The sequence below is a fragment of the Myxococcus sp. AB025B genome (assembly GCF_006518215.1).
Classification (GTDB): domain Bacteria; phylum Myxococcota; class Myxococcia; order Myxococcales; family Myxococcaceae; genus Myxococcus; species Myxococcus fulvus.
The window spans coordinates 1-50,156 of sequence record NZ_SRLW01000029.1 but is presented as its reverse complement, the minus strand read 5'-3'; the positions used below and the strand labels follow the sequence as shown (position 1 = coordinate 50,156).

The following is a 50,156-nucleotide window of genomic DNA, read 5'->3' as shown; positions in this document are numbered from 1 at the left end:
GCCCGGACAAACACTGTCATCCGCTCCGTGTCTGAAAGTCAACGAATGACAAGTCATCGGCCTCGCTGGTCAGCCGCGACCCGGCCTGTCACATCGCGAGCTTTTCCGGGTGTGACACGCGCGGCGGAGACGGAGCGGGTGGTGGAGCACGCGCGCGAGAAGCTGGAGCGCAAGGGGCTGGACGCCATCGTCGCCAACGACGTGACGGCGCCCGGCGCGGGCTTCGGCACGGACACGAACCGGGTGACGGTGTTGACCCGGACCGGCGCGCCACGGGAGCTCCAGGGCACCAAGGACGCCGTGGCCCGGAGCCTCCTCGAGCTCCTGCTGGTGCAGCGCGCGGCGTCCGGCGTGTGAGCCTCAGGGCGTCCGGGGCTCGACGACGGCGAGCGTGACGGTGGCCTTGGAGACGCGCTGCTCCTGGCCTCCGGCGACGGTGTGGACCTCGGACTCGACGACGATGAGCCGGCGGCCCGCGCGCAGCACCCTGGCCTTGCAGCGCAGCGCCTCGCCTCGTGCCGCCTGGAGCAGGTGGATCGTGAAGTCCACGGTGAGGATTCGCAGAGGGCGGGGCACGAGGGTGAAGGCGGCGCCGCCCGCGGTGTGGTCGGCCAGGGTCGCCTGGACGCCCGCGTGGATGACGTCGTCCTGTTGCAGGTGGCGGGGCTGAACCACCAGTCGTGCCTCCACCTCGCCCGGGAGGATGGAGACGGGCTCGATGCCGAGGTCGGTGACGAAGGGGGCCGCGCGGAAGAGGGCCTCCGTGTCCTGACGGTAGTCCGGGTTCTGTGGATTCATGGGGAGGAGGGTAGCCCGCCTTCTGCCGGACCCACCCGGGGGTCGGCGCGCGGGTCGACCCGGTGTGCGGTGAATCGAACCCGCGGCCCTTGGCTCCGGAGGCCCGCGACGGAGGCGCGACAGGCCGGCCGTGACGCGGTGTGGTGGGGAACTTGACGCTGTGAGGGAGGTCCGGGCCGCCCCGTGGAGGAGCGTCCGCCCAGGATGGATGTCCGCTTCCTTGCGCCCGGGCCTGCCCTCCGATACCGATCGGTCATCGTGAACGACGATTCGCCCGAAGCCACGCAGGAACTGAGCGCCGTGCTGGAGGATGTGCGCCGTCACCTGCTCTGGCAGGAGGACGGCGGCGGGCGTCAGCTGATGATCGACGCCAAGGCGGCGGCCGAGCTCCAGCGCCTGACGCCCTCCTTGCGCTCCCGGTTCGCCCGTCCCGGGCCAGCGACCGAGCCCGCACCGGCCGAGCGCAAGCCCGCTCCGTCCACGGCGACCACGCCGATGTCGCGTCCGGGCGACGCGCCGCCGGGCCCGGGCACCTCGCGCTTCGAGCGGCCCGTGAGCGCCGCCAGTGCTCCGCGCCAGGCGACTCCCTCGCTGTCGGGCCGTCCATTGGCCCCCACGGAGCCCGCGCCCCGCGCGCCGGGCCCCGCGCCCCTCGCGGCGCGGGGGACCACCGCGCCTTCCGCCTCGAACGGGATGCTCCTCGACGTGCCGAGGTCGTCCCCCACGGGCAGCGGACCGCTGCCGGGCCTGGTGGACGGCGAGCGGCCGACGCTGGACCAGGTGCGCCGGGAGCTGGGCGACTGCCAGCGCTGCAAGCTGTGCACGGGACGCAAGAACATCGTCTTCGGCTCGGGCAACCCCCGCGCGGAGCTGGTCTTCGTGGGCGAGGGCCCGGGCGAGAACGAGGACCTGCAGGGCGTCCCGTTCGTGGGCGCCGCGGGAGATCTGCTCACGAAGATGATCGAGGCGATGGGCTTCCGTCGCGACGACGTCTACATCTGCAACGTGGTGAAGTGCCGGCCCCCGGGCAACCGGAACCCGGAGCCGGACGAAATCGCCGCGTGTGAGCCCTTCTTGCGCGCGCAGCTCGCGGCCCTCCAGCCGAAGGTGGTGGTGGCGCTGGGCAAGTTCGCGGCGCAGACGCTGCTTCGAGATTCGACGCCCATCACCCGCATGCGCGGGGCCTGGCGTGTCTACGAGGGCATTCAGCTCATGCCCACCTTCCACCCCGCGTACCTGCTCCGCAATCCCGCGGAGAAGCGCAAGGCGTGGGAGGACCTGCAAGCCGTGATGAAGATATTCGGCAAGAACCCGGGCGCGCGCGCGTAGCGCGGCCGCGAAGGGGGAGACTCGGATGAAGGGATTGCTGGAGACGCGCGAGGTGCAGTCGCCCGCGCTGGAGTCCAACCCGCTGGGCGACCCGGCCCGGCGCAAGCTCACCGTGTACCTGCCGCCGGGGTACGCCGAGTCGGACCGTCGCTACCCGGCCGTGTACTTCCTGCACGCGTTCGGCAACAGCGGCGGCACGTGGACCAACGCCTCGGGCTTCGCGCCGTCCGTGCCCGAGCGGCTGGACGCGCTCATCGAGTCCGGCGCGGTGCCTCCCGTGGTGGGCGTGTTCCCCGACGCGTGGACGTCGCTGGGCGGCAGCCAGTGGATCAACAGCGACGCCATCGGCCGGTACCGTGACTACCTGGCCAAGGACATCGTGGGCTTCGTGGACCGCACCTTCCGCACGCTGCCCAGGGCCGCGTCGCGCGCGGTGCTGGGGCACAGCTCGGGCGGCTACGGCGCGCTGGTGATGGGGCGCTACCACCCGGAGGTGTTCTCGCTCCTGGGCGCGCACTCGGCGGACGCCTACTTCGAGTACTGCTACCTGCCGGACCTCCCGAAGGCGGCCAGCTCGCTCCTGAAGTCGGGCGGCATCGAGTCCTGGCAGGGCGAGTTCCGTCAGCGCGTGCGCGAGACGAAGATGCGCGGGGACGACTTCCCGGTGGTGAACACGCTGGCGATGGCGGCGGCGTACTCGCCGAAGAAGGGCGAGCCGCTCAACCTGGAGCTGCCCTTCGACGCGCAGACGGGCCGGCTGAAGCTGGACGTGTGGAACCGGTGGCTGGTGCATGATCCGGTGCGCTTCGTCCCCAAGTTCCTGGATGCCTTCCGCAAGCTGAAGGGCGTCTTCCTGGACTGCGGCACGCGCGACGAGTTCAACCTGCGCTGGGGCACGCGCATGCTGGCGGACGACCTCAGGAACGCGGGCGTGGACCTGGTGCACGAGGAGTTCGAGGACGGCCACTCCGGCGTGTCCTATCGCTTCGAGCGCTCGCTCTCGGTGCTGCTGCCCAAGCTCTCCCAGGAGTAGCCCTTCACCCAGGCTCGCGCGGTGCTGTGTCGGGAAGGGCCCTCTTGCTGACAGGAGGGCCCTCGGCAGAGGGGGCCGCGCGACGTGACGCTGGCCATCCCCCCGGCGGAGCGGATAGACGCAGGACTCCCGCGCGACAGGCCGCTCGGCTGCGGGCGCGGATGGACCTTCAGGGAGATGGAACATGAGCAACGACCTCTACGGGCTGTCCCGCGTCGTCGGCGAGAAGGGCGTGCTGCCACAGCGCGCGCGCAAGCTGGACCCCTCGCTGCCGTGCCGTGATTCGGAGGTGCTCATCGACGTGGAGAGCCTCAACATCGACGCGGCCTCCTTCAAGCAGATCAAGGGCGAGGTGGGCGGAGACCCGGCGCGCATCGGCGCGCGCATCCAGGAGATCGTCCTGGAGCGCGGCAAGATGCAGAACCCCGTGACGGGCTCGGGCGGCATGTTGATTGGCCGCGTGAAGAAGCTCGGCGCGAAGCACCCGGCGCGGGGGCAGCTCCAGGTGGGCGACCGCATCGCCACGCTGGTGAGCCTGACGCTGACGCCGCTGGTCATCGAGGAGGTGAAGGCGGTCCACGTGGACATCGACCGCCTGGACATCCGCGGCCACGCGCTGCTCTTCGCCACGGGCATCTACGCGAAGCTGCCGGCGGACCTCCCGGACACGCTGGCGCTGGCGGCGCTCGACGTGTGTGGCGCGCCCGCGCTCGTGGCGCGCTACGTGCGGCCGGGCATGACGGTGGCCGTGCTGGGCGCGGGCAAGAGCGGCGCGCTGTGTCTGGCGCAGGCCCGGCGCAACCTGGAGAGCCGGGGACAGCTCATCGCGATGGACGTGTCGCAGCCGGCGCTGGACGCGCTGACGGCCATCGGCCTGTGTGACGTCGCGCTGAAGGTGGATGCGACGCAGGGCGTGGAGGTGATGGAGGCGGTGAGCCAGGCCACCGGCGGTCAGCTCTGTGACCTGGTGGTGAACTGCGCCAGCGTGGGCAACACGGAGATGGCCACCATCCTCTCGGTGAAGGACGGCGGCACGGCCATCTTCTTCTCCATGGCCACCAGCTTCACCACGGCAGCGCTCGGCGCGGAGGGCGTGGGCAAGGACGTCACCATGCTGGTGGGCAACGGCTACGTGCCCGGCCACGCCGCGCTCACCCTGGCCCTGCTGCGCACCGAGCCCGCGCTGCTCCAGCTCTTCGCCACGCGCTACGTCTGAGCGGCGGCCTCCCGTCGCGAGGTTATCTCGCGGCGGCGGTGTCCTCCGGTGACACGGGGGCGGGCGCCACGGGGGCCTGGGGCGCGCTCTGCGTCCGGGCCCAGTCGGCCGCGCTGCGACCGCTGGCGTCCTTGAGCTCCTCGGACGCGCCCTTCTGTCGGAGCGCGTCCACCACCTCCTGCCGACCGAAGAGCGAGGCGAACATCAGCGCCGTCTGGCCCAGGCTGTTGGCCTGGTCCACGGCGCACGGCTGCGCGTTGAGCAGCGCGACGATGTCCGCATGGCCCTTGAACGCCGCGCCCATCAACGCGGTGTTGCCGCGCTTGTCCCCGGCGCACGCGTCCACCCCGGCCGAGAGCAGCACGCGCACGGTGTCCAGGTGCCCGTGGTAGGCGGCGAGGATGAGCGGCGTGAAGCCGCGCTCGTCCCGGGCCTCCGCGGAAGCGCCCGCCTTCACCAGACCGGAGACGATCTCCGTGTCACCGACACGCGCGGCGGCGAGCAGGTATCGCTCCGCCTCGTTCGCGGCGAGCAGACGTCCCTGGGGTACGGGCTCGGCCTTCATTGAGTACCACGCGGCCGTCACCACCCCGCACACCAGCACCAGCAGACCGAGGGCTCCGAGGAGCAGCTTGCGGAACATGTCCATCCTCCAGGCGGACGAGAGGGAAGGGGCCCGCGCCGGTGCTCAGGCACGGGCCCCGGTGCTTCACTCAGGAGCGCTTCAGCGGGTGGCGAGCGGCGCCACGGCGGCGCGAGCGTCATCCACCTTCACGTTCACCGCCTTGGCCAGCCTGGTGCCGAACTCCTCGTTGGCGACGAAGAAGTGGCCCACCATGCGCGCCTTCACGCGGGCGTCACGCACCTGGCCCAGGTCCCCGGCCAGGTTCTTCACCAGGCGCTCACGGGCCGCCGGGTCCAACGCCACGTAGAACGCGCCCGCCTGCGAGAAGTTGTCCGTCTTCTCGATGGGCTGCTGCTGGGAGGTGCCGGACAGGGGCAGCCGCGAGAACAGGTGCTGGGGGGCCTCCTGAGACTCGCGGGCGATGCTCGGCTCGTAGTTCACGTCCGACTTCGTGTTCGCCACGTTCATGGCGCCGGCCTGGTTGTTGTTGTTCACCGAGGCGCGCGCGCGGTTGACGGGCAGCGACTGGTAGTTGGCGCCCACGCGGTAGCGCTGCGTGTCCGCGTAGGAGAAGAGCCGGCCCTGCAGCAGGCGGTCCTCGGACGGCTCGATGCCGGAGGGCTGCACACCGGGGGAGAACGCCGACTGCTCGGTCTCCTCGAAGAAGTTGTCCGGCAGCTTGTTGAGCGTGAACCTGCCCAGCTTGACGGAGGGGGCCTTGTCCTCGGGCCAGACCTTCGTCGGGTCCAGCGGGTTGAACGCGAAGCTGTCCAGGTCCTTCGGGTCCAGCACCTGCGCCGACAGCTCCCACGACGGGAACTTCCCCGCGCCGATGGACGCGTACAGGTCCGTGGTGGCGTTCTGGTGGTCCTCGCCGGCGATGCGCGAGGCCTCCTCGTTGGTGAGGCTCTTGACGCCCTGCTGCGAGGCCCAGTTGAACTTCACGTACTTGTACTCGCCCTTGGCGTTGACGAACTTGAACGCGTGCACGCCGTGCCCGTTCATCTGCCGGTAGTTCGCCGGGATGCCGATGTCCGAGTAGAGCTGCGTCAGCATGTGCGTCGACTCGGGGATGTGGGAGAAGAAGTCGAAGAAGCGGTTCGGGTCCTGCTTGTTGGTGACGGGCGACGGCTTGAGCGAGTGCACCATGTCCGGGAACTTGATGGCGTCGCGGATGAAGAAGACCGGCAGGTTGTTGCCCACCAGGTCCCAGTTGCCGTCGTCCGTGTAGAACTTGAGCGCGAAGCCGCGAGGGTCTCTCAGCGTCTCCGGCGAGCCGGACGGATGGATGACGGTGGAGAAGCGCACGAACATCGGCGTCTTCTTCCCCTTGTTGGCGAACAGGGACGCGCGCGTCAGGTGGGAGAAGTTGCCGTAGCTCTCGAAGACGCCGTACGCACCCGCGCCGCGCGCATGCACCACGCGCTCGGGGATTCGCTCGCGGTCGAACCGCGCCAGCTTCTCGATGAGGTGGAAGTCCTCCAGCAGGATTCCGCCGCGCGGACCCGCCGTCTTGGAGCTCTGGTTGGTGCCCACGGCGGCACCCGTATCCGTGGTGAGCGGCGGCGGATTGGCCGCGAGCGCGGGACCACTCAGCAGTACGGCGGACAGCAGCAGCGAACGCGTCTTCATGCGAAAACTCCTCTCGGGGGATGAGGCGGAGCCGCTCCAGAGCACGCACCGTGCCGTCTCTTGGAATCCAATAATTCCGAGCGCTTGAAGGTGGTTGGAAGGCCAGGCTCACCGGTATTTCGGTGGCGGCACCGCTCCCTCGGTGGGGTGGGCGCTGTTATTTCGGTGTCGGGGTGGGCCAACCGATAATGCGGTGCGGCAGCGCCATTCCGGTATGCTTCAGCGCTTCCTGTAGGCGTTCGGGCGGGTAAGGTGCGCCCATGCCAGGCCCGTTCATCGACGACGCGCAGATTGCGCATGCGCGCACTCTGGCGGAGGAGATCGTCAATCCGATCTTCGACCTCATCCGCCGTAACACCACTGTATCGATTGAGCGCACCGTGTTGCGCTTCTTCGGAATCTCCGGAGCAGGCGCGCGAGGGGTGCCGCTCGCCAACCTGATGGTCGACAAGCTCAAGGCCGCGGGCGTGCTCAACCGGGGCGCCGCCTATTGGTATGGCCGCGCGCTGCACCTGGGCGCCAAGAGCCCGCTGGAGGCCGTGGAGCGGCTGACGGCGCTGCCCACCGACAAGCTGGGCCCCCTGTCCCCCGACGTCGAGCAGAACCTGCGCGACGAGGTCCGCTCGGAGGCGCGCTCCGCCTTCGAGGACATGAAGGCGCGCATCACCGCGCGCGAGGAGCTGCGCAAGCAGTTCCCCATGTCGCCGGCGCCGCACAAGTACGTCATCGTCGCCACGGGCAACATCTACGACGACGTGGACCAGGCCCGGGCCGCGGCCCAGGCGGGCGCGGACGTCATCGCCGTCATCCGCTCCACCGCGCAGTCGCTGCTCGACTACGTGCCCCACGGCGCGACGACGGAGGGCTACGGCGGCACCTACGCCACCCAGGAGAACTTCCGCATCATGCGCGAGGCCCTGGACGACGAGAGCCGCAAGCTCAAGCGCTACATCCAGCTCACCAACTACTCGTCCGGCCTGTGCATGTCGGAGATCGCCTTCTGCGCGGCCTACGAGAAGCTGGACATGCTGCTCAACGACGCGATGTACGGAATCCTCTTCCGTGACATCAACATGCGGCGCACGTTCATCGACCAGTACTTCAGCCGCCGCATCTGCGCCCTGGCCGGCATCATCATCAACACCGGCGAGGACAACTACATCACCACGGCGGACGCGTACGACGCGGCCCACACCGTCATCGCCAGCCAGTTCATCAACGAGTGCTTCGCCAAGCGCGCGGGCCTCAAGGACTGGCAGCTGGGCATCGGGCACTCGTACGAGATCGACCCGTACCGCGACGACACGCTCCTGTTGGAGCTGTCCCAGGCGATGCTGGTGCGCCGCTGCTTCCCGGACGCGCCGCTCAAGTACATGCCGCCCACCAAGCACAAGGAGACGGACATCTTCTTCAGCCACGCGTACGACGTGATGGCGGACCTGGTGGCCATCTGGACGCGGCAGGGCATCCAGCTGCTGGGCATGATGACCGAGGCCATGCACACGCCGCTGCTCGCGGACCGCTACGTGGCGCTCAAGTCCGCCAACTACATCCACCGCGCGGCGCGGGGCATCGACGAGGAGTTCACCGTCCGCGAGGACGGGAAGATCGCCAACCGGGCGCGCGAGGTGTTCGCCCAGGCGATGAAGCTGCTCCAGGAGTGCCGGGACGAGGGCATGGTGGCCGCCATCGGCAAGGGGCACTTCGGCGACGTCAAGCGCGAGGAGACCGGCGGCAAGGGTCTGGACGGCGTGCTGGAGAAGGCCCCCGATTACTTCAATCCGTTCCTGGAAATCCTGGAGGCACAATGATTGTCGGTACCATCCTGACGGTGGTGATGGCGGCGGGTGGCTCGGCGGACGCGCTGACGCAGTTCCAGGTCAAGAACGTGGCCGTGCAGGTGCCGGCCGCGTGGACGCGCTCCAACGAGGACGGGACGGCGAAGTTCACGGCGCCCAGCGGGGACGCGTACTTCCTGGTCGACGTGGGCGCGGTGCAGACGGCGGGCATGAAGGCGCAGGTCTGCGTGGACAAGATCGTCACCGGCAGCGGCGGCACGGGCTGGGAGAAGCTCAAGGTCGGCGGGCAGCCGGCGGCGCGGCGGCTGGACACGGACGCGTCGACGAACGGGGCGCTGGTGGACACCTGGACGTACGTGGGCTGTGACGGCCGCACGACGTGGTCGGTGGTCTTCCACCTGGAGCAGGGCAAGAAGGAGCGCTTCGCGCCCCTGGCGGAGAAGGTGGCCGGGAGCGTGAAGTTCCAGCGGGCGCGGGGGAAATGACGCGATGGTGAAGCCGAGCAAGCAGATCATCCGTCCCTACGGAGACCGGCGGGACGACGGCGTGGTGCAGCTGTCGTTCACGCTGCCGGTGCCCCTGTCGGAGAAGGCCAAGGAGGCCGCCGCCGTCTTCACGCGCAAGATGGGGTTCACCGACGTGAAGGTGGCCGCCGCCGAGCGCGCCGCGGACAGCTACACGTTCTTCATCGTGTACGCCCGCTCGGGCGTCACGCTGGACTACGCCGAAATCGACGTGCCCGAAGTCGTCGTGAAGAAGATGTCCTTCGACGACCTCAACGCCTTCATCAAGGAGAAGGTCGCCCGGCGCATCGTCGTGTTCGGCGCGTGCACCGGCACCGACACGCACACGGTGGGCATCGACGCCATCCTGAACATGAAGGGCTACGCGGGCGACTACGGCCTGGAGCGCTACCCCGGGTTCGAGGCGTTCAACCTGGGCAGCCAGGTGCCCAACGAGGACCTCATCAAGCGGGCCATGGCGAAGAACGCCGACGCCATCCTGGTGAGCCAGGTCGTCACCCAGCGCGACGTGCACAAGGACAACTCGCGCCAGTTCATCGAGGCGGCCAAGGCGGCGGGCATCCACGGCAAGGTGCAGCTGCTCTTGGGCGGCCCGCGCGTGGACCACAAGCTGGCGCTGGAGCTGGGCTTCGACGCGGGCTTCGGTCCGGGCACCAAGCCCTCCGACGTGGCCAACTACATCGTCCACGCGCTCCTGAAGAAGCTGGGCAAGGAGCCCCAGGACATGCACTACCAGGGAGAGCCCTCATGAGCACGGGAACCAAGGCCATCATCCGCCTGCGCATGAGCAGCCACGACGCGCACTACGGCGGCAACCTGGTGGACGGCGCGCGGATGCTCGGGCTGTTCGGCGACGTGGCCACGGAGCTGTGCATCCGGGCCGACGGCGACGAGGGCCTGTTCCGGGCGTACGACTCGGTGGAGTTCCTGGCGCCGGTGTATGCGGGGGACTTCATCGAGGCGGAGGGAGAGATCGTCAGCGCGGGCAACACGTCGCGCAAGATGCGCTTCGAGGCGCGCAAGGTCATCCGCCCGCGTCCGGATGTGAATGACTCGGCGGCGGACCTGTTGCCGGAGCCCATCGTCGTGTGCCGTGCTTCGGGCACCTGCGTGGTTCCCAAGGACAAGCAGCGAGGTCAGCGATGAGCACTCCCATGGTCATCACCGCGGCGATGGTGGGCGCGGAGACGACGCGCGAGCAGACGCCGCACCTGCCCATCACCGCGGAGGAGATTGCGGAAGACGCGGCGCGCTGCCGCGAGGCCGGCGCCGCCATGGTGCACCTGCACGTGCGCACCCCCGACGGCAAGCCGTCCCAGGACGCGGAGCTGTTCCGGGCCGCCATCCGCGCCATCCGCAAGCGCACCGACGTGCTCATCCAGACCTCCACCGGCGGCGCGGTGGGTATGACGGTGGACCAGCGCTGCGGGCCGCTCACGCTGACGGGGGAGGACCGGCCGGACATGGCCACGCTCACCACGGGCACCGTCAACTTCGGCGAGGAGGTCTTCTGGAATCCCCGCCCGCTGGTGCGTGACATCGCCAAGCGCATCCGCGCGCTCGGGCTGCGGCCGGAGCTGGAGTGCTTCGACGTGGGGATGATCGACGAGGCGCGCTACCTGGCGAAGGAGGGCCTGGTGGACCTGCCCGCGCACTTCGACTTCGTGCTCGGGGTGCCGGGCACGCTGCAGGCGCGGCCGGAGGTGCTGGACTTCATGATCGCCTCGCTGCCGGAGGGCAGCACCTGGACGGTGGCGGGCGTGGGGCGCTTCCAGCTCGCGTTCGTGGACGAGGCCGCGAAGCGCGGCGGCAACGCGCGCGTGGGCCTGGAGGACAACATCTACGTGTCCAAGGGCGTGCTCGCGAAGGGCAACTGGGAGCTGGTGGCCGAGGCCGCCAGAAGGGCCCGGGCCCACGGCCGGGAGCCCGCGACTCCCGAGCAGGCTCGCAAGCTGCTGCGACTGAGCTGAACCCCGCCGCCGACACACTCAAGTGTGTCGGCGGTTTTCTTTCCAGAACATGTCAGCAACCTGGGTCCCTTCGCGTCGGCGTTCGCCGGACGCCGCTCGTTCGCCCGGACTCCGGCGCGTGAGGGTCCCACTCACTTCCGAGGAGTCGTGCGCATGGACACGGAGCTGAAGGGGCAGGGCGTCCTGGTGACGGGCGGCGCGGGTGGCATCGGCACGGCCATCGTCCAGGCCTTCGCCGCCGAGGGCGCGAAGGTGGCGGTGCACTACCACTCCCGTGAGGCCAAGGCGCGCGAGCTTGCGGGGAAGGTGGGCGGCGCGGCGGTGGGCGCGGACCTGACGGTGGAGGCCCAGGTGGACGCGCTGGTGCCCGCGTCGGTGGCGGCGCTGGGCCGACTGGACGTGCTGGTGTGCAACGCGGGCGTGTACCCGGCCCCGGACGTGCCGGTGTGGGAGATGTCGCTGGAGCGCTGGCGCCGCACGCTGGCGGAGAACCTGGACAGTGTCTTCCTGTGCTGCCGCGCCTTCCTGCGCCACGTGAAGACGACGGGCGTGGGCAACATCGTCATCGTCAGCTCGACGGCGGGCCTGTTCGGCGAGGCGGGACACGCCGACTACGGGGCGGCCAAGGGCGCGCTGGCGAGCGGATTCCTGCGCAGCCTCAAGAACGAGCTGGGCCGCATCGCGCCGGGGGCCCGCGTCAACGCGGTGTGCCCCGGCTGGACGGAAGTGGACCGCAACCGCGACAAGCTGAAGGCGGAGGGGTTCGTGAAGCGGGTGACGCGCACCATGCCGTTGCGCAAGGTGGGCCAGCCCGAGGACGTGGCGCGCGCGGTGGTGATGCTCGCGTCGGATTTCGTCTCCGGCCACGTGACGGGTGAGGTCGTCACCGTCGCCGGAGGCATGGAAGGACGGGTGCTACATGACGACTGATGCCATCGATGTACGGAAGCACAACCGCGACGCCTGGAACCGCCAGGTGTCCCTGGGCAACCGGTGGACGGTGCCGGTGGGGCCGGAGGTCATCGCGGCGGCGCGCAAGGGCGAGTGGGGCATCCTGCTCACGCCGACGAAGATTGTCCCTCGCGAGTGGTTCGGCGAGGTCGCTGGCAAGCGCGTGTTGTGTCTGGCGGGCTCCGGTGGACAGCAGGCGCCCATCCTCGCGGCGGCGGGCGCGAAGGTGTCGGTGCTCGACAACTCGCCGGCGCAGCTGGGGCAGGACCGGCTGGTGGCCGAGCGCGAGGGACTGACGCTGCGACTGGAGGAGGGGGACATGCGCGACCTGTCCGTCTTCGAGGACGGCGGCTTCGACCTCATCTTCCACCCGTGCTCCAACGGCTTCGTGGACGACATCCAGCCGGTCTGGCGCGAGGCGTTCCGCGTGCTGCGCCCCGGTGGCGCGCTGCTGACGGGCTTCTGCAACCCGCTCATCTTCCTGCTCGATCCGGACCTGCAAGAGCAGGGCGTGATGCAGCTCAAGTACAAGATGCCGTACTCGGACTTCACCAGCCTCACGGACGCCGAGCGGCGCCGGTACACGGACAAGCACGAGCCGCTCAGCGTGGGTCACTCCCTGGAGGACCAGATTGGCGGCCAGCTCCGCGCGGGCTTCGTCCTCACCGGCTTCTTCGAGGACGGCTACGGTCCGGGCGACAAGCTCTCCGAGTACATCGATGGCTTCATCGCCACCCGCGCCGTGAAGCCCCCCCTCCCGTAACCGTTCGTCCCAGGAACGGGGAAGTTCATTGCGCCGTGGAGTCCGAGGGGACTCCCATGCGGGCTGTCCTGGATGCCCCAGGACGTCCCGCAAGGAGCGCATATGCGTACCCCCAGGAATCTCTCCTCGTTCTGTGTCGTGAGCCTCGCGCTGCTGGGCGTGGGGTGTGAGCCGTCGGCCTCGCCGGTGACGTCGCGGGAGGGCGTGGCGCTGGAAGAGAAGAAGGACCGCGCGGTGGGTGACGTGCGGCTGTACTGCGAGACGACGCAGGACGGGAGCTACTTCGAGTTGAAGGAGACGGCGACGGGGTTCGAGGGCGTGGTGGCGACGCTCGAGTACGACCCCTGGGACTGCCGCTGCATCCGGTTGAAGCGCGAGGTGGTGGGGCAGTACACGTCCTGCAACTTCGCGGCGTCGGACCCGCGCATCGCCAACTGCTGGCGTCGTGACGCCAACGGCTCGACGACGAAGGCGTTCATGTCGTCGGCGAAGATCACCCGGCAGTCGCTGGTGTTCGCCAATCCCATCGAGACGTCGGACCAGTTGTTGGAAGTCACCGTCGTGAACCAGGACCCGGGGCAGACGCCTCGGCATGACCTGTCCTTCCCCCTCAACGACTGCGTGGCGGAGCAGTAGCAGACCAGGCGGGCAGGCCCGCTCCGGTGTGGCGCCGGGGCGGGATTTAACCTTCGCTTTCGCGTGGGGTTCTCCAAGGCAACAGGGCGCGAGCAGGGCTGGACTCGTGCTCCTCGAACCCACGGAGCGTCTCACCATGCGTCAGAATTTCTTCATGCGGTCCCTCGTCACGGCGTCGCTGTTGCTGGCCACCCCGGTGTTCGCGCAGAGCGCGGCGCCCTCGACGGAGGACAAGGCGGCGGAGTGCGGCGAGCGGCACGGCCGTCATGGCAAGCGGGGCATGAAGGGCGAGCGGAAGCTGGCCCGGATGGAGCACCGGTTGGACCGCGCGGTGGTGGATGGGCGGCTCACCCAGGCGCAGGCGGACCAGTTCAAGGCCGAGGCGAAGCAGCTCCAGGAGGAGCGCAAGGCGCTGCGCGAGGCCTCCGGAGGCCAGCTCACCGAGGAGCAGCGGCAGCAGGGCCGCGAGCGCTTCCGCGCCTTCCACGAGAAGGTGAAGGCCGCGCTGAAGGCCACCGCGCCCGCGAAGACTTGAGCGGTGCGTCTGGAGTGGCGCGGCGCCGTGCGCCTCAGTCGCGCAGGCGCTCCGCCCAGGTGAAGTACGCGGCGCGCGCGTCCACGAACGGGTCGCGGAAGAGGGCGCGGACCTCGGCCTTGTCCACCTGACCCGCGTCGAAGGCGCGGTAGAGCTTGTCGCCGAGCAGGTACCCCAGGCCGTGGCTGACGCCATGGAACAGCCGGTCCTTGCGCAGGGGCAGCAGCTTCACCGCCTCCTCGGGCGCCTCCAGCTCGGCGGCCGCGTGGGCGAGCACGAACGCGGAGACCTGTCGGTCCACGCCTCGCGTCTCGCCGAAGCGCCGCACCCAGTCCGCCAGGTTCAGGCACGTGCGCCGGGGATTGACGAGCCGCGAGCCGAAGAAGCCCAGCGCCTCCTCCATGCACCGCGCGTAGAACGCCTCCGACGCCGTGCGGGGCTCCTCCATCGCGCTGCCCACCGCGCAGTGCCGCACGAAGTGCGCGGCCTCCTCCGCCGCGTGGTTCAGTGACAATGACGCCAGGTACGCCGTGCGCGCACGCGGGATGTAGCTGCTCTCCCGCGACAGGATGTGCCGACGCAGCTGCGACAGCTCCGTCTGCGTGAAGCGCCCTCGTCGCTGGATGCGCGCCAGCACGTCGCCGTCCGCCACCGTGGTGACTTCCACCGACTCCAGCGCGCGACCCACCGGCACACCGGCCAGTCGACCGATGAGCGCCGCCATCTCCCGGAAGCGCTCCGCCGCGCCCCGGTCCATCAACGGCGCGTCTCCCGCCTCGGCTTCCAGGTAATCCAGGAAGCTCTGCTGACAGACGACAGGGGAGGCGTTGAGCAGGCACAGGGTGTCGTCGGCCAGCTCCACCGCCTCGGCCGAGCCCATCTGTCCGTCGCGGGCCAGCTTCCACCAGACGCCTTCCGCGTTCTGGTAGACGACCAGGCCCCGACGCTGGGTCTCCCCCAGGGCCCGCTCCACCTGCGCGGGCAGGTGGCACGGCGCGATGTGGTACTGGCCCACCAGGACCAGGATCAGCGGACGGTCCTCGGCGCGGGCGGCGCGGGCGATGCGCTCGGCGGCGTAGGCATCGCGCAGCGCGAGCGAGCGCTCCCCCTGGGCCCGTCGGTCGATTCCGATGACCTCCAGGCGGTGCTTGCGGGCGAAGGCGAGCAGGCCCCGCGGCGCGCTTCCCGGGCCGAAGCCCGCACCCTCCGTACCAGCCCCCAGGCGTGCGAAGAGGGAGCGCTCCGACAGGCGTCCGGAGCCCCACGCATCGAGCGAGGCCTGGTGACGACCCTCGATGCACTCGAGGGCGAGCACGACGCGGCGGCCCGAGGACAGGGCGCGCTCCGCGAGCTCCAGGTACGTCTGCTGGGCCAGGGGCAGCGTGTGGTAGTCGCCCACGTACACCACGTCCGAGGCGCGCACGCGCTGGTGGACGTCGCTCAGCGGCAGGACGCGCCGATAGCTGGCGGTGCGCCGCCGGTAGCGGGCCTCGTAGGAGCGGAAGGCATCTGTCTGCCCGTCCACCACGCGGGCGATTTGTGCCCGCTGTCGACGGAAGAGGGCAAGGTGCAGGGCGAGCGAGTCGCGCATGGAGTGCGGCGATCCCTCGCACGGCCTCGGAGACCCGGCAAAAAATCAGCGGCGCTCTGGCTCCCGGCCCCCCCTTCCTTGACTCGGGGAGGGCCCCAATGGACCATCTGCGTCAGCTTGAAGAACACACTCGCTCGCGCGACCCTCCTCAGCCTCGTGCTCTTCCTGGCGGTGCCTGTCCGTGCCGAGGAGCCTTCTCTTCTCCACTCCGCTCCGGCACGCGCGGAGGCCAACGTGCCGCTGCGGCTCGACGGCACCCTCGTGGAGGGCGCCCGCATCCTGGAGATGCAGGTGCGCTACCGGGGCCCGGGAGAGCCGTTCGCCCGCGTGCCGATGGAGCGCCAGTACGGCGACCTGTATCGCGCCGTCATCCCGCCCGAGCACATGGTGCCTCCTGGCATCGAGTACTACGTCGAGGGCCTCACCGCCGACGGCGAGCGCATCGCCATCTTCCAGTCCGCCTCGCGGCCCGCCCGCGTGCTCGTGGCCGGAGAAGCGCCCGCGTCCGCGCGCAAGCCCGGCGCGTCCGAGCCTCCTCCGCTGGCCGCCGTCGACGAGCGTCCCAGCACGCGGACTCAGGCCACCCAGGAGCGCCCGCGTCCGTCGTCCTCCGATGACGATGACTCGATGGCCGCGCTCACCGCGGACCTGAACGAGGGGGTTCCACCGCCGACGCCCAAGAACTCCCGGGACTCGCGCGGGTCGTCCACGCCTCCGCCGAAGGGGACGTCGCGCGATTCCTCGCGTGCGTCTCGCGACACCTCATCGACCTCGAGAGACGCACCCACGCGTGAATCGCAGTCGTCGCGCGAGTCACCCTCACGCGACGCGGGGACCTCGCGCGAGTCGCCCTCCCGCGATGCCGTGACCGCGCGCGAGCCGGGCGTCACGCGGGATGCGACCTCGAGCGACACGGTGTCCACGCGCGACACGTCCCGCGACACGGGCTCCTCGCGTGGCGAGCCCCTCTCCCCGCAGCGCACGGAGCTGGAGGACGACCTGGCCCTCTACAGCGCCGAGGACACGCTGGCGCTGGCCACGCGTCACGAGGAGAAGGTCCGCAAGGTGCCGGCCATCGGCGCGTCCTTCAACCGCGAGCAGATCAGCGTGCTCGGCGCGCGCACGGTGGCGGACGTGCTGGACGTGGTGCCCGGCCTCACGGTGAGCCGCGACGTGCAGGGCTTCCACCGCACGGCGGTGCGCGGCTTGCGCAACGACGCGGAGGTGCTGTTCCTGCTCAACGGCCACCGGCTCAACAACTTCTTCGACGGCAAGGCGCTGATGAACCTGCCGGTGGAGAACCTGGAGCGCATCGAGGTCATCCGTGGCCCGGGCTCCGCGCTGTACGGCGCGGGCGCGTTCCTGGGCGTGGTCAACATCGTCACGGACACCTCGGATGGCGTCCGCACGGCCGTGTCCGCGGGAGGCTTCCCGGAGAAGGACGACCGGCTGGCCGTCACCGTCAACGGGCACGCCTCCGCGGGGCACACGTTCGGGGACCTGCGCCTGTTCGCGGACGTGGACGTGTGGAACCAGTCCGGCGACGCGAACATCATCGAGCACGACGGCCTGGATGACGAGTCCACCTCCCAGGGCCTGCGCTCGGTGGAGGACCCGGCTGGCAGGACGCGCGATGACCGCCTCCTGCTCAACGTCGGCGGCGGCGCGACGTACTCCATGGGCGACGCCGGTCGGCTGGCCGCCTCCGTGCGCTACCTCTCCGAGAACCGCACCGCGCTGCTGGGTCTGTTCGACGTCGTGGCCGAGGACTCCGAGCTGAAGTGGAACGTGCTCATGGCGGACGTCCACTGGGAGAAGAACATCGGCTCGTCGATCCTCCTGCGCGCGCGCGCCGGCTTCGACCAGCAGACCACCGACCGCCTCTTTCAAATCACGCCTCGCAACTTCCGCACCGGTCCGGACTCGAACCAGCTGTTCGACAACGGCCTGCGGGAGCAGACGCAGATTTCCGTGCGCTCGCTCACCGGCGGCGTGGACGCGGACATCGTCCTGTCGCCCAACAACCGCCTGTCCGTGGGCGCGGTGGTGGAGCAGCAGTCGCTGGGCGACTACACCTACGAGACGAACTACACGCTGGACGCGCGCGTGCGCCCGGGCGGCTTCACCACGCCCGAGGGCCTGGCGGACCTCCTGGAGCTGGCGGGCGGCGCGGCGTCCCGCCGGCTGACGGTGGGCGCCTTCGCGCAGGACCAGTGGACCGTCATCGCGCCGCTGACGCTCACCTTCGGCGTGCGCGTGGATGCCACGCAGCTGCCCACCGTGGGGACGAGCGGCGACATCACCGGCACCCGCTTCGTGGCGCGCGTCAACCCACGCGTGGGCCTGGTGTTCTCCGCCACGGACGCGCTGGTGCTCAAGGCCCTGTACGGCCGCGCCTTCCGCGCGCCCACGCTGCAGGAGCTGGTCGAGCGCATCCCCGACACCGACTACAACCAGGGCCGCTTCGAGGGCAACCCGAGCCTGCAGCCCGCCATCGTGGACACCTTCGAGCTGGGCGCGGACCTCATCCAGTCCGCGGGCGAGGCGCGCGTGCGGCTGCGCGCCAACGCGTACCTGGAGCTCTTCTCGTCCCCCATCGTCCCGGTGGACACGTCCGGCAACATCGTCCCGCTGCGCAACCGCGAGCTGGGCGTGCGCGTGTACGGCATCGAGGGCGAGGCCCGCCTGGAGGCCTCCAAGCGCGCCAACGCCTGGTTCAACGCGAGCATCTCCCGCGCGCAGGACATGGAGCTGCCGTCGCAGTCGCGGCTGCTCACCGACACGCCGCAGGCGCGCTTCAACGCGGGCGTGTCCATGCCCATCGGCGCGTGGGTGAACTTCGACGTGGTGGTGCGCACCGGCGCCGAGCGCCGCAACAACAGCCGCTCCGTGCTGGAGCTGGTGCGCCGCTACAAGATTCCCGCCTACAGCCTGGTCACCGCGCAGATTCGCACCGAGCCCATCCTGGACATCTGGGAGGTCTCGCTGGTGGCGCACAACGTCTTCGACCACGACCTTCGCGACGACGTGCCGCGGCCCGACCGCGTCACCGGGAACCTCCCGCGCGAGGGCATGTCCGGCTACCTCACCGTGAGGGCTCACTTCTGATGCCACTGCCCAAGTCCCTCGTCGCCGCGCTCGCGTGCGCCCTGGCCTCGCCCCTGGCCGGGTGCATCTCCTACAACGACTCCTGCCAGCCGCTCGTCGCGGACCCCGACGCCGTCGTCGGCTACCTGGGCCAGGATGTCCTGCTCGACAAGCCCTTCGTCTGGCATGACAACAACGCGCTGGCGCAGGCCGCCGCGGATGCGTTCCGCCACGCGGAGGACGGCTCGGCCCGGCCCGCGGTGCTGGGCGTCATCAACGGCGGCTCGCTGCGCGCGGAGGGCCTGTGCTTCACGCGCCAGGCGCTGCGCAAGGGCCCGCTCACCGACGGCGTTCTCCACGAGGTCATCCTCTTCGAGAACCTGGTGGTGTCCGTGGACCTCACCGAGACGGAGCTGGTGAAGATGATGGAGAACAGCGTGGGCAGCCTCTACCGGGAAGGGGAGCTCATCGCGTCACCGTCCGGCGCCTTCCTGCACCTGTCGGAAGGCACCACGATGCACGTCAACTGCGCGAACCCCCGGGGCCAGCGCGTGGAGGCGCTGACGGTGAACGGGCAGAGCGTGCCCCTGCCGCCGCGTGACGACGCGAGCATCCGCTACCGCGTGGCCATGCCCAGCTTCCTGCTCGGAGGCGGCGACGGCTACGGGGAGGCGTTCGGCAACGCGGGACAGAATCCAGACCGCTTCCCGGTGCAGGCGCGGAAGCTGGGCGGAACGGACGCGAACATCACCTCGGCGTACCTGCGGGAGATGCACCCCTCACCCGAGCTGTCGCTCACCGAGAAGCCGCGAATCACGTTCTCGAACTGCGCAAGACCCGCGCGGCCCGCCGGAGGTTGAGTGCCGGGGGCCGTTCGCGGGGACCTTCAGGACTTCGGCTCGTCCGGGTTCGGAGCGGCCGCCACCAACGTGGCGGTGGCCGCGGGCGTCGCCGCCGGGCTCGCCGCGACGGCGGCGGGACGGGCAGGCGCGCTCAGCACGTCGTTGACCGACGGCATCCTCCGAATCTCGGCACGCGCCACCTTCCACGCCTGCTGGACGATCCACGACAGCGAGCGGTCCTGCCGCGTGGCCTCACGCTGGATCTCCTCCAGCATGTCCTCCGGGAAGTAGAGGCTTTGCTTGCGATGGTCGGTGGTGGCCATGCCTGCGCTACTCCTCGCGCGGGTCCTGGCGCTCGTCGCCAGTCACGTCGTTGACGGCGGGGAACGACTTGATGCGCTCGCGGGCGATCTTCCACGCCTGCTGGACAACCCAGGAAAGAGAGCGGTCCTGTCGGTTCGCTTCTTCCTGAATCTCCTTCAGCATCTCCTCGGGGAAGTACAGCGACTGCTTGCGCTTGTCGGTGCCTGCCATACTTGAGTCTCCGGGGCGGATTCGAGGTGACGACCTGAACACACCGGTGCCGTTATCCGACAGACGCCCAAGAGGGTCAACGGTTTAGGACGACTCATTCCGCGCCCGTCGGCTCCCTGCTCGGACATGTTCAGTGCCGCCTGACGTATCCAGCCGGGCGCGAAAAGGAAACGCCCCGGGCCTCGCGATGGGAGGACCGGGGCGTTTCGGAAAGAGAGACCGCCGGGAGTGGATCTCCCAGCGGTCCCGTGGACCCAGAGGGGGAGGGGGGGGACCCCTAGGTCCAACACCTTGAAAAGTCGACCGTCCCCTCAACAACGCCCGGTGTCGCGCATATTTCCGCTTCCGCGACCGCGCCCATCCGGTGTGACGATCATAAGAACCGACCCCCTGGCCTTCAACCGCGCGCGCCTCTGTAACCCTGTTACCCGACATTCCATTCCGCCCCCGCAGATGTCACCCACTGGACCCGCGACGCAGTTGCTGAAGAGGACACTGATGGACACGTATGCGCGCCTCGGACTGGAGGGCCGGTCCGTGTTGTGCGCCGTGTCCGGAGGCGCGGATTCGGTGGCCCTGCTCGTCGGCACGGCGAGCGTGCGCGAGCGGCTGCGGCTGCGAGTGGAGGTCTGCACGGTGGACCATGGCGTGCGTCCCGAATCCCGAGCGGAGGCCCGGGCCGTGGGCTCGCTCTGCGAGCAGCTGGGCGTGCCCTGTCACGTGCGGACGCTGGCCCTGGCTCAGGGCCCCGGCCTCGAGGCCCGCGCGCGGCAGGCGCGCTACGAGGCCCTGGAGGCGGTGCGGCGCGAGCGGGGCCTGTCCCTGGTGGCGACGGCCCACTCGGCGAGCGACCAGGCGGAGACGCTGCTGATGCGGCTGGCGCGGGGCGCGTCGACGCGGGGCGCGGTGGGCATCCGCGAGGCGCGGGGCACGCTGGTGCGGCCGGTGCTGTCGCTGACGCGGGCGGAGCTGGTGGCCTCCTTGAAGGAGCAGGGCGTCGGCTATGCGACAGATGAGATGAACGACGACCCCGCCTTCCTGCGCGTCCGGGTGCGACACGACGCGCTGCCGGCCCTGTCGCGCGCGGCGGGCTTCCCGGTGGACGCGCGGCTGGCGTCGTACGCGCGGCTGGCGGCCGAGGACGACGCGCTGCTGAGCGACCTGGCGGACGCGGCCTGGGAGCGCGTGCGGCTCGCCGACGGCGCGCTGGACGCGGTGGCGGTGCGCGCGCTGGAGGTGCCCTTGCGGCGCAGGGTGCTCGCCAGGCTGCTGGCCGCGCACGACGTGGTGGCGGACGCGGCGATGGTGGAGCGCGCGCTGCGGGCGGTGGAGCAGGGCGGCTCGGCGACGGTGGGGCGCGCGCTGCGGCTCCGGGCCACGGGCGGGCGGGTGCGCTGCGTGGCGTCGTCGGAGGTGAAGACGCCTTCGGTGCGGGCCATGGTGCTGACGGGGCAGGGGGCCTCCGGCGTCCTGGAGGGCACGGGGTGGTGCTTCCGCGTGGAGTCGCGCGAGCCACCTCCGGGCATGCATGGGCTGGCGCTGGCGCGCGATGTCCTCTGGCCGCTGACCGTGCGGACGCGCAGGCCGGGAGACCGGGTGCGCGCGGGGGAGAAACAACGCCGGCTGCAGGATGTGTTGGTGGATCTTCGGGTGCCCGCGGAGTCGAGGGATTCGCGGCCGGTGGTGCTGGACGCCGAGGGCACCGTGGTGTGGCTCCCAGGGCTGTGGACACCTCCGTCACGGGCGGAGGTTTCCGGACACTACCTGTGGGCCGCACCCGTGGGTCCGAGCAATCACCAGGACCCTTCGTTATAGAGTGGAATGAGTGTTGTCGGGGGTTGGCCGTGCCCCCTAAATAGTTGAGGGCTTTTTGCTGTTGCTGATACGGTCCGACGACTGGGAGCTCGCCTGGTGTCGGGCAAATGATTGAAAAGGCTGGGTTTCTCCCGGCACGGCCCTCACCCGCCGAGTACCGAAAGGGCAGCTGACACGTGCGTTCGACCTACAAGACCATCGGGCTCTGGGTCATCCTGATCGTCCTCTTCGTCGCCTTCTACAACTTCTTCTCCCAGGGCAACGACCAGGTCCAGGAGCCCTCCTTCACCCAGCTTCTGTCGAAGGTGGAGGAGAAGAAGGTCAAGGAAGTGGCGGTCAAGGGCAACACCTACTCCGGCAAGTTCGTGGACACGAGCGAGCGGTTCCGCACGACGGGGCCCGCGCCGGATGCGGCGATGCTCAACCAGCTCCGCAACAACGGAGTGGACGTCAAGTATGAGCGGGAGGAGCAGAACAGCCTCTGGCTGACCATCCTCGGGCAGTGGATGCCCGTCGTCTTCCTGTTCCTCTTCTTCATCTTCTTCATGCGTCAGCTGCAGGGCGGCAGTGGCAAGGCGATGACCTTCGGGAAGTCGAAGGCCAAGCTGCTCAGCGAGAGCCACAACAAGGTCACGTTCGCGGACGTGGCCGGCGTGGACGAGTGCAAGGAAGAGCTCGAGGAGATCGTCGCCTTCCTGAAGGACCCCAAGAAGTTCACCAAGCTCGGCGGCCGCATCCCCAAGGGCGTGCTGATGATGGGGCCTCCGGGCACGGGCAAGACGCTGCTCGCCCGCGCGGTCGCCGGCGAGGCGGGCGTGCCGTTCTTCTCCATCTCCGGCTCGGACTTCGTGGAGATGTTCGTGGGCGTCGGTGCCAGCCGCGTCCGTGACCTGTTCGAGCAGGGCAAGAAGAACGCCCCCTGCATCATCTTCATCGACGAGATCGACGCCGTGGGTCGTCACCGTGGCGCCGGTCTGGGCGGCGGTCACGACGAGCGTGAGCAGACGCTCAACCAGCTGCTCGTGGAGATGGACGGCTTCGAGTCCAACGACGGCGTCATCCTCATCGCCGCGACGAACCGTCCGGACGTGCTGGACCCCGCGCTGCAGCGTCCGGGGCGCTTCGACCGCCGCATCGTGGTGCCGCGGCCGGACCTGAAGGGCCGCCTGGGCGTGCTGAAGGTGCACACCCGCCGCGTGCCGCTGGCGCCGGAGGTCGACCTGGAGGTCATCGCTCGCGGTACGCCGGGCATGACGGGCGCGGACCTGGAGAACCTGGTGAACGAGTCGGCGCTGATGGCCGCGCGGCAGAACAAGGAGCGCGTGGACCTGAGCGACTTCGAGGCCGCCAAGGACAAGGTCTTCATGGGCCCCGAGCGGCGCTCGATGATCATGACCGAGAAGGAGAAGCGCAACACGGCGGTGCACGAGGCGGGGCACGCGCTGCTCGCCAAGCTGCTGCCGGGGTGCGACCCCCTGCACAAGGTCACCATCATCCCGCGTGGACAGGCGCTCGGCGTGACGTGGAGCCTGCCGACCGAGGACAAGGTCAACGGCTACAAGAAGCAGATGCTGGACCAGATCTCCATGGCCATGGGTGGCCGTATCGCCGAGGAGCTGCTCTTCAACGAGATGAGCAGCGGCGCGGCGAACGACATCGAGCGGGCGACGGAGACGGCGCGCGCCATGGTGTGCCGCTGGGGCATGAGCGAGAAGCTGGGGCCCCTGGCGTTTGGCAAGAGCGACGGTGAGGTGTTCCTGGGTCGCGACTTCAACTCGTCCAAGGACTACTCCGAGGACACGGCGCGGCAGATCGACGCCGAGGTGCGCGGCATCGTCGTCGGCTGCTACGAGAAGGGTCGCAACCTCCTCACGGAGAACCTGGAGGCGCTCAAGCGCGTCTCCGACGCCCTGGTGGAGTACGAGACGCTCGACGCCGAGGACGTGAACATCCTCCTGCAGGGTGGCCAGCTCACCCGTGAGCGTCCGCCCCCGCGGGTGAATGCTCCGCCGAAGGCGACGGAGAAGAAGGACAAGCGGAAGATCCTCGACGCGCTCGAGGGCCTGCCGAAGATGGAGCCGAACAAGGCGTAGTTTCCGGCCGCCGCCACGCGGCGCTGAACGAAGGCCCTTCCCACCCCGGGGAGGGCCTTTTCGTTTGTGGGGAGGCGGGCGGCGCCAAGGGGTAGGGTGGACGCCACGTCCCTCGAAGGAGTCCTCGCCCATGCTTCGTGCCCGCCCCATCAGCGTCGACCGTCCGGAGGACCTGACGCTGGCCTTGCGTCGCATGGGGCTGCCCACGCCCGCGCGCGAGTACCTGCTGGAGAAGGTGCCGCATGGGCAGTGGCTGCTCACCGGCGTCTCGAAGGACGTCAGCCAGTTCCTCCGCGGGCTGGGGGAGCGCTCGAGCGCGCCGGGCCGCGAGGAGTTCCCCTCCTGGGTCTCGGGTGACGTGCGCACCCGCCCCGGCGCGGGCCTGTTGTCCGGGCGCCGGGAGCAGCTCGAGCGGCTCCTCGCGCTCGCGCGCGCCGAGGGCGGCGAACTCGTCGCGCTGGCGGGCGCGCTGGAGCGGGCCCTGGGCGCTCACGTGGCGCCGACGCCGCTGGTGCTCGGCGAGCGCACCTTCGAGTGGGGCTCGCGCACGTACCTCATGGGCGTGGTCAACGTGACGCCGGACAGCTTCTCCGATGGGGGGCGCTACCAGCACGTCGACGCGGCCGTGGCGCACGGGCTCGCGCTGGCGGAGGCGGGCGCGGACCTCCTGGACATCGGCGGTGAGTCCACGCGTCCCGGCTCACGGGCCGTCCTGGCCGAGGAGGAGGTGGCCCGGGTGCTGCCGGTCATCGAGGGCCTGCGGGCCCGCACCGCCGTGCCCCTGTCGGTGGACACCACCAAGTCGGCCGTGGCGCGCGAGGTGCTCCAGGCGGGCGCGCACCTCATCAACGACATCACCGGCTTCCGCACGGACCTGGAGCTGCCCCGCGTGGTGGCGGAGTTCGGCGCCGCCTGTTGTCTGATGCACATCCAGGGGACCCCCAGCACCATGCAGCAGGCGCCGTCGTACGAGGACCTGGTGGACGAGGTGCTGACGTACCTGGAGGACTCCTCCGCCGTGGCGGCGGCCGCGGGGGTGCCGCGCGAGCGCATCCTGCTGGACCCGGGCATCGGCTTCGGCAAGACGTTCGACCACAACCTCTACCTGCTGCGACGGCTGGGGGAACTGCGCGTGCTCGGGCTGCCCCTGCTGGTGGGCACCAGCCGCAAGGGTTTCCTCGGCGCCCTGACGGGTGGCAAGCCGGCGGGCGAGCGTCTGGCGGCGACGCTGGGCTCCGTGGCGGCGATGGCGGTGCTGGGCGGCGCGGACGTCGTCCGGGTGCACGACGTGGCGGAGGCTCGCGACGCGCTCCTGGTGGCGGATGCGATTCGCGTGGCGCGCGACGGAGGCGCCCTGCTCGGACGCTGAGCCGGCGTGGACCGCGCGCCACACGGTGGCGGTGGAGCCGCGTGTAGGCGCGGGGAGGGGGCTGGTATCGTTTTCGCACTGACCTTCAACGGTGATACAGCCTGCAAGCCCGGGCCGTTGCCGGGGGAGCATCGGGGCCCTACCTTCGAGCCCCGGCGGTGGGCGGGGTATAAGCCCCGACGTCGAGCGACCGGCGAAGGCCCGGCGTGGGAAAGGTGGAGCGGAAAGCCATGGCGTACAGGATGAACATGCCTCCCAAGGAGGAGCGCGCGTCGCAGAAGCTGTTCGGCACGGACGGGGTTCGCGGAAAGGCGAACGTCTACCCGATGACAGCGGAAGTCGCGATGCAGCTCGGGCGGGCGCTCGCGTACCTCATCCGCAATGGACCGCACCGCCACCGCGTCATCGTGGGCAAGGACACGCGACTGTCGGGCTACATGCTCGAGCAGGCGCTGGCCGCGGGCCTGACGTCCATGGGCGTCGACGTGGAGCTGGTCGGCCCGCTGCCGACGCCGGGCATCTCCAACATCACCACGTCCATGCGCGCGGACGCGGGCGCGGTCATCTCCGCGTCCCACAACCCGTACGAGGACAACGGCATCAAGTTCTTCTGGCGCGACGGCTTCAAGCTGCCGGACGAGACGGAAGGCAAGATTGAAGAGCTGCTGTCCACGGGCGCCATCGACTCCATCCGTCCCACGGCGACGAAGATTGGCCGCGCGTTCCGCATGGAGGATGCGCGGGGCCGCTACATCGTGTTCCTCAAGGCGACCTTCCCGCGCGAGCTGACGCTCGAGGGGATGACCATCGTCGTCGACTGCGCCAACGGCGCGGCCTACAAGACGGCGCCCGCGGTGCTGGAGGAGCTGGGCGCGAAGGTCATCACGCTGGGCGTCTCGCCGGACGGCAAGAACATCAACCACAAGTGCGGCGCGCTGTACCCGGAGAACCTGGCGCGCACGGTGCTCAAGCACGGCGCCCACCTGGGCATCGCGCTGGACGGTGACGCCGACCGGCTCATCGTCGTGGACGAGAAGGGCAAGGTCGTGGATGGCGACGCCATCATGGCCATCTGCACCGGCGAGCTGGTGGCGCGCAAGCAGCTCAAGAAGAAGGTGCTGGTCTCCACGGTGATGAGCAACGTCGGCCTGGAGCGCGCGGTGGCGCGCTGGGGCGTGAAGGTGGCTCGCACGCGCGTGGGGGACAGGTACGTCGTCGAGGAGATGCGCAAGAACGGCTACAACCTGGGCGGCGAGCAGAGCGGCCACCTCATCTTCCTGGACCACACCACGACGGGGGACGGCACGCTGGCGGCGCTCCAGCTGCTCGCGGTGATGTGCCGCGCGGGCAAGCCCCTGAGCGAGCTGGCCTCCATCTTCGAGCCGGTGCCCCAGACGCTGGTCAACGTGGTGGTGAAGCAGAAGAAGGAGCTGGGCGAGCTGCCGGACGTGATGAAGGTCATCAAGTCCGTGGAGCAGAAGCTCGGCAACTCCGGCCGCGTGCTGGTGCGCTTCTCCGGCACCGAGCCCAAGGCGCGCGTGCTGGTGGAGGGCGAGGACGCCGCTCGCAACGAGGCCTACGCGAAGGACATCGCCGACGCCCTGGCGAAGGCGCTCAACCGCTAGTCGTCGTTCACGACGGTTGACTTCCGGACGCTGGCCGCGATTAGAGGGGCCAGCGCGTGCCGGGGCCCCCGACAATCCCGGCACCGCGCGTCAAGCGAGGTGCGGTCGATGGGACAGCGACTGGGTGTCAACGTGGACCATGTGGCGACGCTGCGGCAGGCGCGGCGCACCACGTATCCGGATCCGGTGACGGCGGCCGCGCTGGCGGAGCTGGCCGGCGCGCAGCAGATCACCATCCACCTGCGCGAGGACCGCCGCCACATCCAGGACCGGGATTTGCGCATCCTGCGTGAGACGACGCAGACGCTGCTCAATCTGGAGATGGCGGCCACCCCGGAGATGGTGAAGATCGCCTACGAGCACAAGCCGGACGTGGTGACGCTGGTGCCCGAGCGCCGCGAGGAGCTCACCACCGAGGGTGGGCTCGAGGTCGCCGGCCAGCGCGAGCACGTCGCGAAGATCATCAAGAACCTCAAGGACGGCGAAATCACCGTCTCGCTGTTCATCGACCCGGACCTGGACCAGGTGCGCGCGTCGCACAAGGTGAACGCGGACCGGATTGAGTTGCATACGGGCCGCTACTGCGAGGCGCGCAATGAGAAGGAGCGCGCGCGGGAGCTGGCGCGCATCGTCGACGCGGCGAAGGCGGGCACCAAGCTGGGCCTGGGCGTGGCCGCGGGCCACGGGCTCAACTACGACAACGTGCAGCCCATCGCCCGCATCGCGGAGATCGACGAGCTGAACATCGGCCACGCCATCGTCGCGCGCGCGGTGCTGGTGGGCTTCGACCGGGCGGTCCGGGAGATGCTCGACCTGATGCGCAACCCGGGATAGCGCGCCATGGGAATCCGGGGCCTGGGTCTGGACATCTGCTCCATCTCCCGCATCCAGCGCATCCTGGACGGGCCTCGCGCGGAGCCGTTCCTGAACCGCGTCTACACCGAACACGAGCGCGCCCTGTGTGGCCAGCGTCACGACGCGGCCAGCGCCTACGCCGCGCGCTTCGCGGCCAAGGAGGCGCTGGTGAAGGCCCTGGGCGCGCCGCCGGGCATCCGCTGGAAGGACATGGAGGTGCGTCGCGAGGGCGGCGCGCCGTACTTCGGCCTGTCCGGCGTGGCGCTCGAGGTGATGGAGGCCCGGGGGCTGGAGGCCTTCCTCGCGTTGACCCACGACGCCGACGTGGCCGCCGCCACGGTGGTGCTGCAGTCGAAAGGGGAGTGAAGCCATGCTGCGCGTCCTCACCGCCGCCCAGATGCGTCAGGCCGAAGAGGCCGCCGAGCAGCGCCACGGGATGCCCTCCGCGCTGCTGATGGAGAACGCGGGGCGGGGGCTGGCGGAGGTGGCGCGCAAGCTCGCGGGGCCTGATGGCCGCTTCGTGGTGGTGTGTGGACCGGGCAACAACGGCGGCGACGGGCTGGTCGCGGCGCGCTTCCTCCTCGAGGGCGGCGCGCGCGTGTCGGTGACGCTCGTGGGCGACACCGCGAAGCTGACGCCCGAGGCGAAGCGCAACCTGGAGGCGCTGCGGGGCTTCGGTGGTTCGGCGCTCGCGCTGGAGTCGGTGGAGCCTCCCGCCACGGGCGACGTGGTGGTGGACGCGTTGTTCGGCACGGGGCTGAGCCGGGCGCCGGCGGGCGCGTTCGCGGAGGCCATCTCCGCCCTCCACCGGTGGCGACGCGCGGGCGCGAAGGTGGTGGCCGCGGACGTGCCCTCCGGGCTGCGGAGCGACACGGGCGAGCCCTTTTCTCCGTGCGTGGAGGCGGACGCGACGGTGGCCTTCGGCTTCCTCAAGCCGGGCCAGGTGCTGGAGCCCGGGGCCTCGCTGTGTGGCCGCGTGCACCGCGTGGACATCGGCATGGGGGGCGCGGCGTCGCGCGACATCACCGGCGCAGAGCTGTTCGTGGTGGAGGAGTCCGACGCGCGCCGCACGCTGCCCGCGCGCAAGGCGGACACGCACAAGGGCACCTACGGGCACGTGCTGGTGGTCGCCGGCAGCCGGGGGAAGACGGGCGCCGCGGCGCTGGTCGCGAAGGCGGCGCTGCGCTCCGGCGCGGGGCTGGTCACGGTGGCCACGCGAAGCGACGCGCTGGAGGCCGTGCAGTCGCACTCCGCCGAAATCATGGGCATCCCCCTGGAGGGCTCGGGCCCGCTGGGGCTGGGGGAGCTGGACGCGCTGCTCGCGGCGGCCGAGGGCAAGGACGCGCTCGTGATGGGGCCGGGCATCCCCCGGGGCCCCGAGACGGGCCGGCTCATCGGCGAGCTGCTCTCGCGCGTGGAGCTGCCCGCGGTGCTGGACGCGGACGCGCTCAACGCGGTGGCGGAGGACCTCTCCGTGCTCCGCCGCGCGAAGGGGCCCGTCGTGCTCACGCCCCACCCGGGCGAGATGGCGCGCCTGACGGGCAAGTCGACCAAGGAGGTCCAGTCCCAGCGACTGGACATGGTGGGTCGACTGGCGGCCGGGCTCAACGCGACGGTGGTGCTCAAGGGGGACCGCACGCTCACCGCGCACGCGGATGGCCGGGTGTTCATCAACACCACGGGCAACCCGGGCATGGCCACGGGTGGCTCGGGGGACGTGTTGTCCGGCGTGTGCGGCGCGCTCCTCGCGCAGGCCTTCCCGCTGCCCGACGCCATCTGGACGGCGGTCTACACGCATGGCCTCGCCGGAGACCTGGCGGCGGCGCGACGCGGGCAACTGGGCCTGGTGGCGGGGGACCTCATCGAGCAGGGGCTCTGCGAGGTGTGGCTGCGGTGGGAGCGATGAGCGACACGGTGCTGTCGAGCGAGGTGCGGCGATGAGCGAGTCCAACACGGTGGAGCGGCGCGTGACGCTGGCCTCGCCCGAGGAGACCCATCGGCTCGGAGTCCGGCTGGGCGAGCTGCTCGAGCCGGGGGACTTCGTGGGCCTGATTGGCGATTTGGGCGCGGGCAAGACGCACCTGGTGCGCGGCGTGGCCGAGGGCGCGCGCGTGCCTCGCTCCGAGGTGGCCAGCCCCACCTTCGCGATTGTGTACCCGTACTCCGGCCGCATCCCGCTGTACCACGCGGACCTGTACCGCCTGACGGGCTACGACGACCTCTACGCCACCGGCTTCATGGACCTGGTGGGCGGCGAGGGCGCGGTGCTGGTGGAGTGGTTGGACCGGGTGCCGGAGGCCGCGCCTCGCGAGCACCTGCGCATCACGCTGGCCCACGCGGGCGAGGACTCACGCACCCTGGAGGCCCAGGCCTTCGGGGCCCGGGCCTCGACGCTTCTGAATTCCTGGCTGCCCTGACGTCAGGCGGCGTGCTGGTTGGGGCCGGGCGTGGGCGGCGGGACGACGTCCCCCGCGAGCTCCGGCACCCGCCAGCGGTGGAAGACGAGCCCGGCGTCCACGCCGATGACGTCCTCCTCCTGGACCGGCGCCCAGTGCGGCCCGCCGCACAGCGCCTCGCTGGAGACGATGAGCTGCTCCAGCCGCGTGCCCGCGACGGGCAGGCCGCCCAGCTCGCACCGCGCGCCGCCCACGGACACGAAGAGCGTCCGGTTGCGCCGCGAGGCCACCATCACCTCGCCGTTGGTGACGAGGAAGTTCATCGCGGAGCGCTGCTGCGCCTGCGAGTCATCCGTGATGGCCGCCACCAGCCCCATCGTCTCCGCGAGCGCCCGCGCGACGTCCTCGACAGGGGCCGAGCCGACGATGGGATGCCTGGCCGCCAGGCGGGTGAGGAAGAGGTAGAAGCACCGCTCGCTGTCCGTGGTGCCCCGGATGCCCACGCGCAGCGTCGGACAGATGAGCTCCTCCACCGCGGCGCGGTGCCGGGCGAAGTCCCTCAACGTCCCATTGTGGACGAACGTCCAGCGGCCGTGGTGGAAGGGGTGGGAGTTGCGCAGCTCCACCGCGCCCACCGACGCCAGACGGATGTGCGCCACCACCGTGTGTGAGGACACACGGCTGCTGACACGCTCGAAGTCGGGGTCACTGTGCGCCGGCCCCACACCGTGGGCCACGACAGGCGCCGCTTCGGCACCGTAGGCGGCGATTCCCCATCCATCCTTGTGCTCGCGTGACTGGATGAGGAGCGAGTTCTTCTGCGTCACCAGCGAGGGGTGGACCGCGGAAGGGACTGACGATCTGAATCCAAAAAGTCGGCACATGGCTGCAGTTGGTACTTATAACGGCCGGCCCCGACGGGAAGTTCTCCTGCACTCCCGTGCGACGCACGTGTCACCAGTCGACGTCGCTTCACCCGCAGGAATTCAGCTCCTGCTGGACGACGACACGCCCGGCTTTCACCACCGTGCGCGCGTGCCCTATTCCTAGATGGTAGGGCAGATGGCGGAAAGACGCACAACTGAACAACACCAGGTCGCCTGCATCACCCACGGCCAACCGCCCTTGTCGTTGCAGTCCCAATGACAACGCGGCGCCACGGGTCGCGGCCCAGTACGCCTCCGCGGCACTGAGGCCGTTCTCCAGACACGCGAGCCCCAGCGCCAACGCCGTGTTTTCGCTCATGGCGGAGCCCGGGTTGACGTTGGTGCCCAAAGCGACATTGAGGCCCGCGTCGCGGATGCGACGTCCCGGCGCGTAGGGACGCATGCGCAGGAAGAGGGTGGAGGTGGGTACGAGCACCGCGGTGACGTTGGCGGCGGCGAGCGCGCGCAGGCCGGCGTCGGTGACTTGCTCCAGGTGGTCGGCGGTGGCGGCGCCCAGCTCGGCGGCGAGCTCGGAGGCGCCGAAGGCGGTGAGCTGGTCGGCGTGGAGGCGCGGCTGCATCCCCAGCTCGCGGCCGGCGGTGAGGATGCGGCGGGCCTCGTCGACGGTGAAGGCGCTGTCCTCGACGAAGACGTCGCAGAAGCGCGCCAGGCTCTCTTGGGCGACGGCGGGGAGGATTTCGTCGATGCAGAGGCGGACGTAGTCCTCGCGGCGTTCGCGGTACTCCGCGGGGATGGCGTGCGCGCACAGCAGCGTGGGCACCAGCTCCACGGGCGTCATCGTGTTGAGCCTGCGCACCACGCGCAGCATCTTCAGCTCGGTCTCCACGTCGAGCCCGTAGCCGCTCTTCACCTCCGCCACCGTCACGCCCTGCGCGAGCAGCCGCTGCACGCGGGGCAGCGCCAGCCGCACCAGCTCCTCCTCGCTGGCCGCGCGCGTGGCGCGCACGGTGCTGACGATGCCGCCGCCGGCCTTGGCGATTTCGAGGTACGTGGCGCCCTGGTTGCGCAGGTCGAACTCCGCGGAGCGCTCGCCGGCGAAGACCAGGTGTGTGTGCGGGTCCACGAAGGCGGGGCCCACGAAGCCGCCCTTCGCGTCGAGCACCTCCGTGCCCGTTCCCACGCTGCCCGGCGGCAGCGTGGCCTCCGCGCCCACGTACGCGATGTGACCGGCGCGGATGCCCACGCAGGCGTGGGGACGCGAGGTGAGGGCGGCCTCGGCGGGCTCGCGGTGCGTGCCCTCCAGGGTGAGGACCTCGGACGTGTTTCGGACCAGCAAGTCCAGCGCTTCCATGACGTCAACGACCTCCACGCACACCCACGATGGGAACATTCCAGCTGGTGCTGTCTCCAACCCGCGCGCGACCGAAGCCCCCCGACAGCTCCAGGGTGTCCAGCCATCCCCACGTGAAGCGCGCGGCGACGACACCGCCGTAGTACAGCGAGCCGTTGCTCACGCCATGCGACGACAGCGTGTGCACGGCGACGAAGGGGACCAGGCCCACCGACACCCCGGGCTCCGGTGAGAAGCTCAGGGCACACGTCGCCTCCGCGCCCGCCATGCTGCCCGGCCCGCCCTTGCTCGAGGAGATGCCGAAGTCGGACGCCCCGCGCACCGCGAGCGAGGGCGCGAGTCCCAGCTGCTCGGAGCCGATGTAATAGGACAGGCCCGCGTAGACGCCGTAGCCGGGCACGGGCAGCGGCAGGAACATCTCGCCCTGCAGGCCCGTGTGCAGGTGCAGCCGCTCGGTGAGCGGCCACGTCATCGCGGCGTCGAAGGCGAGGCCCCACTGCTGGGTGGAGAAGCTCGCGTCGTCGCCGCGGAAGCGGTCATCGGTGCCGACGGAGGGCACCGTGCCCGCGATGGGCGCGCTGAGCCGGGGGCCGGTGCGGATGCCCGCCTGGAGCATCCGCTGCTGGGCCGAGCCGGGCCCCAGGCGCATCACCATGGGGCCGACGGCGGAGGGCGCACACCCCGCGAGCGCTCCGAGAGCAAGGGCGAGCAACAGCGTCAGGCTCGGGCGCGCGGGGGGGGCCATGGCGAGGCACAAGGCTACACGGTGATGCCCGGAATCTTCACGCCCCGCTCCTTGGCCACCTCGATGGCCTCGGGGTAGCCCGCGTCCGCGTGGCGCAGCACGCCCATGCCGGGGTCGCTGGTGAGCACGCGCTCGATGCGGCGCGCGGCCTCGGCGGTCCCGTCCGCGACGATGACCTGACCGGCGTGCAGCGAGTAGCCCATGCCCACGCCGCCGCCGTGGTGGAAGGACACCCACGACGCGCCGTTCACCGCGTTCACCAGCGCGTTGAGGATGGGCCAGTCCGCCACCGCGTCCGTGCCGTCCTTCATCGCCTCCGTCTCGCGGTTGGGCGACGCCACCGAGCCGCAGTCCAGGTGATCTCGTCCGATGACGATGGGCGCCTTCACCTTGCCCGTGCGCACCAGCTCGTTGAACGCGAGGCCCGCCTTGGCGCGCTCGCCGTAGCCCAGCCAGCAGATGCGCGCGGGCAGGCCCTGGAACGCCACGCGCTCCTCCGCCATGTTCAGCCAGCGCTGCAGCGAGGCCTTCTGCGGGAACAGCTCGCGCACCACGCGGTCCGTGACGCGGATGTCCTCGGGGTCTCCGGACAGCGCCACCCACCGGAACGGGCCCATGCCCTCGCAGAACAGCGGGCGGATGTACGCGGGCACGAAGCCGGGGAACTCGAACGCGTTCTCCATGCCGCCCAGCTGCGCCTGGCCGCGCAGGTTGTTGCCGTAGTCGAACACGTGGCAGCCGGCGGCCTGGAAGTCGTTCATCGCCTCCACGTGTTCAATCATCGACTCGCGCGCGCGGCGCACGTAGCCCTCCGGGTCCCGCTTGCGCAGCTCGGCCGCGGCCTCCAGCGACAGGTCCGTGGGGATGTAGCCGTTGAGCGGGTCATGCGCGCTGGTCTGGTCCGTGACGAGGTCCGGCTTGATGCCGCGGCGGTACAGCTCGCGGAACACCGAGGCCGCGTTGCCGATGACGCCGATGGAGCGGCCCACGCGCTTCGCCTGCGCCTCCTTCACCAGCGCGAGCGCCTCGTCGAGGTCCTTGGCGACGACGTCCAGGTAGCGCGTCTCCACGCGGCGCTGGGCGCGCCACGGGTCGATCTCCACGCCCAGGAACACGGCGTTGTTCATGGTGGCCGCGAGCGGCTGCGCGCCGCCCATGCCGCCCAGGCCGCCGGAGAGGATGAGGCGGCCGGAGAGGTCGTCGGTGCCGAAGTGGAAGCGGCCGGCGGCGGCGAACGTCTCGTAGGTGCCCTGGAGGATGCCCTGGGTGCCGATGTAGATCCACGAGCCGGCCGTCATCTGGCCGTACATCATCAGGCCCTTCTTCTCCAGCTCGTGGAAGTGCTCCCAGTTGGCCCAGCGGCCCACGAGGTTGGAGTTGGCGATGAGCACGCGCGGCGCGTCGGGGTGCGTGCGGAAGACGCCCACGGGCTTGCCGGACTGGACGAGCAGCGTCTCGTCGTCGGCGAGGCCCTGGAGGCTGGAGACGATGCGGTCGAAGGAGGGCCAGTCGCGAGCGGCCTTGCCGGTGCCGCCGTAGACGACGAGGTCCGCGGGATTCTCGGCGACCTCCGGGTCGAGGTTGTTCATCAACATCCGGAGCGCGGCCTCCTGGACCCAACCCTTGCACGAGAGGGTGGAACCACGGGGGGCGCGGATGACGCGGGACATGAACGGGCTCCTGAGGAATGGCTGACGGAAAGGCCCGGCACACTACCCGAACCCGTGGAGCGCGGGGGGAGCACCGTGAGGGCCTTCGTGCGCAGTGTCCGCTGGAGGCGTCGGGCGCCCCGTCCCCGAGGTGGGGACGGGCACGCTCCGTCCATGACGCGAGGGGCCGAAGCCCGCTTCAGGAGTGCAGCGAGCCGTCGTCGTCCGGCACCCGGAGCGGCGCCTGGGAAGAGGGTGGGCGCGCCACGCCGTCGCTCCGGTGGAGGCGCAGGTGGTTGAGGACCTCCTTCACGCCGAGCACTGACTCGGTGACGTCCTCGATGGCGCGCTTCTCGTCGCGGCTGTGCACGCTCCCGGCGAGCGTCACCACGCCGTCCGCCACCTGCACCTCCACGTCCGAGGCGTCCATCCACTCCTGCATCAGCCGGTCGCAGATGTCCGCGCGGATGCGGTCATCGCCTCGCTGGTAGCCGCGGGGCCCGCGTCCCTGGGGCGCGCGGGGGCGGACGGGGCCTCCGGCGTAGCCTCCATGGCCCAGGTCGTGGTCGTCCGCGCGCGTCGTGCTGGTGGAGAACCCCACCCGGGGCGGCGCCATGTTCTCCACGCCCGGTCCGTGGCCCGAGGGCTGCGTGCCGCCCAGTCGCACATCCGCCTCCGCGGGCCGCTCGCGAGGGCGCAGCTCCCGCAGTTCGTCCATCCACGCCTCGGGTTCATCCCAGGTGTCCGCGCCGCGTCGACCATGGCGTGAGTGGCCCGGGCCCACGTCCCCGCCGCGGAGCGAGTCCGACGGCGCGTCCCTCCCGCGGCCCCGATGCGCGCCGCCCCTGTCGTCGGGCGGGCCGTGGCGCGAGTGGCTCGAGCTCACGTCCCCGCGACGGAGCGAGTCCGAGGGCGCGTCTCTCCAGGAGGCCCGGTGCGCGCCGCCCCTGTCGTCGGGCGGGCCGTGGCGTCGTGGCGCATCCTCGTCGAGCGCGCGGAAGGTGCCGCTCGGGCTGTAGCCCGGTCGTCGGGCAATCCGCTCCGGGTCGAAGTGCCGGGCGCGGCGGTCCATCTCGCGGTCGCGGTCGAAGTCCCGGCCATACTCGTGGGCCCGGTCCAGCGCCCTGGCCGCGTCACCGAAGTCCCGGTCGATTTCGTAGTCGAGAGGGTCCCGGTCGCCTCGCAGCGTGCGGTATTCGCGGTCGCGGTCGAGGTCCCGGGAGGGGTGCTCGAAGTCGCGCCGGGCGTCCCAGTCCGAGCGGTGGGAGTCCCGCCCGGGGCGTGCGTGGTGCTCAGGGTGCTCGTGACGGGGAGGGCCCCGATGGTGGCCCGGGTCCCCGGCGCGCCAGGCAGGCGGGCCCTCGTGCTCCCTTCGCGGGTGGCGTCTGCCTTCGTTCTCCCCGCGGCCGTGTCGCTCCTTGTTCCGTCGGTCGGGGTCATCATGGCGTCTTCCACTCATGTCATCCGCCTCCTGGGGTTCCGGCTCGCGCGTGGGGTCCTGTCCTCCAGAGGGTTTTGACCGCGAGCGTTCCCGGCAACGCCGCCTCGCCTCGTCGGTCGTCCGGGCGTGGGCCGGGCGGGGAGCGGGGGCCCGACGGGCTTCGAGCAGGCGTTACCGCGAGGCCCGGGAGCGGTAGAGTCGCGCGCGCCACGAGCGGACGGTCGTCCGGAGGGCACCAGGAGAGGGCGGGCATGACCGAGACACAGCGGGACGACGAGGACACCCGGAGCGAGCAGGGCGCGGCGCTGGCCCGGCCCCTGCCACCCGTCCAACCGCCCGACGAGCCGAGGCCTCCCCTGGTCAGTCTCCCTCCCACCGTGGCGGGTGGCGTGCCCGCCATCGTCTCCTCGATGAAGCACGCGTGGGGCGAGATGGGCCCGGTGCGCGGCTCGTTCCTCCTGCACAAGGTGAATCAGAAGGACGGCTTCGACTGTCCGGGCTGCGCGTGGCCGGACCCGGGGCATCGCTCGGTGGCGGAGTTCTGCGAGAACGGCGCGAAGGCGGTGGCGGAGGAGGGCACGAAGGAGCGCGTGACGCCCGACTTCTTCCGGCAGTGGAGCGTCGCGGCGCTGTGCGCGCAGTCCGACCACTGGCTGGGCAAGCAGGGGCGCCTGACGCACCCGATGGTGCTGCGCGAGGGCGCCACGCACTACACGCCCATCTCCTGGGACGAGGCCTTCGCGCTCGTGGCCGAGGAGCTCAACGCGCTGGAGTCGCCCGACGCGGCGTGCTTCTACACCTCCGGACGCACGAGCAACGAAGCCGCGTTCCTGTACCAGTTGTTCGTGCGGCAGTTCGGGACGAACAACCTGCCGGACTGCTCGAACATGTGTCACGAGTCCAGCGGCACGGGGCTCGGCGAGACGATTGGCATCGGCAAGGGCACCGTCACGCTGGAGGACTTCGAGCAGGCGCAGGCCGTCTTCGTCATCGGCCAGAACCCGGGCACCAACCACCCGCGCATGCTCTCCACGCTCCAGGCCGCGGCGCGCCGGGGCTGCGAAATCGTCAGCATCAACCCGCTGCCCGAGGCGGGGCTCAATCGCTTCCGGCATCCGCAGGAGGTGTTCCAGTTGTTGGGCCCGGGAACGGCGCTCAACAGCCAGTTCCTCCAGGTGCGCATCAACGGGGACGTGGCGCTGCTGCAGGGGTTGGGCAAGGCGCTGCTGGAGATGGAGGCCGAGCGGCCCGGCACGGTGGTGGCGCGCGGGTTCATCGAGGACAAGACGCTCGGGTTCGACGCGTACGCGCGCAACGTGAGCGCGGTGAGCTGGGACGACGTGGTGGCGCGCAGCGGGGTGCCGCGACCGCAGCTTCAAGCGGCCGCGGAGCTGCTGGCCCGCTCCGAGCGCATCATCTTCTGCTGGGCCATGGGGCTGACACAGCACCGCAACGCGGTGGCCAACATCCAGGAGATCGTCAACCTGGCGCTCCTGCGCGGCAGCATCGGCAAGCCGGGCGCGGGCCTGTGTCCGGTGCGCGGGCACAGCAACGTGCAGGGCGACCGCACCATGGGCATCTGGGAGCGGCCGAAGCCCGAGTTCCTGGACGCGCTCGCGCGGGAGCTCGACTTCGAGCCTCCCCGGCACCATGGCAAGGACGTGGTGGACACGCTGCACGGCATGCACGAGGGACAGGTGCGGGTGTTCTTCGCGCTCGGGGGCAACTTCCTGTCGGCCACGCCGGACACGGAGTTCACCGCGCGGGCCCTGCGGCGCACACGGCTCACGGTGCATGTGTCCACCAAGCTCAACCGCGCGCACCTGGTCCACGGACGGCGCGCCCTCATCCTCCCGTGCCTGGGAAGGACGGAGCGGGATGTGCAGGCGGGGGGGCCTCAGTTCGTGACGGTGGAGAACTCGATGGGCGTGGTGCACGCCACGCGCGGCGCGGTGGCCCCGGCGTCCGAGCACCTGCTCAGCGAGCCGGTGATCGTCGCGCGGCTGGCCACGGCGGTGTTGGGCGCGCGCTCGAAGGTGCCGTGGATGTCATGGGTGGAGGACTACGCTCGGGTGCGAGACGTGATTGCCCGGGTCATCCCGGGGTTCGCCGACTTCAATCGGCGCGTCCAGGAGCCGGGCGGGTTCTATCTGCCGAACGGGCCTCGGGAAGGGCGCTTCACCACGGCGAGTGGGAAGGCGCACTTCACGGTGCACACCATGCCGGGCGAGGAGTTGGAGCCCGGGCAGTTGATGATGATGACGCTGCGCACGCATGACCAGTTCAACACCACGGTGTATGGCTTGGATGACCGCTACCGTGGCATCAAGGGTGGGCGGCGCGTGGTGTTGATGCATCCCAAGGACATCCAGGAGCGCGGGCTCACCGAGGGCCAGGTGGTGGACCTGACGAGCCACTTCCGAGGCGAGACGCGGGTGGCGAGGCGATTCGTGGTGGTGCCGTACAACATCCCCCGGCGGTGCGCGGCGACGTACTTCCCGGAGACGAACGTGCTGGTGCCGGTGGACAGCTTCGCGGAGAAGAGCCGCACGCCGGCCTCGAAGTCCGTGGTCATCACCGTGGCGCCGTCGGTCGAGGCGCCTTCCCTCGTCGAGGGTTCGACTTCATGGGGTCCGTGAGCGCGCATGCACCCGCCCGGTGAAGCCGCATGGCCGGAGTCGCTCCGGCCGCTCTACGAGGAAGTCGCGAGCACTCCCGCCACGGAGGCGGTGGAGGCGTCCGCGCGCTGGAGCACGTCCTTCGCCGATTGGGTGCGCGGGGCGTCGCTGGAGGAGCGGACGCTGGCGCAGCTCGCCGCCTGGGAGCGGCTGGCCCGGGGAGAGCGCGGGCTCGGCGAGCTGTTGTTCCTGGTGGGCTCGTGCAGTGAGCTTCTGTGGCCCTATGCGGCGCCGCCGGCGGGCTTGCTGGAGCGGTTGTTGTCGCGGCAGGGCGCGATGCTGGAGCTCCTGCGGGGCACGGGTGAGCCGGAGGTCGCGGCGCGGGTGCTTCGTGAGAGCGAGGCCGCGCTGTCGACGGTGCTGACGCGGTACCTGAAGCGTCATCCGGACTCGTTGCTGTCGCTCGTGGGGAACGTGCCGTGTACGTATGACGGGCGGGCCCTGCGCTTCCTCGACTCGGTGGAGGTGGACCTCAAGCGGGTGATGGCTTCGGGGAACAAGGCCATCGGAATGCTGGAGCAGCTGCGCCTGCTGCTGCCGGCGACGGCGGAGGCCGGGCGCGACAAGCTGGCGGACTACATCCGCGCGCGGGCCTCGCGGATTCCGTGGCAGGAGGCCTCGGAGGTGCTGGCCGAGCGGCTGTTCGCGCTGGCGACGTCTCCGGATGGACGCGGGGCGATGCGCGGGTTCCTGGCGTGCTACCCGAACGGGCGCAAGGAGCCGGAGTGGTGTGCCCGCGCGGGGGTGTTGCTGGCGCGCACGTTGGAGGTGGGTGGGTCGCCCGCGGTGGTGGAGAACCTGTGCGAGCTGCTGGCGCGCTTCGATGCGCCGCCGGTGGATGGGCTGCGCGGGGCGTTGGGCGCGTTGGTGGGCAGTGACTTCGACACGCTGACGGACCTGGGGCCCGTGCGCTTCGTGCTGGACCACTGTCAGGCGAACCTGCGCAAGGGTGAGCCGGGGCTGGTGCTGACGCAGGTGTGGCTGGAGGAGCGGCTGTTCCGCGCGTCGGTGCGCAAGGGCTTGTCGGACGCGTTCGAGCGGCGCAAGCGGATGCGGGCGAAGCTGGAGCCGATGGCGACGGGCTTCGCGCACCTTTGCTGGCTCGCGGAGGAGTGCGCGGATTTGTGGCCGAAGCTGGGGTCGGAGAATCGACCCGGGTTGGATGAGCTGGCGGCGTGGCGGGACGAGGTGGCGGAGCGGATTGCTCGCAAGCCCATGCCTCGGAAGGCGGCCATCGAGTTCTTTCTGTGGTGTGCGCCGGACGCGGCGTCGTCCGAGGCGGAGCTCGTGGTGCTGTCGCTGGCGCGGACGGAGACGGACCGACGACAGGTCCGGCGGCTCAAGGACCATCCGTCGTCTCGGGTGCGGCTGCGCGTCCGGACGCTGCAGCGCTGGTTCCAGGGGGCCACGGGGAAGGATGGCGCGAAGGCTCCGCCGCCCACGGGCGCGGTGGCTCCGGCGTCCCTCACGGATGCGTTGAGGCATCTGCATGTGACGCGTGCGGTGCCGTTGAGTGGGCGGACGTGGCTCAGGGACCGTGACCTGGAGGAACTGCTGTTCGGCGCGGTGACTCGCGTGGAAGCGGACTTCTCGGCGCGCTATCCGGAGCGGTTCCGTGAGGACACGGTGGAGCTGGTGGACTCGCTGCTCGAGGCGCTGAGTGGCGAGCTGGGCCGCGTGAAGGCGGACCTGTTCTCGTTGCTGGCCCAGGGCCAGCCGCCGCCGCTCGATTTCGAGCTGACGGTGCGACGTGTCGCGGAGCGGGTGGTCGAGGCGCCGAAGCCCTCGAGGCGAGGACGGGGGAGGGCGCCAGCCGCGCCCGTGGCCACCGAGGTGGGCCCGGTGGGTGTGTTGGACATGTCGACCTCCTGGGCTCCCGTGGTCGAGTCCGTGATGGCCGAGGATGAGAGCGCGCGGAGTGGGGACGAATCGCTGTCGATGGAGGACGAGGTCTCGCGCCTGTTGGAGGCGGAGGCGCTGTCGCGGGTCGAGGCTTCCGACGAAACGTCTCTCGCGGACGTGAACGAGGGGCCTTCTGACGGACTGGCCGTCGGGGAGTCTGTGCCTGCCGCCGATGCACGGGGCCCGCGGGAGGTGGAGGCCGTCGTCGAGAGCGCCTCCTCCATGGTCATCGCCACGCCGGCCGCTGACGGCGTGGTTGACGGCGGCTCACAGGTCGACGCCCCTGCAGCTGAGCCCTCGGCCGCCGCCGAAACGGCCCATGCGGAGGTTGACGGCGGCTCACAGGTCGACGCCTCCGCAGCTGAGCCCTCGGCCGCCGCCGAAACGGCCCAGGCGGAGCCGCTGCCTCCGCTGGTCGCGCCCACGGAGACCTCCGCCTCCGAAGTACGTCTCCCCGACGAAGACCCCTCCGCACGCTCGCGGCGCGGCCGAGGCAAGCGAGGCTCGTCGGACCGGGTCCCGGACTCACGCACCTCGGGCACCGAGGTGGCGTTCATGATGAACGCCGAGGTCGACGGCTTCGTCGACACGGAGCGCGCGGTGCTCGTCCAGGTCGTGAAGCTGGAGCAGCGTGGAGAAGGCCAGTGGCTGCCCCACTTCCGGCTCGGCCGTGAAATGGTCGATGGCCTGCTGTCACGCACCGACTCGGCCTACTGCCTCTTCCTCGTCCCGCCCATTCCTCGCGCCGAGTGCTGGATGCTCCCAGCCCGACTGGTGCGTGACCTGATGGACGCCCAGCGCTCCCTCACCACCGTGTCCCGGGACTCCGTGGCCCGCGCCGCGCGCTCCCTCTCCCAGTGGTGGATGGGCGACTTCGTGAACCTCTGGACCGGAGACGAGCGGACCGCGTTCCTCGAACACGTCTCCCCCGAATCCCCGAACGCACCGGACTTCGTCGTCCGGTGCTCCTTCCACTCGGGGGCCCGCACGCCGAGGCCTTGAGCGTCAGACCGCCAGCTCCAGCTCCACCTTCTCCAGGTAGCCCGGCACGTACGCCTTCCAGCCCTTCGACTGCACCCGCCGCCGGAGGGCCTCCAGCGCGTCCGGCTCGCCGTGCACCAGCAGCGTCTGGCGCGGCGGCGAGTCGAACCCCTCCATCCAGCGCATCGTCTCCGTCCAGTCCGCGTGCGCGGAGAACCCGCTCACCGTCCGGATCTCCGCGCCCACCGGCACCACCTGCCCGTGGATGCGGCACTCCTTCTCCCCATCCAGCAGCTTGCGCCCACGCGAGCCCACGGACTGGTAGCCCACGAACAACACCGTGTTGCGCGGGTCCGGCAACCGGTGCTTCAGGTGGTGCAGCACGCGGCCTCCCGTCGCCATGCCGGACGCGGAGATGATGATGGCCGGCCCCTCGTGCAGGTTCAGCCGCTTGCTCTCCCGCGCCGACGTGACGAACCGTGTCCGCTGCGTCGCCAGCGGTGAGGCCCCACGCTCCACCAGCGACTTCATCACCAGGTCGTGCTCCTCCGGGTGCGCCAGGTACACGGGCGTCGCGTCACAGGCCATCGGCGAGTCCACGAACACATCCACCACGGGGAGCTGCTTCGCCTCCTCCAGGTTGCGCAGGTGGAAGAGCAGCTCCTGCGTGCGCCCCACCGCGAACGCGGGAATCACCACCACGCCCCCACGGTCGAACGCGCCCTTCACCGCGTCTCGCAGCGCCTCCATCGGCTTCTGCTCGCGGTGTTGCCGGTCCCCATACGTGCTCTCGACCACCAGCGTCGTCGCCGAGTCCACGCTCTGCGGATCCCTCAAGATGGGCGCCTGATAGCGACCCAGATCCCCACTGAAGACCACGCGCTGGCGCGTGCTCTTCAAGTCGAAGACACAGACGGCCGAGCCGAGGATGTGTCCCGCCCGATAGAAGGTCAGGGTGATGCCCGGGAGGATCTCCTTCGGCCGCTCGTAGCCGAAGGTCTCGATCATCCTCACCGCGCGCTCGGCGTCCGGGACCGTGTAGAGGGGCAGGGCGGGGTGGTGCTTGGAGTAGCCCTCCTTGTTCGCGTAGCGCGCCTCCTCCTCGTGGAGGTACGCCGAGTCCGGCAGCAGCAGGGCCGTCAAATCCCGGGTGCCGGGCGTGGTGTAGATGGGGCCGTCATAGCCCTCGCGAATCACGCGCGGCAGCCCACCTGTGTGGTCGATATGCGCGTGCGTGAGCACGATGGCGTCCAGCTCACGCGCGGGGAGCGGGAGCGGTTGCCAGTTGCGCTGTCGCAGCTCCTTCTGTCCCTGGAAGAGCCCACAGTCCACGAGCACCTGCTGCCCGTCATGCTCGAGGAGGAACTTGGAACCCGTCACGGTTCCGGCGGCGCCGAGGAAATGGAGGGAGGCCATGGCCCCCAGTCTACCGTGCTAGCGTGGGATGCTCATGAGTACCTCCGAGCGTCCCCCCGGGGCAGACCGCGTACCCTCCAAGGGCGAGGACGCCCAGCAGACCCGACCCACGGGTACCGGACGCCCCGGCTTCACGGGCGCGGTCCGCCGCTTCCGGGTCACGCTCCTGGAAGGCCCCCAGCCCGGCGTCTACAAGGACTCCAACGCGGACACCTTCTCCATCGGCTCGCACGGGCTCAACGACTTCGTCATCGACGAGCCCACCGTCTCGCGCTTCCACTGCGAGGTGCGCATCGAGCGCGATGGCGCCCGGGTGCGGGACCTCGACAGCTTGAACGGGACGGTGCTCGACGGCGTCCACGTGCGCGAGGCCTACCTGCGCGGAGGCAGCGTGCTGCGCCTGGGCCGCGTCAGCCTTCGCTTCGACTTCAGCGCGGAGAGCAACCGGCTGCTGATCTCCGAGCGCACCGCCTTCGGCGAGCTGGTGGGCACCTCCGTCGTCGCGCGCGCCAGCTTCGCGCTCATGGAGCGCGCCGCGGCCAGTGACGCCACCGTGCTCCTGGAGGGTGAGACGGGCACCGGCAAGAGCCGCGCCGCGCTGGCCATCCACCGCGCGGGCTCGCGTGCCGCCGGTCCCTTCCTCACGGTCGACTGCGGCGCCATCCCCGGCAACCTGCTGGAGAGCGAGCTGTTCGGGCACGAAAAGGGCGCCTTCACCGGCGCGCTCCAGCGGCGCATCGGCGCCTTCGAAGAGGCCGACGGCGGCACCATCTTCCTCGACGAGGTGGGCGAGCTGCCCGCGGAGCTGCAACCCAAGCTCCTGCGCGTGCTGGAGCAGCGCGAGATTCGCCGGTTGGGCGCGAACACGTATCAGCCCGTCAACGTGCGGGTCATCGCGGCGACCCACCGGGACCTGCGCGCGGAGGTGAACGCGAGCCGCTTCCGGCCGGACCTCTTCTTCCGCCTCGCGGTGGTGCGCATCCTCATCCCCTCGCTGCGCGAGCGCCCCGAGGACATCCCCGCCATCGCCGAGCGCATCCTCGCGGGCTTCGGCGCCGCGCCCGAGCAGGTCTCCGCGCTCAACACGCCCGAGTTCATCAACCAGCTCCAGCACGCCGCGTGGCCCGGCAACGTGCGCGAGCTGCGCAACCACCTGGAGCGCTGCCTCGTGTTCCAGGACGCGCTGCCGCCCGAGACCGAGACCGTGGGCGCCCAGGGGGTCATGGGCAGCCTGGTGGACCCGAAGCAGCCCTACGCGGATGCACGTCGCAGGGCGCTCGAGATCTTCGAGCGCGAGTACCTGGACGCGCTGATGCAGCTTCACCACGGCAAGGTGTCCCAGGCCGCCACCGCGGCGGAGATGGACCGCGTGTACCTCTACCGGCTGCTGCGCAAGCGCGGACTGCGGACGTAGCTAGCGCGCCGCGTGCTCGGTCACCTGGCCGGGCACGCCACCCGTGGTCCAACCCTCGAGCCGGGCCAGAGGGCTCCCCGCGAGCCGCCGCGTGCCTCGCGCATCCGTCGAGAGCGCTCCGGGCTCGGCGTGCAGATAGACGCGCGTCTCGACCTCCGTCCCCGCGAGCTCCAGGACGCACGCGAGGAGCCGCTCGGCGAGCTGCCGACAGCCCCGTTGCTCCAGCGCCCGCGCCGGCGCCTCGTCGGACAGCGCGCGCCACGCGAGCAGGGCATTGCCTCCCTCCAGCGCCAGGGTCCACCCCTCGGACTCCAGCAGCTCACGGCCTGCGTCGAGCGCGGCGTCCCTCGCGTCGAGCGCTTCGTCCGTCGGGTCCACGTCCGAGGTCGTGAAGCGCAGGTCCAGGTACAGCGCCGAGGCCCACGTGCTGGAGTCGGCGGATGCGATGAGCGCCGAGCGCAGCGCCGCGAGGAAGCGCGTCACGTCCGGCCAACGCTCCTCGGGCCTCTTGGCCAGACAGCGTGAGACCACCGCCTCCAACGCCGCGGGCACCCGGACGTGTTCGCTCAAGCGGGGCGGAGGCGCGTGCAGGTGTTGCTCCTCGACCTCCACCGCGCTCTCTCCGTCGAACGGGGGGCGTCCCACGAGCAACTGGTAGAGCAGCACGCCCAGCGCGTACAGGTCCGTGCGCGCGTCCACGGGTTGGCCGAGGATCTGCTCCGGCGCCATCGCCACCGGAGTTCCGAGCACCGCGCCCGCGGTGGTCAGCGCCGTGCCTCCGGACAGGGGCGCCACCTTGGCGATGCCGAAGTCCACCAGCTTCACGCTGAAGCCCTCGGGGCGCGGCAGGAACATCACGTTCTGGGCCTTCAGGTCGCGGTGCAGGATGCCCTGCCCGTGTGCCGCCGCGAGCGCGCTCCCCAGCTCCTCCATCACCGTGTGGGCCTCGGCGAGCGAGAAGGGGCCTCGCTGGGAGAGCCACCGGTCCAGGCTCTCTCCCTCCAGCCACTCCATGGCGAGCCAGGGCCTTCCGTCGCGCAGCTCCCCGTACTCCAGCACGCGGACGATGTGGGGATGGTCGAGCGCCAGGAGGGTGTCCGCCTCCTGCTTGAAGCGCAGGAGGACCTCGCTGACGTGGTTGAGGTGGGCCCGCACGACCTTCACAGCGGCGGGCGTCCGGGTGTCCAGGTGGATGGCGCGATAGAGCGACGCGGTGAGGCCGGAGTGGACCCGCCGCTCCACCATCCACGCGCCGACGAGGGCTCCGGGCTCCAGCTCGTCGCCGTACAGGGCGACCTGGGCGTTGCCCTCGCGCTTGTCCCACTCACTCATTGCGGCCCTCCATCCCCTGCGCTCGCGTCCTTCCAGGACGTCCCCTCGGGTGCCTATGGACCTGTCTTGGCACGCGTGCTCGCGGGAGCACCATCCGGCCACTGGCCCTTCACGGCCGACTCGAGCCCTCGCACACGCGAGGTCCAGAGTGGAGCCTCGTGCGCGGTCTGCTCGACCTCGGCCACCCGGGCACCCAGCGCTTCGTCGTCGCCCGCCGCACGGGCCGCTCTCGCCGCCCAGACGAGGACCTCCATCCGTTCATCGGGCGGCATCCGTGTTCGCGAGGCCTCCACCTGGGCCTCCCAATGCTCGCGGGAGTAGGGCACCCAGGCCGAGGCCTCGGCGACCACGCGGCGCACCACCTCGCCCATGAGCTGGTCCGCCGACGTGAGGCGCACGCGTGAGGCCTGTTCATCGAGCCACGCGAGCTGCTTCGTGGCCTCGGACAGGTCGCCCAGCTCACAGCACAGGCGGGCCACGAGCAACGCGTCCTGCGCCATGGAGTGGGGGAAGCAGCGCTGGCTGAGCACTCCCGCGCGTCTGGCCAGCGGCAGGGCTTCTTCCGCGAGGCCCTGGTAGCCCAGGAGCACGGCGAGGTTGAACGCCGAGGTGCGCTCTATCTGCACGTTGCCGAGCTCGCGTCCCAGGCTCACCGCGCGCTCCAGGTCCGTGCGCGCCCCCGCCACGTCGCGACGCTGGACGTGGAGCACCAGGCGGTTGTTGAGCGCGACCCCCAGGTGCAGCGTGTCTCCGGTGGACTCGCACAGTGCGATGGCCTCGGCGAAGCGGCGCTCGGCGTCGTCGAGCTGCCCCGTCCAACCCAGCATCGCGCCGAGCATGGCCAGGGCGATGGCCTCCGTCTCCTCGTCGCCCGTCGAGCGCGCCAGCGTCACGGCTTCTTGGAGGGGCGCGATGGCCCCCGTGATGTCCTCCCGACGCACGAAGGCGCGCGCCTTGGCCAGGGCGTGGCGCGCGGCCAGCTCGGAGGGGACGGGCTCTCCGAGCAACTGGAGCGCCTGTTCCTGCAGGGCGGTGGACTCGTCCGTGTCGTCCCGCCAGTCGAGCGCGGTGGCTTCCTCCAGGAGCAGGTCCGCTTCGCGCAGCACGGCGCCTCGCGAGACGGCGATTCGCCGCGCCTCACGCAGGTCCTCGAGGGCGTCGTCGATGCGCTGGAGCCGGTAGCGGACGCGGCCACGGCCGGACAGCAGCTCCAGTCGACGCACGTCATGCTCGCGAGGCGCGCACTCCAGGGCGGCGGAGAAGTGGCGCTCGGCCTCGAGCAACCGGTGTCCACGGCGGCTCGACTCCGCCAGGGCGTGGTGGAGCTCGAGCGCCAGGATGGTCTCGCCCGCGCCCTCGGCCCAGCGGGCGCGCCGGGGCAAGGGGGCGTCGGGCAGGGCCTCCAGGGCGGCGGAGCAGATGCGGCGACGGAGCGCTCCAGGCAGCCTCGCGGCGAAGGCCTCGCGCAACAGGGTGTGCTCGAAGCGCCAGCGGCGGGGGCCTCGGGGCTCGAGCATCCCGAGCCGCGCCAGTCGCTCCAGTCCGACGCCCGGGTCCAGGGAGAGGTCCAGCGCTTCGCTCCCGTCGAGCCGGGTGAGCGTGGCGGACAGCTCCTCCCAGCGCACGTCTTCGCCGAGCACGGCCGCCACCTGGAGCAGCGCGCGCAGCCCGGAGGGCAGGGCGAGCAGGCCGCGCTCCGCCACGCGCTCGTCCGGGCTCTCCACGGCCAGCGCATCCAGGGCCTCCGCCGCGAGATAGCCTCCTCCTCCGGCGCGAGTCCGGATGGCGCCGGCGGCCCTCAGCGCGCGGACCGTCTCCACCAGGCGCAGCGGCGAGCCACCACAGCGCGCCACCAGCTCACGGAGCATGCTCTCCGCGGGGACATCCACGGGACTCAGGAGCTGCCGCAGCACGTGGCTCGCGGCCTCGTCATCGAGGGGCGCAAGCGTGCGCCGGGCGCTGTCCGCCGCGCGCTCACCGAGGTATGGGCGCAGCTCCAGGAGTCGAGGGCGTCCGGTGAGGACGATGCAAAGCGGCGAGGTGAGGCCGGAGAGCGTGGCCAGCTCCAGCGCGTCGAGCGCGGTGGGGTCCATCGTCTCCGCATCGTCCACGAGCAGCACCAGGGGGCGCTCCTCGGCACGGCGGCGCAGGTGCGACGCGAGCGCTCGTGCGAGGTGCTGTCTGCGCGCCGCGGGATGCGCGGTCGCCAGATCCAGCGTCGTGTTCGTGCTCTCGATGAGCCTGCGCACCCCTTCATCAGAAGAGGTGGTTGGCGGCAGGCCGAGGAGGGTGGAGATGAGGTGACCCAAGCCACTCTCGGTGGCGCTGCCTTCGTCCCGCTGCGCTCCCACCAGCAGGGTGGACAGAGCGCCTGCTGTCAGCAGCTCACCGTGGAGCTCGGTCAACAGCCGCGTCTTGCCGAGCCCTTCGTCGCCTAGCAGGGTCAGCAGCATGGGCGAGCGCTGCTCGCGCACCTTCGTGATGCCCGCGCGCAGCCAGTCCAGCTCCGCGCCGCGGCCCTGCACGGTGGCGATGGGGAGGGGGGCGAGGTCCGATGACGTGGGTGTGCTGACAGGGTCGAGCGCGCCGAGTCCTTCACGCGCTTCGGCGGTCAGCAGGAGTGTGTCGGATGGGGTCGCGGGCTCGGGCCACCACCTGCCCACCTGTTCGAGCGCGACGCCACCGAGAACCCATCGGCCACCTCGCTCGCGCACGCGGAGCCGTGCCTGGTGCACGACGCGCATCGAACCGGGAGGAAGCTGGCTCGCAAGGGCTTCCGCGGCCTTGAGCGCGGCACTCAGCCCCGTCTCGACCTGGGCCGCACGGGGAAACGCGAAGAGGGCGAGCCCCGGCTCCATGCGCGCCAGCTCCGCGCCGGTGCTGGTGAGGAGTCCCCGCAGCGTGGGGACATCGAGCGGCGTCTTGACGCCCAGCAGGGCGACGTCCCTGGCTCGTTGTGCGGAGGTCTCCGAATGGCCCGGGGGGCTCTCACCCGTCGTGGCGACTGTGCGCGGTTCGGGAGACTCCAGCACTGGCGCGGAGGTCCCCATCGGGACCCCGTCCGCGCCTTGCGTCGCGCTGAGCAGTGGCGGTGCGGCGGTCCTCGCCCTGGTCTCGGCATCGAGCGCATCCGCCACGACCGCCTCTTGCGTCGAGCTGAGTTGCGGCGGTGCGGAGGTCCTCGCCCCAGTCTCGGCATCGAGCGCATCCGCTACGACCGCCCCTTGCGTCGAGCTGAGTTGCGGCGGTGCGGAGGTCCTCGCCCAGGTCTTGGCTTCGAGCGTATCCCCCACGACCGCCCCTTGCGTCGCGCTGAGCAGTGGCGGTGCTGAGACCCTCGAAATGGTCTCGGCATCGAGCGCATCCGCTACGCCCGCCCCTTGCGTCGAGCTGACTTGTGGCGGTGCGGAGGTCCTCGCCCCGGTCTCGGCATCGAGCGCATCCGCCACGCCCGCTCCCTGCGTCGCGCTGCCCCGTGGCCTCCCAGCGGTCCCCTGCCGCGGCACGGCTTCGAGCGCATCCGCCACGCCCGCCGCGCCGGGCCCGCGCTCCTCCGGGGCCTTCGCCAGCAAGCGGGACACCAGGGCTTCCAACTCGAGCGGCACCGCCCACGGCGCCAGCTTCGAGAGCACCGGTGGCCTCCGGGCGACATGCGCCTGGAGCACCGACGCGGTGTCTCCCACGAACGGCGGACGCCCACACAGCAGCTCGAAGTAGACGACGCCCAACCCGTAGAGGTCCGCGCGCGCATCGATGGCTCGCGCATCGAGGCACTGCTCGGGCGCCATGTACTCGGGCGTGCCCAGACGCTGCCCGGTCCTCGTCACCGTCGGCGAGGGCGCTTCGTCCCGCTCCGCGCCCAGGCGCGCCAGCCCGAAGTCGACCAGGACCAGCCGCTCTCCGGAGAGCATGATGTTCTCCGGCTTGAGGTCGCGGTGCACCACCGCCGCGGCATGCACCCGCACCAGCGCGCGCGCCAGGGCGAGCATCACGGGCCTCGCTTCCTCCCACGACATCGCGCCCGACCGGGGCAGCCCCGCCAACCGCTGCGCGAGCGTCTGCCCGGCGATCAGCTCCATCACCACCACGGGCTCACCCGCCAGCGTGCGGGCCTCGCCCAGCAGCTCCGGCGTCACCGGCGGGCCGATGCGTCGCAGCGCCTCCAGCTCCCGCGCCAATCGCTCCGCGGCGTGCGGCTCCAGCACCTTGAGGGCCACGGGCCGGCCGTCGGACTCCCGCCGCGCCGCGAGCACACGCCCGAAGCCGCCTCGTCCCACGGAGACACCCCGCTGGTACCCCGGGACGTCCGGAAGGGGGGCCGGGGGGACGCTCGGCGGGAGCT

39 protein-coding genes and 1 pseudogene are annotated in these 50,156 nt (G+C 70.8%); 26 read left to right on the top strand and 14 right to left on the bottom strand.

Annotation, left to right across the window (positions count from 1 at the left end; translation table 11 throughout):
* Positions 1 to 120 precede the first annotated feature (120 nt).
* Positions 121 to 357 (top strand): annotated as a pseudogene (locus FL311_RS07330) (phosphopantothenoylcysteine decarboxylase); the annotation flags it as partial.
* Positions 358 to 360: 3 nt separating this feature from the next.
* On the opposite strand, the gene FL311_RS07325 reads toward FL311_RS07330, so the two are convergent.
* A complete protein-coding gene (locus tag FL311_RS07325; protein ID WP_141324219.1) occupies positions 361 to 798 on the bottom strand; it encodes a PaaI family thioesterase in 438 nt (145 codons plus the stop codon).
* Positions 799 to 1,056: 258 nt separating this feature from the next.
* On the opposite strand from FL311_RS07325, the gene FL311_RS43965 reads away from it, so the two are divergent.
* The 3 genes from FL311_RS43965 (at position 1,057) to FL311_RS07310 (ending at position 4,376) form a co-directional block, all read left to right on the top strand.
* A complete protein-coding gene (locus tag FL311_RS43965) occupies positions 1,057 to 2,127 on the top strand; it encodes a uracil-DNA glycosylase family protein (RefSeq protein WP_228556723.1) in 1,071 nt (356 codons plus the stop codon).
* A 25-nt stretch (positions 2,128 to 2,152) separates the two neighbouring features.
* The gene (locus tag FL311_RS07315) at positions 2,153 to 3,160 is read left to right on the top strand and encodes an esterase family protein (RefSeq protein WP_141324218.1); all 1,008 of its coding nucleotides are present in this window, start codon (positions 2,153 to 2,155) and stop codon (positions 3,158 to 3,160) included.
* Positions 3,161 to 3,344: 184 nt separating this feature from the next.
* Positions 3,345 to 4,376, top strand: a complete 1,032-nt coding sequence (locus FL311_RS07310) for an L-erythro-3,5-diaminohexanoate dehydrogenase (protein ID WP_141324217.1) — start codon at positions 3,345 to 3,347, stop codon at positions 4,374 to 4,376.
* A gap of 22 nt (positions 4,377 to 4,398) precedes the next feature.
* Here the strand turns inward: FL311_RS07310 and FL311_RS07305 are convergent, their stop codons facing one another.
* Together FL311_RS07305 and FL311_RS07300 are read right to left on the bottom strand one after the other, a co-directional pair.
* Positions 4,399 to 5,019 (bottom strand): ankyrin repeat domain-containing protein, encoded by a 621-nt coding sequence (locus FL311_RS07305; RefSeq protein ID WP_141324216.1) that lies wholly within the window; start codon positions 5,017 to 5,019, stop codon positions 4,399 to 4,401.
* An 81-nt stretch (positions 5,020 to 5,100) separates the two neighbouring features.
* The gene (locus tag FL311_RS07300; protein WP_141324215.1) at positions 5,101 to 6,633 is read right to left on the bottom strand and encodes a catalase; all 1,533 of its coding nucleotides are present in this window, start codon (positions 6,631 to 6,633) and stop codon (positions 5,101 to 5,103) included.
* A gap of 260 nt (positions 6,634 to 6,893) precedes the next feature.
* Here FL311_RS07300 and FL311_RS07295 point away from each other — a divergent pair, with 260 nt between their 5' ends.
* The 9 genes from FL311_RS07295 (at position 6,894) to FL311_RS07255 (ending at position 13,811) form a co-directional block, all read left to right on the top strand.
* Positions 6,894 to 8,444 carry a lysine 5,6-aminomutase subunit alpha gene (locus FL311_RS07295; RefSeq protein WP_141324214.1) on the top strand — a complete coding sequence of 517 codons (1,551 nt, stop codon included), beginning with the start codon at positions 6,894 to 6,896 and terminating at the stop codon, positions 8,442 to 8,444.
* On the top strand, positions 8,441 to 8,917 hold the full coding sequence (locus FL311_RS07290) for a hypothetical protein (RefSeq protein ID WP_046714529.1): 477 nt from the start codon (positions 8,441 to 8,443) through the stop codon (positions 8,915 to 8,917). The genes FL311_RS07295 and FL311_RS07290 overlap by 4 nt, the downstream gene beginning before the upstream one ends.
* A 4-nt stretch (positions 8,918 to 8,921) precedes the next feature.
* Positions 8,922 to 9,707, top strand: a complete 786-nt coding sequence (locus tag FL311_RS07285; protein ID WP_141324213.1) for an OAM dimerization domain-containing protein — start codon at positions 8,922 to 8,924, stop codon at positions 9,705 to 9,707.
* Positions 9,704 to 10,102, top strand: coding sequence for a hotdog fold domain-containing protein (locus FL311_RS07280; protein WP_141324212.1), 399 nt, complete (start codon positions 9,704 to 9,706; stop codon positions 10,100 to 10,102). The genes FL311_RS07285 and FL311_RS07280 overlap by 4 nt, the downstream gene beginning before the upstream one ends.
* The gene (locus tag FL311_RS07275) at positions 10,099 to 10,926 is read left to right on the top strand and encodes a 3-keto-5-aminohexanoate cleavage protein (RefSeq protein WP_141324211.1); all 828 of its coding nucleotides are present in this window, start codon (positions 10,099 to 10,101) and stop codon (positions 10,924 to 10,926) included. Before FL311_RS07280 ends, FL311_RS07275 begins: the two co-directional genes overlap by 4 nt.
* Before the next feature lie 153 nt (positions 10,927 to 11,079).
* Entirely contained in the window at positions 11,080 to 11,856 is a 777-nt protein-coding gene (locus FL311_RS07270; RefSeq protein WP_141324210.1) for an SDR family NAD(P)-dependent oxidoreductase, read from the top strand.
* Positions 11,846 to 12,640, top strand: coding sequence for a class I SAM-dependent methyltransferase (locus tag FL311_RS07265; protein ID WP_141324209.1), 795 nt, complete (start codon positions 11,846 to 11,848; stop codon positions 12,638 to 12,640). The genes FL311_RS07270 and FL311_RS07265 overlap by 11 nt, the downstream gene beginning before the upstream one ends.
* Positions 12,641 to 12,742: 102 nt before the next feature.
* Positions 12,743 to 13,276, top strand: a complete 534-nt coding sequence (locus FL311_RS07260) for a hypothetical protein (RefSeq protein ID WP_141324208.1) — start codon at positions 12,743 to 12,745, stop codon at positions 13,274 to 13,276.
* Between the two features lie 136 nt (positions 13,277 to 13,412).
* A complete protein-coding gene (locus tag FL311_RS07255) occupies positions 13,413 to 13,811 on the top strand; it encodes a hypothetical protein (RefSeq protein WP_141324207.1) in 399 nt (132 codons plus the stop codon).
* A gap of 34 nt (positions 13,812 to 13,845) precedes the next feature.
* On the opposite strand, the gene FL311_RS07250 is transcribed toward FL311_RS07255, so the two are convergent.
* Positions 13,846 to 15,402 (bottom strand): ChaN family lipoprotein, encoded by a 1,557-nt coding sequence (locus tag FL311_RS07250; RefSeq protein ID WP_141324206.1) that lies wholly within the window; start codon positions 15,400 to 15,402, stop codon positions 13,846 to 13,848.
* A gap of 117 nt (positions 15,403 to 15,519) precedes the next feature.
* On the opposite strand from FL311_RS07250, the gene FL311_RS07245 reads away from it, so the two are divergent.
* Positions 15,520 to 18,510 carry a TonB-dependent siderophore receptor gene (locus tag FL311_RS07245; protein ID WP_141324205.1) on the top strand — a complete coding sequence of 997 codons (2,991 nt, stop codon included), beginning with the start codon at positions 15,520 to 15,522 and terminating at the stop codon, positions 18,508 to 18,510.
* A complete protein-coding gene (locus FL311_RS07240) occupies positions 18,510 to 19,349 on the top strand; it encodes a 5'-nucleotidase C-terminal domain-containing protein (RefSeq protein WP_141324204.1) in 840 nt (279 codons plus the stop codon). Before FL311_RS07245 ends, FL311_RS07240 begins: the two co-directional genes overlap by 1 nt.
* A gap of 26 nt (positions 19,350 to 19,375) precedes the next feature.
* Here the strand turns inward: FL311_RS07240 and FL311_RS07235 are convergent, their stop codons facing one another.
* Together FL311_RS07235 and FL311_RS07230 are read right to left on the bottom strand one after the other, a co-directional pair.
* Complete coding sequence (locus FL311_RS07235; protein ID WP_141324203.1) at positions 19,376 to 19,654, bottom strand: TIGR04563 family protein; 279 nt, start codon at positions 19,652 to 19,654, stop codon at positions 19,376 to 19,378.
* 7 nt (positions 19,655 to 19,661) lie between these two features.
* Positions 19,662 to 19,865 (bottom strand): TIGR04563 family protein, encoded by a 204-nt coding sequence (locus tag FL311_RS07230; protein WP_015350409.1) that lies wholly within the window; start codon positions 19,863 to 19,865, stop codon positions 19,662 to 19,664.
* A 498-nt stretch (positions 19,866 to 20,363) separates the two neighbouring features.
* On the opposite strand from FL311_RS07230, the gene tilS reads away from it, so the two are divergent.
* The 8 genes from tilS to tsaE all read left to right on the top strand — a co-directional run bounded on the left by tilS (position 20,364) and on the right by tsaE (position 30,039).
* On the top strand, positions 20,364 to 21,680 hold the full coding sequence (gene tilS, locus FL311_RS07225; protein WP_228556722.1) for a tRNA lysidine(34) synthetase TilS: 1,317 nt from the start codon (positions 20,364 to 20,366) through the stop codon (positions 21,678 to 21,680).
* 176 nt (positions 21,681 to 21,856) lie between these two features.
* Positions 21,857 to 23,773: an ATP-dependent zinc metalloprotease FtsH gene (gene ftsH / locus FL311_RS07220; protein WP_141324201.1), complete on the top strand. Its 1,917-nt coding sequence runs from the start codon at positions 21,857 to 21,859 to the stop codon at positions 23,771 to 23,773.
* 130 nt (positions 23,774 to 23,903) lie between these two features.
* Complete coding sequence (gene folP / locus FL311_RS07215) at positions 23,904 to 25,142, top strand: dihydropteroate synthase (RefSeq protein ID WP_141324200.1); 1,239 nt, start codon at positions 23,904 to 23,906, stop codon at positions 25,140 to 25,142.
* 230 nt (positions 25,143 to 25,372) lie between these two features.
* Complete coding sequence (gene glmM, locus FL311_RS07210) at positions 25,373 to 26,767, top strand: phosphoglucosamine mutase (protein ID WP_141324199.1); 1,395 nt, start codon at positions 25,373 to 25,375, stop codon at positions 26,765 to 26,767.
* Between the two features lie 108 nt (positions 26,768 to 26,875).
* Positions 26,876 to 27,601, top strand: coding sequence for a pyridoxine 5'-phosphate synthase (locus tag FL311_RS07205; RefSeq protein ID WP_141324198.1), 726 nt, complete (start codon positions 26,876 to 26,878; stop codon positions 27,599 to 27,601).
* 6 nt (positions 27,602 to 27,607) lie between these two features.
* The gene (acpS, locus tag FL311_RS07200) at positions 27,608 to 27,988 is read left to right on the top strand and encodes a holo-ACP synthase (RefSeq protein ID WP_141324197.1); all 381 of its coding nucleotides are present in this window, start codon (positions 27,608 to 27,610) and stop codon (positions 27,986 to 27,988) included.
* A gap of 4 nt (positions 27,989 to 27,992) precedes the next feature.
* Positions 27,993 to 29,528 carry an NAD(P)H-hydrate dehydratase gene (locus tag FL311_RS07195; protein WP_141324196.1) on the top strand — a complete coding sequence of 512 codons (1,536 nt, stop codon included), beginning with the start codon at positions 27,993 to 27,995 and terminating at the stop codon, positions 29,526 to 29,528.
* 31 nt (positions 29,529 to 29,559) lie between these two features.
* Positions 29,560 to 30,039 carry a tRNA (adenosine(37)-N6)-threonylcarbamoyltransferase complex ATPase subunit type 1 TsaE gene (gene tsaE / locus FL311_RS07190; protein ID WP_141324195.1) on the top strand — a complete coding sequence of 160 codons (480 nt, stop codon included), beginning with the start codon at positions 29,560 to 29,562 and terminating at the stop codon, positions 30,037 to 30,039.
* 2 nt (positions 30,040 to 30,041) lie between these two features.
* Here the strand turns inward: tsaE and FL311_RS07185 are convergent, their stop codons facing one another.
* From FL311_RS07185 to FL311_RS07165, 5 genes are all read right to left on the bottom strand, one after another.
* Positions 30,042 to 30,902, bottom strand: a complete 861-nt coding sequence (locus tag FL311_RS07185; protein WP_141324194.1) for a class II glutamine amidotransferase — start codon at positions 30,900 to 30,902, stop codon at positions 30,042 to 30,044.
* Positions 30,903 to 30,990: 88 nt separating this feature from the next.
* Complete coding sequence (gene hutI / locus FL311_RS07180) at positions 30,991 to 32,256, bottom strand: imidazolonepropionase (protein ID WP_141324193.1); 1,266 nt, start codon at positions 32,254 to 32,256, stop codon at positions 30,991 to 30,993.
* A gap of 4 nt (positions 32,257 to 32,260) precedes the next feature.
* The gene (locus FL311_RS07175; protein WP_141324192.1) at positions 32,261 to 33,001 is read right to left on the bottom strand and encodes a hypothetical protein; all 741 of its coding nucleotides are present in this window, start codon (positions 32,999 to 33,001) and stop codon (positions 32,261 to 32,263) included.
* A 14-nt stretch (positions 33,002 to 33,015) separates the two neighbouring features.
* On the bottom strand, positions 33,016 to 34,671 hold the full coding sequence (gene hutU / locus FL311_RS07170; protein WP_141324191.1) for a urocanate hydratase: 1,656 nt from the start codon (positions 34,669 to 34,671) through the stop codon (positions 33,016 to 33,018).
* A 178-nt stretch (positions 34,672 to 34,849) separates the two neighbouring features.
* Complete coding sequence (locus FL311_RS07165) at positions 34,850 to 36,109, bottom strand: BON domain-containing protein (RefSeq protein WP_141324190.1); 1,260 nt, start codon at positions 36,107 to 36,109, stop codon at positions 34,850 to 34,852.
* A gap of 233 nt (positions 36,110 to 36,342) precedes the next feature.
* Here FL311_RS07165 and FL311_RS07160 point away from each other — a divergent pair, with 233 nt between their 5' ends.
* Together FL311_RS07160 and FL311_RS44945 are read left to right on the top strand one after the other, a co-directional pair.
* A complete protein-coding gene (locus FL311_RS07160) occupies positions 36,343 to 38,730 on the top strand; it encodes an FdhF/YdeP family oxidoreductase (protein ID WP_141324189.1) in 2,388 nt (795 codons plus the stop codon).
* 6 nt (positions 38,731 to 38,736) lie between these two features.
* The gene (locus tag FL311_RS44945) at positions 38,737 to 41,673 is read left to right on the top strand and encodes a hypothetical protein (protein WP_228556721.1); all 2,937 of its coding nucleotides are present in this window, start codon (positions 38,737 to 38,739) and stop codon (positions 41,671 to 41,673) included.
* A gap of 3 nt (positions 41,674 to 41,676) precedes the next feature.
* Here the strand turns inward: FL311_RS44945 and FL311_RS07150 are convergent, their stop codons facing one another.
* Complete coding sequence (locus FL311_RS07150) at positions 41,677 to 43,068, bottom strand: MBL fold metallo-hydrolase RNA specificity domain-containing protein (RefSeq protein ID WP_141324188.1); 1,392 nt, start codon at positions 43,066 to 43,068, stop codon at positions 41,677 to 41,679.
* A gap of 34 nt (positions 43,069 to 43,102) precedes the next feature.
* Here FL311_RS07150 and FL311_RS07145 point away from each other — a divergent pair, with 34 nt between their 5' ends.
* Positions 43,103 to 44,482 (top strand): sigma 54-interacting transcriptional regulator, encoded by a 1,380-nt coding sequence (locus FL311_RS07145; RefSeq protein WP_141324187.1) that lies wholly within the window; start codon positions 43,103 to 43,105, stop codon positions 44,480 to 44,482.
* Here FL311_RS07145 and FL311_RS07140 read toward each other — a convergent pair whose 3' ends face one another.
* Both FL311_RS07140 and FL311_RS07135 read right to left on the bottom strand, forming a co-directional pair.
* The gene (locus FL311_RS07140) at positions 44,483 to 45,814 is read right to left on the bottom strand and encodes a serine/threonine-protein kinase (RefSeq protein WP_141324186.1); all 1,332 of its coding nucleotides are present in this window, start codon (positions 45,812 to 45,814) and stop codon (positions 44,483 to 44,485) included.
* A 53-nt stretch (positions 45,815 to 45,867) separates the two neighbouring features.
* The coding region (locus FL311_RS07135) for a serine/threonine-protein kinase (protein WP_141324185.1) at positions 45,868 to 50,156 on the bottom strand (4,289 nt) is incomplete at its 5' end.

Excerpts from the sequence above, each read along its gene's own strand:
- FL311_RS07325 (WP_141324219.1), bottom strand. The coding sequence starts at position 798 with ATGAATCCACAGAACCCGGACTACCGTCAGGACACGGAGGCCCTCTTC.
- FL311_RS07315 (WP_141324218.1), top strand. The coding sequence starts at position 2,153 with ATGAAGGGATTGCTGGAGACGCGCGAGGTGCAGTCGCCCGCGCTGGAG.
- FL311_RS07310 (WP_141324217.1), top strand. The coding sequence starts at position 3,345 with ATGAGCAACGACCTCTACGGGCTGTCCCGCGTCGTCGGCGAGAAGGGC.
- FL311_RS07305 (WP_141324216.1), bottom strand. The coding sequence starts at position 5,019 with ATGTTCCGCAAGCTGCTCCTCGGAGCCCTCGGTCTGCTGGTGCTGGTG.
- FL311_RS07300 (WP_141324215.1), bottom strand. The coding sequence starts at position 6,633 with ATGAAGACGCGTTCGCTGCTGCTGTCCGCCGTACTGCTGAGTGGTCCC.
- FL311_RS07295 (WP_141324214.1), top strand. The coding sequence starts at position 6,894 with ATGCCAGGCCCGTTCATCGACGACGCGCAGATTGCGCATGCGCGCACT.
- FL311_RS07290 (WP_046714529.1), top strand. The coding sequence starts at position 8,441 with ATGATTGTCGGTACCATCCTGACGGTGGTGATGGCGGCGGGTGGCTCG.
- FL311_RS07285 (WP_141324213.1), top strand. The coding sequence starts at position 8,922 with ATGGTGAAGCCGAGCAAGCAGATCATCCGTCCCTACGGAGACCGGCGG.
- FL311_RS07280 (WP_141324212.1), top strand. The coding sequence starts at position 9,704 with ATGAGCACGGGAACCAAGGCCATCATCCGCCTGCGCATGAGCAGCCAC.
- FL311_RS07275 (WP_141324211.1), top strand. The coding sequence starts at position 10,099 with ATGAGCACTCCCATGGTCATCACCGCGGCGATGGTGGGCGCGGAGACG.
- FL311_RS07270 (WP_141324210.1), top strand. The coding sequence starts at position 11,080 with ATGGACACGGAGCTGAAGGGGCAGGGCGTCCTGGTGACGGGCGGCGCG.
- FL311_RS07265 (WP_141324209.1), top strand. The coding sequence starts at position 11,846 with ATGACGACTGATGCCATCGATGTACGGAAGCACAACCGCGACGCCTGG.
- FL311_RS07260 (WP_141324208.1), top strand. The coding sequence starts at position 12,743 with ATGCGTACCCCCAGGAATCTCTCCTCGTTCTGTGTCGTGAGCCTCGCG.
- FL311_RS07255 (WP_141324207.1), top strand. The coding sequence starts at position 13,413 with ATGCGTCAGAATTTCTTCATGCGGTCCCTCGTCACGGCGTCGCTGTTG.
- FL311_RS07250 (WP_141324206.1), bottom strand. The coding sequence starts at position 15,402 with ATGCGCGACTCGCTCGCCCTGCACCTTGCCCTCTTCCGTCGACAGCGG.
- FL311_RS07240 (WP_141324204.1), top strand. The coding sequence starts at position 18,510 with ATGCCACTGCCCAAGTCCCTCGTCGCCGCGCTCGCGTGCGCCCTGGCC.
- FL311_RS07235 (WP_141324203.1), bottom strand. The coding sequence starts at position 19,654 with ATGGCCACCACCGACCATCGCAAGCAAAGCCTCTACTTCCCGGAGGAC.
- FL311_RS07230 (WP_015350409.1), bottom strand. The coding sequence starts at position 19,865 with ATGGCAGGCACCGACAAGCGCAAGCAGTCGCTGTACTTCCCCGAGGAG.
- tilS (WP_228556722.1), top strand. The coding sequence starts at position 20,364 with ATGGACACGTATGCGCGCCTCGGACTGGAGGGCCGGTCCGTGTTGTGC.
- folP (WP_141324200.1), top strand. The coding sequence starts at position 23,904 with ATGCTTCGTGCCCGCCCCATCAGCGTCGACCGTCCGGAGGACCTGACG.
- glmM (WP_141324199.1), top strand. The coding sequence starts at position 25,373 with ATGGCGTACAGGATGAACATGCCTCCCAAGGAGGAGCGCGCGTCGCAG.
- FL311_RS07205 (WP_141324198.1), top strand. The coding sequence starts at position 26,876 with ATGGGACAGCGACTGGGTGTCAACGTGGACCATGTGGCGACGCTGCGG.
- acpS (WP_141324197.1), top strand. The coding sequence starts at position 27,608 with ATGGGAATCCGGGGCCTGGGTCTGGACATCTGCTCCATCTCCCGCATC.
- FL311_RS07195 (WP_141324196.1), top strand. The coding sequence starts at position 27,993 with ATGCTGCGCGTCCTCACCGCCGCCCAGATGCGTCAGGCCGAAGAGGCC.
- tsaE (WP_141324195.1), top strand. The coding sequence starts at position 29,560 with ATGAGCGAGTCCAACACGGTGGAGCGGCGCGTGACGCTGGCCTCGCCC.
- FL311_RS07185 (WP_141324194.1), bottom strand. The coding sequence starts at position 30,902 with ATGTGCCGACTTTTTGGATTCAGATCGTCAGTCCCTTCCGCGGTCCAC.
- hutI (WP_141324193.1), bottom strand. The coding sequence starts at position 32,256 with ATGGAAGCGCTGGACTTGCTGGTCCGAAACACGTCCGAGGTCCTCACC.
- FL311_RS07175 (WP_141324192.1), bottom strand. The coding sequence starts at position 33,001 with ATGGCCCCCCCCGCGCGCCCGAGCCTGACGCTGTTGCTCGCCCTTGCT.
- hutU (WP_141324191.1), bottom strand. The coding sequence starts at position 34,671 with ATGTCCCGCGTCATCCGCGCCCCCCGTGGTTCCACCCTCTCGTGCAAG.
- FL311_RS07165 (WP_141324190.1), bottom strand. The coding sequence starts at position 36,109 with ATGAGTGGAAGACGCCATGATGACCCCGACCGACGGAACAAGGAGCGA.
- FL311_RS07160 (WP_141324189.1), top strand. The coding sequence starts at position 36,343 with ATGACCGAGACACAGCGGGACGACGAGGACACCCGGAGCGAGCAGGGC.
- FL311_RS44945 (WP_228556721.1), top strand. The coding sequence starts at position 38,737 with ATGCACCCGCCCGGTGAAGCCGCATGGCCGGAGTCGCTCCGGCCGCTC.
- FL311_RS07150 (WP_141324188.1), bottom strand. The coding sequence starts at position 43,068 with ATGGCCTCCCTCCATTTCCTCGGCGCCGCCGGAACCGTGACGGGTTCC.
- FL311_RS07145 (WP_141324187.1), top strand. The coding sequence starts at position 43,103 with ATGAGTACCTCCGAGCGTCCCCCCGGGGCAGACCGCGTACCCTCCAAG.
- FL311_RS07140 (WP_141324186.1), bottom strand. The coding sequence starts at position 45,814 with ATGAGTGAGTGGGACAAGCGCGAGGGCAACGCCCAGGTCGCCCTGTAC.